Source organism: Actinoplanes sp. NPDC049599 (assembly GCF_044465625.1).
Lineage (GTDB): Bacteria > Actinomycetota > Actinomycetes > Mycobacteriales > Micromonosporaceae > Actinoplanes.
The window spans coordinates 1-55840 of sequence record NZ_JBITLX010000013.1 but is presented as its reverse complement, the minus strand read 5'-3'; the positions used below and the strand labels follow the sequence as shown (position 1 = coordinate 55840).

Genomic DNA, 55840 nt, shown 5'->3' with positions numbered 1-55840 from the left:
CGAGCGGGGCCTTCGAGCTGCCGAACTGCGGGAACTGGTCCTTGGGCAGGAAGCTCGAGGTGGCCAGGAACGACGCGGTGTGGTCGCCCGCCGGGGTGCCGGTGAAGCCGGTGAAGGCCCCCTCGGCGCCGATCAGCGGCAGCGGGGCGCCGTCCGGGCCGGCCCCGCCGTCGTCGACGTACGAGAACGCGCCCAGCCAGTACTGCTGGAAGTCGTTGCTCAGCGGCAGACAGGTCGGGTCGTTCGCCGCGAGGCACTCGCCCGGCCCCTCGGGCTGGTACACGTACGAGCCGTTCGCGGCCTGCGCGAAGCCGGCGTACTTGCCGCCGAACAGCAGCTTGCCGCCCTCGTTCAGGTAGTCCCGGACGGCCAGCTCGGTCTCCAGGGTCGAGCGGGCCGCGGTGCCGCCCGGCTGGCCCGGCGCGCGCGGGATGATGTCGTCGCCGGTCTCCCAGAGCACCGTCCGGTAGTGCGAGAGCACACCGAGCGGGTGCGGCGCCTTGCGGCCGTTGGTGTCGATGTCGTACACGTCGGCCGAGCGGCCGGCGCGCTTGAGGGCCGCCACGTGCGCGGCTGCGTACCGGGCGCTGGTGGCGCCGTCGGTGTTGGCCGGCGAGACGCCGGTGACGTCCTCGGCGGCGAGCACCAGCACGTCACCACCGATCTTGTCGGCCACGGTGTAGGTGAACGGGGCCGACTTGACCGTACGGCGGCCGTCGCGGGCGGTGAACCAGACCTCCACCTTGTCCTTGGCGCGGGCCTTGGACACAGTGCCGCGGCGCTCGGCGAAGTACGTGTCGACGCCGTCGCCGTACCGCTCGCCGCCCTTCCACTCGCGGGTCCCGTCGGTGCGCTCGCGCCCGCCGTTGATCCGGTAGTGCAGGGTGACGTCGCGCAGGCTGCGCCGGGCGGTCACCGCGACCTGCTGGCGCGAGCCGTACGAGGTGTCGAACGCGTCCACTGTCAGGTCGGCGGTGCTGCGCCCGACCGTCGAGACCGGGCGACCCGGGTCCTTGGCCGACTCGGCGACCGAGAGCGCGAACGGCACGTTCTTCAGGAACTCGTCCTGGATCAGCTTCTCGTCGTCCGGGAAGTTGAAGCCGCTCTCGCAGTCCGCGGCGTTCCACTGGTCGTCCGGGTACAGGTTGGAGATGGTCTCGCAGGTGCTCATCTCCGGGGTGAACCCGAGCGCACCGGTGCGCACCTGGGCGTGGAAGTCGGTGTCGCCGTTGGTGGTGTAGAGCTCGGCCGAGATGTCCGGGTCGTAACCGGGCACGGCCGGGTGCGCGTCGTCACCGGCCAGCGCGATCTGGATCTGGTCGTCCGGGCTGGGCGTGCTGACCTGCCAGCCGATGCCGTAGAGCAGCAGCTCGGCGGCCGAGTGGTAGTTCACCAGGAACTCGAAGCCGACCCGCTTGAACAGGGCGTCGAGCGCCTTGGTCTCGGGCTCGGAGGCGGGCGACGGGCCCCGGTAGGTCTCGCTGGACGGGTCCGGCGACGAACCCTCGTTGTCGTAACCCCATTTCTCACCGAAGTTCCGGTTGAGGTCGACGCCGTCGCCGGCGGTGATCTCGCCGTCGCCGTTGTTGTCGCGCAGGTTCTTGCGCCAGAGCCGGTGGCCCTCGGTGAAGGTGAAGTCGTAGCCGTCCGGGTTGACCACCGGCAGGAACCACAGCTCGGTGGTGTTCACCAGCCGGGTCAGCGCGGGGTCGGTGCCGTAGCCGTCGAGCACGTGGTGCATCAGCCGGCGGGTCATCTCCGGGGTGATCCACTCACGCGCGTGCTGCGCGCCGAGGTAGATCGCCGCGGGGCGGCGCCCGTCCGGCACGACCCGCGCGTCGCGGGTCACCTTCACGGCCTGGATCGGTACGCCGCGCACGGTCTTGCCGACCGTGACCAGCTTGGCCAGGCGCGGATTGGCGGCCACCGTCTCGGCGAGCTCCTCGCGCAGGCCGCCGGGCGCGTTGTACTGGCGGAACACGGTCGGCGCCGCCGCGGCCTGCTTGCGCATCGCCGTGGTGGTCCGCTTCTCGGTGAGCGGCACGCCGGCCTTCACCAGGGCCTCGGCCTGACGGCGGCCGAGGATGGGCTGTACGGAGACCTTGCCGTCGGCGGCAGCGGTCACAGCGCTCTCATCGTGGTCGATGCCGACGGCGCGGAGGCGTTCGAGTTGTGCGGCGTCAAGGGTGCCGACGTACACCGCGAGGTCGTCCTCGGCGGGTACGGCGGCAGCCGGCGCGATCCCGGACAGGGCCGCGGCGGCCGCTGTCAGGAGAGATAACACGCAGGCGGTAGCCCGGCGGGCTGGGGTCATGGTGTGAGCCTCCATGGGTGGGAAGATCGTGAGTGGACCCTCCCGGCCATCGCCGAACGCTGTCAAGCATGTATCTATCTGCATTTGTGAAGATCTGATAACGGCCGGGATTTGTTCAGGTTTCTCCCAGCCGGGCCAGGCACGGTGGGACCCATGTCAACCGCCGATCGGCCGAGTCTGCGCTGGAAAGTGGCCGTTACCGCCGCGAGCGCGATGCTGCTGGCCGCCTGCTCCAGCGACGAGCCGGCCGCCGCCCCCGAACCCCGCCGCTCCGCGGAGGCGACCGCCACCGCGCCGGCTCCGGCCTCGCCGTCCAGCCACGGCGGCACCCCGGACCTGAGCGCGCCGGAGACCGTCGCGACCGGGCTGGACGTGCCGTGGGGTCTGGCCTTCCTGCCCGACGGCAGCGCGCTGGTCGCCGAACGGGACAGCGGCGACGTGCTCCGGGTCCGGGCCGGCGGCGGCAAGCCACAGCAGGTCTACACGGTGCCGGGCGTCTCGGCCGCCGGCGAGGGCGGGCTGCTCGGGCTCGCGGTGCCGGCGGACTACGCCGAGACCGAGTGGGTCTACGCGTACTACACGGCCGCGCGGGACAACCGGATCGTCCGGTTCAAGCTCGGCGGCGGCCGCCCGGAAGTGATCTTCGACGGGATCGACAAGGCCGGCATCCACAACGGCGGGCGGATCGCCTTCGGCCCCGACCGGATGCTGTACGTGGGCACCGGGGACGCGGGCGACGGCAGCGAGTCGCAGGACCGGGACGACAGCAACGGCAAGATCCTGCGGCTCACCCCGGCGGGCAGACCGGCGCCGGGCAACCCGCGGGCCGGCTCGCCGGTCTGGAGTCTGGGTCACCGCAACGTGCAGGGCCTGGCCTGGGCGGCGGACGGCACGATGTACGGCATCGAGTTCGGCCAGAACCGCTTCGACGAGGTCAACAAGATCGAGCCGGGCGGCAACTACGGCTGGCCCGAGGTCGAGGGCGAGGGCGGCGACGGCGACTACGTCGACCCGATCGTCACCTGGGGCACCGACGAGGCCTCGCCGTCCGGCGCGGCGATCGCCGGCGACACCCTGTACGTCGCCGCGCTGCGGGGGCAGCGGCTGTGGACCGTGCCGCTCGACGGTGGTGAGCCGAAGGACGAGTTCTCCGGCCGGTACGGGCGGCTACGAACCGTAGCCGTCGCACCGGACGGCGCGCTCTGGCTCACCACGTCGAACCGGGACGGCCGGGGCGACGTGCAGGGTGGCGACGACCGGATCCTGCGCTTCCCCGCCCGGTGACCGGGGGGTCACCGGGAGGGGGAAGCCGCGATCATGAGGTCCGGTTGTTCGGCGGGAGCAGCGGCAGGCTGGAGATCACCGCGGCGTACTGGGCGATCTGCCTGCTGTTCGGCACCACGCCGACGCTGCGTAGCTGATCCTGAATGGCTTGCGCAACCGCATCCTCGGACTTGCCGCGATGCGTCTGCATGACCTTGTTGACCGCGTAGTCAACGCGAAGCTGCATCTGCCAGCCGACGGGCCGTTGAGCGGCACCGCCGGCGAGGCTCACTGAGGCGATGGGTTCCATGACTTGAGTATCGGGAGCACCCCCGCCGAATCGGAAGGTTCGGGGTCCGGGTGCACCTGTCTTGCACCCGGGCCGCACCGGGTTCTCCATCAAACGGGCGGCCCGGGTTGCCATTCAGTTCCCCTCGGGTGTCTGTGGACCCGTCTCGTCGGTCGAATCCGGCCGGGGCGCGCGTACCTCGGTGGGGCTCAGCCGCAGCCAGAGCAGGAAGAACCCGCCCAGCGCCAGCATCGCCAGGCCCATCCAGAGGTTGATCCGGACGCCCTGCGCCTTGTTGATCTCGGCGCCGCCGTCGAAGATCCCGCGCACCGTGACGATCACGCCGTACACCACGAACAGCCCGCCGATCACCCGGCGCACGTCGAACAGCCGGGCCGCCGCGGACATCTTCTCCGCGTCGTCGCCCTTGGTCTCCTCGGACATGTCAACTCCTCTCGTGGCTCACGCCGGTTACCAGACGGGGATGTAGAGCAGCACGGCCAGCCCGACGGCGATGCCGCCGAGCAGGACGGGGTTGCGCCACCAGACCTTGTCCCCCGCCATGATCACCTCGCCGGAGGCGGTCGGCCCGGCCAGGCCGTAGACCAGGCCGCGCAGCTGGTTCTCGGGCTTGGACTCGGTCACCAGGGTGACCCCGACGGCGACCGCCACGGCGGTGAAGAAGGCCAGCCCGGCGCCCCAGAAGCTCTCCTCCAGGTCGGAGTTGAACGTGACGACGTCCGCCAGGTAGAGCAGGTACAGGGTCAGCGACGACGCGGTGCCCAGCACCAGCGACCAGAAGCCGGCCCAGGCGGTCATCCGCTTCCAGAACATGCCGACGATGAAGGTGGCGAACAGCGGCGCGTTGAAGAGCGAGAACAGCGCCTGGATGTAGTTCATGATGTTGCTGAAGCCGGCCGCGATGAACGCGGTGCCGATGCCGACCACGATGCCGCCGACCGTGGCCATCCGGCCGATCCGCAGGTAGTAGTCGTCATCCCGGTCCTTGCGGATGTAGGCCTGCCAGATGTCATAGGTGAAGACCGTGTTGAAGCCGCTCACGTTGGCGGCCATGCCGGCCATGAACGAGGCGATCAGGCCGGTCACCGCGACCCCGAGCACGCCGTTGGGCAGCAGGTCGCGCATGAGCAGCGGGATGGCGTTGTTGTAGATCAGGTCACCCTCGTCGGCGCCGAGCCCCTTGACGGTGATGATCGCGATCAGGCCCGGGATGACCGTGACCGCCGGGATCAGCAGCTTCGGGAACGCGCCGATGATCGGGGTACGCCGGGCGGCGCTCATGTCCTTGGCCGACAGGGCCCGCTGCACCTCGGCGAAGTTGGTCGTCCAGTAGCCGAACGACAGCACGAAGCCGAGGCCGAAGACGATGCCGATCCAGTTCGCGCCGAGCGGGTTGTCCGAGCTCGCGGTGCCCTGCCAGGTGTGCAGGGCGGCGTCGCCGAGCTTGCTGTCGCGGACCGCGTCGAACAGCCCGTTGATGCCGCCGACCTTGACCAGGCCGACGATGGTGATCGGGATCAGGCCGGCCAGGATCACGAAGAACTGCAGCACCTCGTTGTAGATCGCCGAGGAGAGCCCGCCGATGCCGATGTAGAGCAGCACGATCGCCGCGCCCAGCACGATCGACACCCAGAGCGGCCAGCCGAGCAGCGCGTCGAGCACCAGCGCCAGCGCGTACAGGTTGACCCCGGCGATCAGCACCTGGGCGACGGCGAAGCTGACCGCGTTGAACAGGTGGGTGGGCCGGTTGAACCGCAGCCGCAGGAACTCCGGGACGCTGCGGACCTTGGAGCCGTAGTAGAAGGGCATCATCACGATGCCGAGGAAGACCATCGCCGGCACGGCGCCGATCCAGTAGTAGTGCAGGGTCATCAGGCCGTACTGGGCGCCGTTGGCGGCCATGCCGATGATCTCCAGCGCGCCCAGGTTGGCCGAGACGAACGCCAGACCGGTGACCCAGGCGGGCATCGATCTGCCGGAGAGGAAGAAGTCCGCGCTGGTCTTGATCGCTCGCCGGGCGGCGAAACCGACGCCCAGGACGGTCGCGAAGTAGATCGCGAGGATCAGGTAGTCGAGTACATCGAGATCGAGCCGTAGCGCTTCAGCCGCGAGCGTCTCCACGGGCACCTCCCTGTGCGGTCGGAGGCTGCGGTACCCGTCGTGAAGATCGTTCACACCTGGCCGTTTCCGGCGGACGAACGGGCGATCTTTCTTCACCCCGGGGCGCTCATGCGATCGAATGGCATAGATGTCCGTCGTTCCTGGAAGGACCGCCATGCCCGCTGCCGTACCCCGAGCCCTGCTCGCCGCCCTCGTCCTGCTCGCCGGCCTCCTCAGCGTGCCCGCACCCGCCGCGGCCGCGCCGCCCTTCATCCGCGGCGGCGAAACCGTGCCCGTCTACGACTACGCCGACGCGATCCGCGAGAGCGTGTGGGTCGAGACCCCCACCGACGCCGACCGGGACGGCATCCCCGACCGAGTGGCGGTCGACCTGGTCCGCCCGCGCACGGCCGCGGGTGTCCGGGTGCCGATCATCATGGACGCCTCGCCCTACTACGCCTGCTGCGGCCGCGGCAACGAGAGCGAGCTCAAGCAGTACGACGCCCAGGGCGTGATCAGCAAGGCGCCGCTGTTCTACGACAACTACTTCGTGCCGCGCGGGTACGCGTTCGCCGCCGTCGACCTCAGCGGCACCAACCGCTCGACCGGCTGCGAGGACGTCGGCGGCCCGGCGGAGGTGGCCGGCGCCCGCGCGGCGATCGACTGGCTCAACGGCCGGGCCCGGGGCTTCGCCGCCGACGGCACCCCGGTCTCGGCCCGCTCCTGGAGCACCGGCAAGGTCGGCATGATCGGCAAGTCCTGGGACGGCACGGTGGCCAACGGCGTGGCCGCCACCGGGGTCCGCGGCCTGGAGACCATCGTCCCGATCTCGGCCATCTCCAGCTGGTACGACTACATGCGGTACAACGGCTCGCTGCGCTCCGCGGGCTACCCGAACTACCTGCAGTCGGTGGTCAGCGACCGGCTCACCGAGTGCGCCGCGGTGACCTCCGCGCTGGCCACCGAGAGCGCCGACGACACCGGCGACTACAACGCGTTCTGGCGGGCCCGCGACTACCGCCCGGCGGCCGGCCGGGTGCACGCGAGCGTCTTCGTGGTGCACGGCGTGAACGACCTGAACGTGACCACCCCGCAGTTCGCCGCCTGGTGGCAGGAACTGGCCGAGCACCGGGTGCCGCGGAAGATCTGGCTGCACCGGACCGGGCACGTGGACCCGTTCGACGTCCGCCGCGCGGAGTGGGTGGACACCCTGCACGAGTGGTTCGACTACTGGCTCCAGGGCCTGCCGAACGGGGCGCCGGCCGAGCCGCGGGCGACGCTGGAGACCGCACCCGGCGTCTTCACCGAGGCCCGGGACTGGCCGCTGCCGGGCACCCGGGACGTGAGCGTCCGGCTCGGCTCGGGGCCGGCGTCCTACACCGACGCGTCGCTGACCGAGGACGCGGCCGTCGCCTCCCCGTCCACCGAGGTCCCGGGCCGCCTCGCCGTCCTGTACGGCCCGCTGGCCACCCCGCTGCGCCTCTCCGGCTCGCCGGCGGTCCGGCTGCGGGTCCGGGTCGACCGCCCGACCACCCAGCTCACCGCCCGGCTGGTCGACTACGGCACGGCGACCCGGGTCGACTACCGGCGCGGCGAGGGAGTCCGGACGCTGACCACGGAATCCTGCTGGGGCTCGTCCACCCCGGCCGACGACGCCTGCTACCGCGACGTGGCCGAACGCGTGGTGACCACCGACCACGAGGTGCTGACCCGCGGCTGGCTGGACGCGGCGCACCACGTGTCGCTGCGCTTCACCACCCCGCTGCGGCCGGACCGCTGGTACACGGTGACGGTGCCGATCAACGCCTATGACGTGACGGTCCCGGCCGGGCACACGCTGGGCCTGATCCTGACCCAGAGCGACCCGCAGTTCACCGAGGCGCCGAACACGGGCGCAACGGTCACAGTGGACCTGGCCGCCAGCCGCCTGACGTTGCCGGTCACCGGCCGCGCCACCCTGCCGCCGGCCCCGGCCGACGCGAAGATCACGACCACGCCGGTGACCCCGGCGGAGCGCACGGCCCCGTCCTACCGCCGGCAACTGCCGCAGTAGGACTCCCCGGAACCCGGCGCATCCCCAGCGGATGCGCCGGGCTCCTCAGGCTGCGTCCCGTTCCGGCCGCGGGCCCGGCGGCTGCGGCAGCGCGGCCACGACCCGGAGCAGATCGGCCACCGAAATGGTGCGGTCCTCGTCGGTCGTCGCGAGACCTGCCACGATCCAGTCACGCATGAGCCCGGTGGGCTTGACCCCCCGCGCCGCGGCAACCGTCCGCAGCCGCTGGTAGACGTCAACGGGCAGACGTACGGAGCAGACGACCTTGGGCTCGCCATCGGGCACCGCCGGCAGCGACACCTCAAACCCGTCCTCGAACGTCATCTCGCCGTCAGCGACGGCCTCCGCGACAGCGGTCATGTCGTCTCCGTGAAACGTCGTCATGACTGCCCCGCCTCCCACTGCTCGAACTGCGCCAGTTGCTTCTCGTCCATGGCGCGGGCCCCGACGAGAACCCATGCACCAATCGTATTACCTTCGTAATACATTGACCAGCCGCTCAGGCGGGTGTCGCACGGCGGTTGATCAGCGTTTCGAGGCCGTCCAGGATGCGGTTCAGGCCGAAGGTGAACGCCTGGTTCTGCCCGCCTCCCGCGGCCGTCTCGCGCATCGCTGCCATCAGGTACGGGAAGCGTTCCCCGTGCAGCGTCATCACCTCGCCCATGGCCGCGTTCATGTCGTCCTCGTCGAGCCGGGCGGCGGCCTGCTGGGCCAACATCCGGGCGTGCCCGGCCAGCACCGCGACGGCGTCCAGGCGTTCCGCCCCGGTGAGCCCCGAGCCGGCGCCCAGCGCGGCCAGCGCGCACTCCATCCAGCCCAGCTCGCGCGGGCCGAGCGGGCGGCGGCCGACCGTGGCGTCCACCGACCACGGGTGCCGCAGGTAGGCCGCGAACAGCTGTTCCGACCATTCGGTGAGCGCCGCGCGCCAGGCGTCCGCCCGCAGCTCCGGCGGGTCGCCGATGGCCTGCTCGATCATCAGCGCCACCAGCTCGGCCTTGCCCGGCAGGTAGCGGTAGAGCGACATCTTGGTCTTGCCCAGCTCGGCGGCGACCCGCTGCATCGAGACCGCGGCCAGGCCCTCGGCGTCGGCGACCGTGATCGCGGCGGCGGTGATGCCCGCCAGGGTCAGCGCCGGCTTCGGGCCGCGCGTGGGCTCGGCGCGCCCGCCCCAGAGGAACTCCACCGACATCCGACGACCTCTTGCGTTTCGGGGACAACTGTCTCTACCGTACACAGAAATAACTGATACCCATGGACACAGTTTGGAGCCGCCATGACCGGCAGCAGCGTTCTGATCTCCGGCGCGAGCATCGCGGGGCCCGCGCTCGCCTACTGGCTGGGCCGGCACGGGTTCCGGCCGACGATCGTGGAGCTCGCCCCGGCGCTGCGCACCGGCGGCAACGCCGTGGACTTCCGCGGCCCGGTGCACCTCGGGCTGTTGCGCCGGATGGGCGTGCTGGACGAGCTGCGGGCGGCGCAGACCGGCGGCACCGCGATGCGGTTCGTCGACGCGGACGGCCGGCGGGTGATGGAGATGCCGGCCGACTTCGCCGGTGGCGACCTGGAGATCCTGCGCGGCGAGCTGTCCCGGATCCTCTGCGCGGCCGGCGGCGACCGGACCGAGTACCTCTTCGGCGACAGCATCACCGCGCTGGCCGAGACCGCGGACGGCGTCGACGTCACCTTCGCCTCCGGCCGGGAGCGCACCTTCGATCTGGTCGTCGGCGCGGACGGGGTGCACTCGAACGTGCGGCGGCTGACCTTCGGCCCGGAGCGCGATTACGTCAGCCACCTCGGCTACTACGTGGCGGGCTGGGCGATGCCCGACGAGCTCGGCCCGGGCCGCGACACCCTGGGCTACAACGTGCCCGGGCGGCTGGCCTCGATCGGCGGCGACCACCGGGACCCGGCGCGGGCCGGCGCCTTTGTTGTCTTCGCCGCGCCGGAGCTGTCCTACGACCGGCACGACCTCGGCGCGCAGAAACGCCTGGTGCACGAGCGCTTCGCCGACCTGGGCTGGGCCGTGCCCCGCATGCTGGCCGCCCTGGCGACCGCCGACGACCTGTACTTCGACCAGATCTGCCGGGTGGACATCAAGCCGTGGTCGCGCGGCCGGGTCGCGCTGGTCGGCGACGCGGCCTGCGGCGCGACCCTCGGCGGCATGGGCAACGGCACGGCGCTGGTGGCCGCGTACACGCTGGCGGGCGAGCTGGCCGCGGCCGGCGGCGACCACACCGTGGCGTTCGCGCGGTACGAGGAGCGGATCCGCCCGTTCGCCCGGCGGGCTCAGCGCGGCGGCGCGGGCGCCGGCCGGTTCCTGGCCCCGAAGACCGCGCGCGGGCTGGCGATCCGCAACTGGCTGCACAACCGGGAATGGTTCATGACCATGACGTACCGGATCGCCGGCGACCGCAGCGCCGGCATCACCCTGCCGGACTACCGGGAGACCCGGGAGAGGTCAGGGTTCTGACCGGCCGGGGCGGGCCGGTCAGCGGAGCTTGCCGACCGCCTCGACCGTGAGCTCGTCCAGCCCGGTGATGACCAGCTCGGCCAGCGCCAGCGCGTCCGCCGCCGGCGGGTAGACCCCGTGCGGCACCGCGATCACCGAGAGCCCCGCAGCGGCGGCGGACCGCAGGCCGTTGCTGGAGTCCTCGACCGCCGCGCAGAACTCCGGGGTCAGCCCCAGCCGCTCGACCGCCGCCAGGTACACGTCCGGCGCCGGCTTGCCGCGCGGCACCTCCTCGGTCGACAGCGTCACCCGGAACGTGCCGGTCAGCCCGGCCGTCTGGAGGACCTGGTCGATGAGGAGCCGCGCGGACGAGCTGGCCAGGGCGACCGGGAACCGCTCGGCGATCCGCCGGACCGCGTCGACCGACCCGGGGATCAACGGGAGATCCGCGCGGTACCGCTCGGCCATCCGGCCCAGGACGTCCGCGGCGACCTGCTCCGGGGTACGGGGCACGCCCACGTCCACGCTCAGGTGGGTGGACCACTCGCCGGTGCTCATGCCCATCAACCGGGTCTGGGTGTCCGGCAGGAACGCGCGGCCGTGCTCGGCGACGTACCCGCGGCGCACCTCCTCCCAGACCTCCTCGGTGTCGATGATGACGCCGTCGAGGTCGAAGACCACCGCCCGTACCGTCACAGCGCCTCGACCCCGGGGACGACCTCGGCGGTGGCCACCTCGGCCGGCGTGGCGCCCGGCCGCGGCACGCCTCCGGTCCAGGTGAAGTCGGCGATGTGCAGACCCAGTTTCACTGCGACCCATCCTCTCCAGGGGCCGGCGGCCCTCCGCAGACACTATCGCCGCGGTTCCGGCGCCGTCCTCGCGACCGGTTGACGCACCGTAGTCGGTTGGTAAGTTGTTGCCGGTCCCCCGAGTACCCCCGTACCGCCAGACCCGCCGAGGAGCCACCGCCATGCCTCCCGCGCCGCGCTCGCAGCCGCCCCACGAGTCGTGGGTGACGCCGTCCGTGACCGTCGTGATCCCCGCCCTCAACGAGGAACACAACCTTCCGCTGATCCTGGAGAACCTGCCGCCGGTGGACGAGGTGATCGTCGTGGACGGCCGGTCCAGCGACGACACCGTGGCGGTGGCCCGCGAGGTCCGCCCCGACGTGGTCGTGGTGCGGCAGACCCGCTCGGGCAAGGGCAACGCGCTGGTCTGCGGGTTCGCCGCCAGCACCGGCGACATCGTGGTCACGCTCAACGCCGACGGCTCGGCCGACCCGCAGGAGATCCCGCGCTTCGTGGACGCACTGCTCTCCGGCGCCGAGGCCGCGCACGGCTCGCGCTTCCGGCCGGGCGGCGACCACCGGGACGCCGGCGCCGCGGAACGCTTCGGCCACGGCGTGCTGTGCCGCGTCGTGAACCTGTTCTTCGGCACCCGCTTCACCGACCTCAGCTGCGGCTACAACGCCTACTGGCGGGAGCTGCTGCCGGGGCTGGAGCTGCCCGCCCCGGACGCGCGCGGCCCCCGGCGCGGCCGGCTGTCCTGGGGCGAGGGCCCGGAGATCGACACGCTGGCCACGCTGCGGACGGCCACCCAGGGTTTGCGGGTGGTGGAGGTCGCCACGGTCGGCTATCCGCGGATCTACGGCGAGGATCGGCCGCGCCGGCTGCTGCCCGCGGCGCTGCGCGCACTGCGGACCGCGTGGAGCGAGTACGTGCGCCGCTGGCGGATCGGCCGCCGCGCCGCGGCACCCCGGCAACGCCGGTACGAGGCCCCGAGCCCGCGCCCCGCGGCCTACCGGGACGAGCCGACCGGACGGCACGCCGCCCGGCACTCGGTGCCGCCACCCGCCCGGGACCGGGACGGCCGGGGCGGGGACGTGCGCCGGTTCGAGCGGCGGCGCGGCACCGAGCCGGGCCGCCCGGACCTCACCGTGATCCGGGGTGAGGGCCGGGACGAGCGCTGGGACGGCCGGTCACACCTGCGCGCGGTGCCCGGCGAGAACTTCCGCGAGCAGTAGCTAGTTCTTGGCCCGGTCGCGGAGCCGGGGCAGGATCTGCTCGCCGTACACCCGCAGGAAGCGGTCCTGGTCCGGGCCGGGGGCGTGGAAGACCAGGTGCTGGAAGCCCATGTCGAGATACTCGGCGACCTTCGCCGCGTGCTCGTCGGGGTCCGCCGAGACGATCCAGCGGGTGACCGTACGGTCCACCGACAGCGCGTCCGCGCGCCGCTGCATCTCGATCGGGTCCTCCACGCCGGTCTTCTCCTCCGGCGAGAGCGCGAGCGCACCCCAGTAGTGGGTGTCGTTGCGCGCCTGCTCGAGGTCCGGGTCGAAGGAGACCTTCACCTCGATCATCAGGTCGACGTCGGTCAGCGCCCGGCCGGCCTTGCCGGCGCCCTCGCGGACCGCCGGCAGCAGGGTGTCGGTGTAGAGCTCGTGGCCCTTGCCGCTGGTGGTGATGAAGCCGTCGGCGATGCGCCCGGCGAGCCGGGTCGCGGCCGGGCCGGAGGCGCCGATGTAGATCGGCACCGGCTGCTCCGGCTTGTCGTAGATGGTGGCCAGCTCGGTGCGGTAGAAGGTGCCCTCGAAGGTCACCCGGTCCTCGGTCCACAGCTGCCGGATCAGCGTGACCGCCTCCTTGAGGCGGGCGAAGCGCTCCTTGCCGTCCGGCCAGGTCAGGCCGAGCGGGACCTCGTTGAGCGACTCCCCCGAGCCCACGCCCAGGATGACCCGGCCGGGGGCCAGGCAGCCGAGGGTGGCGAACGCCTGCGCGACCACCGCGGGGTGGTAGCGGAAGGTCGGGGTGAGCACGCTGGTGCCGAGCAGCACGCGCTCGGTGCCGGCGGCGAGCGCGCCGAGCCAGGGCAGCGCGGCGGGCGCGTGCCCGCCGTCGTGCCGCCACGGCTGGAGGTGGTCGCTGACGAACACCGAGTCGAAGCCCTGCTGCTCGGCCTGGATGCCGTAGCGGAGCAACTCGCGCGGGGCGAACTGCTCCGCCGATGCCTTGTAGCCGAACCGAATCATGATCCGACCCTATCCCGCGGCGTTACCCGGCGGCCTTGTACGCCTTGCCCGCCTCGGTGGGGGTCGAGGAGTCCCGGTAGAGGCCGAAGTCCACGCTGTCGCCGACCGCGGGCAGCCCGAACCAGGCGTACCGCTCGACGAACGCGCGCTTCTCCATGCCCTTGGTGCTGCCCGTGATGAAGGCCGCCTCCTGGGCGCCGGTCGGGTACTTCGGGGAGCCGGTGAAGTTCATCAGGCCGTACTCGGTGACCCAGACCGGCAGGTCGTAGCGGGCGTGCACGGCGTCGACGTAGCCGAGGAACTGCTTGACCGCGGCGTCGCTGAAGTCCGAGCCGTACCAGTGCAGGGTGATGAAGTCGACCCGCAGGTTCCGGGCCTTCGCGCCCTTCATGAACCGGTCCAGCCAGCCGCCGGCGGTGTCACCGCCGTAGGCGACGGCCGGGCTGCCGAGCCGCAGGCCGGTGCCCTGCAGCTTGGGCCACGCGGCCAGCGCGTCCTCGACGCTCATGTTCGCCTGCCCGCCCATGTCCGGCTCGTTGAAGCCGAGCAGCACGTCACCCTCGCGCTTGGCCTTGGCCAGGGTGGCCGAGGTGACGTTGTCCTTGCCCCAGATCATCGGGACGAACTCGACGTCGCCCGGCGCCGGCATGGAGTCGTTGTCCGGCGACCAGTTGTAGTACCAGCCCGCGCCGACGTCATCCAGGGCGCCCTTGATCCCGGCGAACTGCCAGGTGCCGACCCCCTTCTTCGCCGAGGTCGCGGTGGGCGGCACGGGTACGGGCGCCGTGGTCTTCCTCTTCGACGGTGACGGCTTGGCCGAGGGCACCGCCGAGGTGGCGCCGGGCGTGGCGGGGGCCGGCAGGGACAGCCGGGGCGTGGGCGCCGCGGTGGAGATCACCGCCGCGTTGGCGACCGGCTTGTCGGCGTTGCTGTAGACGACCACGGCCGCGCCGCCGCCGGCCACCGTGCCGGTCGCCAGCATGGCTGTCAGCGCCCGCCGGCCGACCCCGGCGCCGCCCTTGATGGCGATCTTGGCGGCCAGCGCCTTGCCGGAGACCGCGTGCGCGGCGTGCGAGCCGGCCTGGACCCCGCCGAACGCGCCCAGCGCGCCGCTGCTCAGCGAGTGCGGGAGCGGCACCAGCGCCATGCCGACCAGCAGCCGCTCCGCCGCGACCAGCCCGGACCAGGCCGGGGAGCACTGCCGGCAGTCCCGGGTGTGCCGGGCGATGCGCTTGCGCCACAGCGCGCCCGGCCGGCCGTCCCACTCGGCGGTGACCAGGGCCAGGTCCGCGCAGGGCGGGGCGGCGGCCAGCGCCCGGACGACCACCCGGGCCGTCTCGAGCTGGCCCTTCATCCGCTGGATCCGGACCGCGGCGTGCTGGCGGGTCACCTCGGTGGCGGCGACGATCTCGTCGCGGGTCAGCTCGCCGGAGGCCTCCAGCCACCACAACGAGAGCAGCTCCCGGTTGTCCTCGTCCAGCCAGCGGGTCGCCTCGGCGGTCTCCCGGCGCTGCCCGGCCAGCTCCAGCCGGGTGATCGCCAGGTCGGTGAAGTCGGCGCCGGGGTCGCGGACGTCGTCGGGCAGCAGGGTGTCCGGCGCGGACCGCCGTACCCGGTAGCGCTCGCGCACCTGGCGGACCGTGATGGCCACCAGCCAGGACCGGAACGCCTCGGGTTCGCGCAGGTCACCGAGGTTGCGCAGGACCCGGAGCATGGTGTCCTGCACGACGTCGTCAACGTCGGCGTGCCCGTCCAGGGCCCGGCCGACGATCGTGTAGACGAGCGGCAGGTACCCGGCGACCAGGCGATCGACCGCGGCCGGATCGCCGGCGCGGGCAGCGACCACCGTCGCGGTGTCCGGTTGAACCGCCATCAGAGTCCTGACCTTCCTGTATGCCTCGATCATCATTGCGCGCGGCGCCGCTTTCGCCGACCACGGGAAGGGAGACCGACCGAACGGCCCGCGATAACAAGAACTTCGGGCGGCCGGTTCCGGACCGGGCAAGCAGCGATATCGGCCACACCTGGTTAGGCAGGGAGTGCAGCGGGAACATCAAGGGCATCGGAACAGCGGGGAGGTGGAGTCGCATGCGTATCTCGGTCCGGCTCAACCTGCCACGCGAGGTCGACAGCGTGCCGGCGGTGCGCCGGCTGCTGCGCTGCGCCCTCTCGGCCTTCCAGGTCGACCGCCAGGACGGCGAGGACCTCGAGCTGGCCCTGACCGAGGCGTGCGCCAACGTGGTCAAGCACGCCACCGGCGCGGACGGCATCGAGGTGCTGCTCGACGTGGCCGAGGACCGGTGCGCGATCGACGTGGCCGACAACGGCGCGGGCTTCGACGCGAGCGCGATGCGCGACCCCACGCCGGACAGCGAGCGCGGCCGGGGACTGTTCCTGATCAAGGCACTGAGCGACAACGTCCGGATGCAGTCGACACCGCGCAGCGGCAGCCTCATCCACTTCGAGAAGTCCTTCGCGCTGGCCGGCGGCCCCGGCTCGCGCTGAGCGGCCCGGCTGTCCCCGTACCCCTGATCCGCCGGGTCGTTCCGTGCTGCCTTTATCATCCTTGCCGTACAGCAAATATTGCTGTGGTGTCGCGTTGTCGCGCCAAGGGGAAAGAGAGGTCATCGTGTCCGATCGTCCGACGCCGGTCGGCGCGCTGCTGCGCGCGGCCCCGCCCGACCGGCTTCCCGAGGTCGTGGTGGAGCACCTGCGCCGGCACTACGCGGCCGGCCAGGTCGAGATGCTGCTCGGCGACCTGACCCTGACCGGCCTCTGGCCGGTGCTCGCCCCGGACGGCCCGGCCGGCGACGCCCTGGCCGTGCGCTGCTTCGGCAGCCAGCGGCCGCTGGTCGACCTCACCGCCGACACCAACCGCGTGTACCTGCCGCTGGCGGTCTGGGGCGAGCGCCTCGGCGTGCTGGTGGTGGAGACCACGCTGCCCGCCGGCACCGGCCTGACCAGCGACCTGTCGGCGGTGGCGGACGAGCTCGCCGTCGCCCTGCGCGCCGCCCACCTGGTCACCGACCGGTACCGCCGGGTGATCCGCCGGGAACGCCTGACCATGGCCGCGGAGCTGCAGTGGGAGCTGCTGCCGGGACGCGCGCTGGGCGACGACCGCTTCCTGGTCGCCGGGCAGCTCGAACCGGCGTACGCGGTCTACGGCGACCACTTCGACTGGACGCTGGCCGGCGACCGGCTCACCCTGACCGTGCTCAACGGCGACGGCGACGGCCTGGAGGCCGCGATGCTCACCGCCGTCGCGGTCAACGCCATGCGCAACGCCCGCCGCTCCGGCGCCAACATCGTCGAGCAGGCCGAGCTGGCCAGCGACGCGGTCCACTCCCGGTACGGCGGCGCCCGGCACGCCGCCACCCTGCTGCTCGAGATCGACCTGATCGACGGGCACGTGGAGGCGGTGGACGCGGGCTCACCACGCGCCGTCATCGCCCGCGAGCGTGACATCCAGGCGGTGACCCTGGAGCAACAGCTGCCGCTGGGCATGTTCGGCGAGACCCGGTACGAGATCCAGCGGTTCCGGCTCGAAGCGGCCGACCGGCTGCTCGTGGTCAGCGACGGGGTGCACGCGGCCACGCCGGGCGGGCGGGCGCCGTACGGGGAGGCCGCCCTGCTGACCGCGCTGCGCCGGACGCGCCTGCAACCCGCCACCGAGGCGGTCGGTACGGTGATGCGCAGCCTGCGTGACTACCACGCGGGCGCGGACCCGGACGACGATGCAGTCACCGTCTGCCTCGACTGGCGACGATGACCGGGATGGTCCAGTCTTGAGAGCTCAACGGCCCGAATCCAGCATCCCCCGGGTTTCCAGCACACAGAGGAACGGCATGGAGCGCGTCACGGACGTCGCCGCGGCGGTGGAGTCGACGGTGGAGTCGCTGCTGGCTGTGTTCGAGAGCGCCCGGCTCGCGCAGTCGCCGGCCGTACCACCGGCGCAGCTGCGGGTGCTCACGATCATCTCGCGCAGCGAGCACACGAACATGAGCCGGCTCGCCGAGGCGCTGGACGTGGTGCCGTCGTCGGCCAGCCGGCTGTGCGACCGGCTGGAGGCCACCGGCCTGCTGCGCCGGGTGCCGGACCCGCGCGACCGCCGCGAGGTGCGGCTGCTGATCACCTCCGCGGCCCGGCGGTTGCTGGACGAGCTGCGGGAACGCCGCCGGGCGGCGCTGGCGGAGGTGCTCGAACGGATGAGCCCGGCCCGCCGGCAGGAACTGGTCCGCGCGCTGGCGGCGTTCGACAACGCGGCGGCACCGGCCCGGGCCGACGGCGACGAGGACGGCCTGCGTTCGGCGTGAGGTAGCGTCCTCGCGTGCGCATCGGCATCGTGATCCTTCCGGACGAACGCTGGTCCGTGGCGGGCCGGCGCTGGCGCCGGGCCGAGGAGTACGGTTTCGACCACGCCTGGACCTACGACCACCTGGGCTGGCGCGATCTGGTCGACGGGCCCTGGTTCGACGCGGTGCCGACGCTGACCGCCGCGGCGATGGTGACCCGCCGGATCCGGCTCGGCACCTTCGTGGCCTCCCCGAACTTCCGGCACCCGGTGCACTTCGCCCGCGAGCTCACCGCCCTGGACGACATCTCCGAGGGCCGGCTGCTGATCGGCGCGGGCGCGGGCGGCACGGGCTTCGACTCGGCGGTGCTGGGCGCGGCCGAGCTGACCCCGCGCGCCCGGGTGGACCGCTTCGCCGAGTTCCTCGCGCTGCTCACGCAGCTGCTGGAGAAAGACAGAATCACCTTCACCGGTACGTACTACAGCGCCGTCGACGCCCGCAGCACCCCCGGCCCGGTACAGCACCCACGCCCGCCGCTGGTGGTGGCGGCGAACGGCCCCCGCACCCTCCGGCTGGCCGCGAGGTACGGCGACGGCTGGGTCACCACCGGCGCCCGGGGGGTCGACGACGAGGACGCCTGGTGGCGCTCGGTGGCCGAGGTCAGCGCCCGGTTCACCGAGGCGGCGAACGGGCGGGCCGTGGACCGGTACCTCAACCTGGACTCGTCCCCGGTCTTCTCGCTCAGCAGCGCGGACGCCTTCACGGAGGCGGTGGGCCGGGCGGCGGAACTCGGCTTCACCGACGTGCTGACGCACTGGCCGCGCCGCTCGAGCTGGTACGCAGGCGACGAAAAGGTGCTGGAAACGGTGGCGTCGATGCTGCCGAAACTCCGCGCTTCCTGAACCGCCGGGCCCGACCGACCGGAATGTTTCCGGAAACGACCCTTCCGGAACGATCGATCTTTATCCGGGTACGGGCCATTCGCCGTCCCGCGCCACGGAGCACCCAAGCCCGAGAGTCACCGGCCGCGCACGGATTGCCACGATGACTGGTGTGGGTTGTTGCTGCCCACGAGCGCCGTTTGCCGGTTTTACGGCAAGAGCGGGCGGTGGATTACGGCGCCGGCTCTTTGCGGTCGAGCTATTACCGGGCGGGGCGGCCTTTACCGGGGCCGCGCCGTTGCGCGCCCCGGGCCGGGGGGTGCCCATTGCCGGGTCGCGCGGGGCGGGTTGGCAGACCGGATTGGGCGGGCCGCCGGGCCTCCATTCCGGGGTCCGGGGCCGCGGGGGCTCAATGCCGGCCACCGATGCGGGACCGCCACGTCGCATTGCCGAACCCTGGCCGCCACCGGGGCCGCCTCGCGCATTGCCGGAGGCAGGTCGCCCAGCGGGGCACCGCGCGCATTGCCGGAGGCAGGTCGCCCAGCGGGGCACCGCGCGCATTGCCGGAGGCAGGTCGCCCAGCGGGGCACCGGGCGCATTGCCGGACGCAGGCCGCCCACCGGGCGCATTGCCGGCGCGCCGGTCAGCCACCGCGCCACCGCATCCATTGCTGGAAGCAGGTCGGCTACCAGGCCCCCCTCGTATTGTCAGCGCGCCGGTAGGCCACCGGACCACCGCACGCATTGCCGGCGCGCCGGTAGGCCAGTGGGCCGGCCCCGCGCATTGCCGGCGCGGGCAGCCGTCGTGGGTGCGGCAAGCGCATTGCCGGGCTGTCGGTCGGCTGCCTGACCTGGCTATCCGGTTCGCGAGGCGGCCGATGCGCCGAACCGTCCCCGGCCGGGCCACCGGACCGACCCGGTCATTGCCGCCGAAGCCGTGAGCGGCGCGGCGGTTGCGGACGCCCGGCCGTTGCCCACGACATTGCCGGGATAACGGCCGGCGGCGCGGGCGTGCGGTTCCCCGCCATTCCGAGCCGGGCCGGGGCCGGCCCGCCGACCCGGGGAGCACCGCCCCCACAGGGCATTGACCATCGACTTTGCGGCAAGGTTCGGCGTCGCGGCCCGCGGCCGTTCGCGAAGGTGGGCGAGCAGATCCCGGCCGGCGCCAGGCTCGGCGCGGGCGAACGCGGGACCGGAGCGGACCTACCGGGATGGGACCACCACGCCGGGCCCGGGAGTCCCGGTGAGCGGCCCGCACGCCGCCCCGGGGTCACGAGGAGCGGTGATGCGCCGGGCCGGACGCACCGTCAGTGGTGCGTCCGGCCCGGCGACCACAAGGGATCAACGACCGTGTGCCGCCCGATAGGCGTTGCTGACGTTCTGCGGGATGCGACCCCGCTCGGAGATCTGGTGGCCGTTCTCGGCCGCCCACTCGCGAATCAGCCTGTTCTCGTCGCGGCTGCCGGCGGTGCGGGTCGGGCCACTCGCCGAGCGGCCCGGACCGCGGCCGGAACCGCTCCGGCCGAGGCGGGTGCCCGCCTCGATGAACGGGTCCAGCGCCTTGCGCAACTTGCCGGCATTGGCCTCGGAAAGGTCGATGGTGTAGCTCGTGCCGTCGAGGCTGAACTCCACCGTCCGGTCGGCCGGCTTTCCGTCCAGGTCGTCGATGAGGGTCGTGATTACCTGCCGCGCCATAACGACTCCTGACGTAATCCGAAGAACGCGCCCAGTCTCGCCTGTGACGCACTCCGCGCGCAACTGTTCGCCTGAATTTCACAGAATAACGGAGACCCCGGGCAATTATCGCCCCGGTCCTTCGCTAAATGCGACCGCGCTATTCCGCGGAATCGCGGGCGGCCGCGCGGTTAGCATCGGGGTCGGGAAAACCCGGGTGGCTGGCCGCGCGTGGATGCCGTTAGGGTCGTCGCCATGGACGCCGACCACCGTGCCGCCTGGGACGAGCAGCGCCGGCAGGCCGTCGCCGGGCACGCCGCCGCGTTCGAGGCCGGCCGGGCCGCCGAGGCCGAGCAGGCAGGCCGGCTGCTCACCGGGTTCGTCCGCCGGGCCGCCGAGCGTGGCCTGGCGCCCGTCGTGCTGCGGGCCCGGGCGTTCGACGGCCACGCGACCTACCGCACCCGGTTGCGCGGCTGGTACCTGAAGGCAAACCGCTCGGTGGCCGTCGGCGAGGACGGCCTGTTCTACGTCCTGTCCGTCCCTTCCTCGCTGCGCGCCCGCTTCACGGGCGCGGACGTGTCGCCCAGCGCGCCCCGGCTGATCGTCGGGGCGGGCGGCGGCGACGGCGAGACCATGCCGCTGGAGCAGCTGCTCCAGCGCCGACTCGATGCGGGAGCCGAGTGGCCGTGAGGCATACCGACACCCCCACCTCCACCCGGCACCGGATCCTGGCGGCCCTCGCCGCCACGACCGTCCTGGCCACCCCGGCCCTGGCCACCCCGGCCCAGGCCCAGGCCGCGCGGGCCCAGCCTCGGCCGGCCCAAGCCGTCCTGGGTCAAGCCGCCCAGGCAGGAGCCGCCCAGGCAGGAGCCGCGCAAGCAGGAGCCGCGCAAGCAGGAGCCGCGCAAGCAGGAGCCGCGCAAGCAGGAGCCGCGCAAGCAGGAGCCGCGCAAGCAGGAGCCGCGCAAGCGCAGGCGCGAGCCGCGACCGTCCCCTGCCCGCGGCCCAAGATCAAGCCGCCGCCCGGCAGGCCGGCCCGGCCCACCCCGCCCAAGGACGATCCCGTGCTCCGGGCCGTCGGCGGCGACGCGCTCGACACCAACGGCCTGATCGTGCCGCGCGGCGCCGCCAAGCCGCCCGCGCTCACCGCCACCAGCTGGCTGGTCGCCGACCTGGACACCGGCGAGGTGCTCGGCAGCTGCGGCCCGCACGTCTACGGCACTCCGGCCAGCGTGCAGAAGCTGCTGCTGGCCGCGACCGTGCTCGACAAGCTCGACCCCGAGCTGGTCGCCACGATCACCGACGGCGACCTGGCCATCGAGCCGGGCAGCTCGGCCGTCGGCCTGGTCAAGGGCGGCAAGTATCCGGTCAGCACGCTCTGGCTCGGTCTGCTGCTCAACTCCGGCAACGACGCGGCCAACACCCTGGCCCGCCTCGGTGGCGGCAAGGGCGGGCTGCCCGCCACGGTCGCGGCGATGAACGCCGAGGCGCGGCGGCTGGGGGCGTACCAGACGCATGCGGTGACCCCGTCCGGCCTGGACGGGCCCGGGCAGTTCACCAGCGCGTACGACCTGGCGCTGATCGCCCGGCAGTGCTTCGCCAAGCCGGACTTCGGCAAGTATGCCCGCACCGAGCGCACCCAGATCCCGGCGCAGAAGAAGCTGAAGAAGGGCGGCTTCCAGATCCAGAACGAGAACAAGCTGATCTTCAACTACCCGGGCGCGCTGGGCGGCAAGACCGGCTTCACCAAGCTGGCCCGGCACAGTTACGTGGGCGGCGCCGAGCGCAACGGCCGCCGCCTGGTCGCCACCCTGCTCGGCGCCGAGGCCGCCCCGCTGCGCGGCTGGCAGCAGGGCGCCGCCCTGCTGGACTGGGGTTTCTCGCTGCCCAAGGACGCGTCGGTGGGCAAGCTGGTCGAGCCGGACGGTGCCGACCCCAGGGGTACGGCGGCGGACACGAACGTCGCCCCGGCCCCGGCCGATCGGCAGCGGCCCGCCCCCGCCGCGGTCCGCGCCGCCACGGATCGCGGGTTGTCACTGGGCCTGGCGGCCGTTCTCGCGGTTGTGCTGGCCGGGGCCCCGCTCCTGCTGCTGCTCACCCAGCGCCGCCGCCAGCGGTTGCGCCGCCGCACCCGGGCCCGCAGCGCCGCACCCAGCCCGCACTGACCGGCCAGCCCACGCTGACCGATCAGGCCGCGCCGACCGGCCAGCCCGCGCTGAGCGGTCAGCCCACGCCGACCGGTCGGGCCACGCTGACCGGTCGGGCCACGCCGACCGGTCGGGCCACGCCGACCGGTCGGGCCACGCCGACCGGTCGGGCCGCGCTGACCCCTCAGGTCGCCAGCAGGCCGAAGACCCAGATCACCGCGATGCCCAGAGCCGCGGCGAACTCCACCAGCAGCGACAGCCCCACCGCGCCGAGCGCCTGCCGGGTCGACGGCCAGGCCTGACCGGGGCCCAGCCGCAGCCGCTCGGCCGCCCAGAGGCCCAGGACGAAGCCGAGCACCAGCCCCACCACCGGCACCACGAAGAAGCCGACGATCCCGACCACCCCGGCGATCAGCAGCGACGACGTGGGCACCCCGGTGCTCTTCAGCCGCTTGCCGGGCCACAGGTACTTCACCACCGTGCCGCCGATCGCCACCACGGTGGCCAGCGCGAGCACCACCCACCGGCCGCCGTCCGCGTCGCCCAGGATCGCCCAGAGCAGCACCGCCAGCCAGCAGAGCAGCAGCCCGGGCAGCACCGGGACCACCACGCCCAGGACGCCGGCCAGCAGGGCCACGCCGGCGATCAGGTTGACGGTGGTGCCCGAGTCGGTGAGATCCATCCGACCAGCCTGCCGCAGCCGCGCCACAACCCTCAACCCGAGGGGCCCCCGGCCGATGGACAATCAGCGCCGCCGACCCCCGCGGTGGCGCACCGGTGACCACGGAGGCCAGGATGATTCGGCTCTACTCCTCATGGATCGGCCGGGCCGCGCTCACCACGGCCCTGGTCACCGGGCTCTTCGCCGGGGACGCCGACGAGCCCGGCCCGCTCGGCGCCCTGGTGCTGAGCGTGCTCGGCGCCGCCGGCGTGGTCGACCTGGGCAAGCGGCGGACCGCATGACCCGCAGCGTGCTGGCGGTCGGCACCCACCCCGGCGACATCGAGTTCGGCTGTGCCGGCACGCTCGCCGCGCACCGGGCCGCCGGCGACTCCGTCACGATGCTCGTGCTGACCTGTGACGGGCTGGACACCGAACGCAGCCGGCAGGCCGAGGCGGCCGCGCGCGAGCTCGACTGCCTGCTGGTCTGGGGCCCGCAGGCCGCCGAGCGCCGGTCCGGGGACCGCCGGGTGCACACCCGCGGCCACGCCGACCGCCGGTCGCGCCACCAGCGGCCCGGGGAGAGCTGGCCCGGCCTGATCTCGTCCGCCGCGATGACGGTGGCCGCCATCGAGAACGTGCTCACCGGCGTCGACGCCGATGTCATCTACGTGCACGCCCCCGACGACGCCAACGCCGAGCACCGGGCCGCGGCGGTGGCCACGCTGTCGGCCGCCCGGCACAGCAGCCGGATCCTGCATTACGCCGGCGAGTCGACCCTGCAGTTCGCCCCCGCGCTGTTCGTCGACATCTCGCCGTTCCTGGACCGCAAGCTCGCGGCGCTGGCCGAGGCCCCGTTCCCGGTCGACCCCGAGCTGCCCACCGGCACCGCCCGGCACTTCGGCGCGCAGGCCCGGGTGCGGTACGCGGAGGCCTTCGCCCCGGCCCGTTTCGTCTGGGAACTGGCCACCGTCGACGTCGCCCTCGCGCGGGCCTGAGGGCCGACGCCGAAGCAACCACCCGGCAACTGTCCGCCACCAAAACATGTACCCAGCGTCACGCAGAGTCTCTCCTTGTCAGCCGGTGCCCACCAGTCGCGGGTCACCGACAACACACGGGGGATTCACATGACCAGCACCATGACGACCGCTGCCGACCTCGCCGCCGACACCGCGACCGCCGTGCCGGCCCTGTCCGCCCGCGAGCAGGAAGAACTGATCCGCACCCACATGCCGCTGGTCGGCCACCTGGTGCGCGACATGCTCAGCCGCATCCCGAACCACATCCACCGCGACGACCTCACCAGCGCCGGACTGCACGCGCTGGTCACCGCCGCCCGTGGCTGGGACCGGACCCGCGGCATCCCGTTCCACCGGTTCGCCACCACCCGGATCCGCGGCGCCATCCTCGACGAGCTGCGCTCGCTGGACTGGGCGACCCGCTCGGTACGGACCAAGGCGCGGGCCACCGACACCACGCGGCAGAACCTGACCACCACGCTGGGCCGGACGCCGACCAACGAGGAGCTGGCGCAGGCGCTGGGCACCACCACGACCGACCTGCACCAGACGGACAACGACGTGCAGCGCGCCACCGTGCTGTCGCTGCAGGGCTTCACCACCAGCAGCGCGGACGACCTGGTCACCGAGCGCACCCCCGGCCCCGAGGCCATGCTGATCCGCCGCGAGCAGATCGGCTACCTGCACCACGCGATCGCGGCCCTGCCGGAGCGCCTGCACACCGTCATCACCGAGTACTTCCTGAAGGAGCGGCCGATGGCGGACATCGCCGCCGACCTGGGCGTGACCGAGAGCCGGATCAGCCAGCTGCGCGCCGAGGCGCTGTCGCTGCTCAAGGACGGCCTCAACACGCACCTCGACCCGGAGCTCGCGCCGGTGCCGGAGAACCCGGAGAGCATCACCGCGCGCCGCCGGGCCGGCTACTACGCCGCCATCGCCGGCACCACCGACCTGCACTCGCGCCTGGCGCTGACCAACGCGCAGGGCTTCACGCCGGTGTCGTACAGCACGGCCGCCTGAGCACGCCGACGACCGGGCCGGTGCCATGTGCACCGGCCCGTCGCCGTGTCGTCAGGCCAGGGCGGCGAGCACCTTGGGCAGGTCGGTGGTGTGCAGCACGCCGAGCCGCCGGGTCGCCCGGGTCACCGCCACGTACAGGTCGCTGAGGCCGCGCGGGCTCTCGGCGAGGATCTCGTCCGGCTGCACCACGATCACGCTGTCGAACTCCAGGCCCTTGGCCTGCCGGACGGTCATCAGCACGATGTGGTTGAGCAGGTCGGGCTGCTCCCCCACGGCCGCCTCCGGGATGGCGGTGGTGAGCGCGCGCCCGAGGGAATCCGCCAGCCCGGCCGGCACCAGCACCCCCACCCGCCCCTCGGCGGCGGTGGCCGCTTCCCGGCGTACCGTGGCGATCAGCTCCTCGGCGAGCGCGCCGGGCCGCACCCGGGCCGCCCACGGCTCCTCGCCGGCGGTCCGCACCGAGCGCGGCGGCTGCAGCGACGGGTCGACCGCGGCGAGCACGTCCGCGGCCACGGTCATCACCTCGGCCGGGGTGCGGTAGTTCACGGTCAGCTCGGCCAGCCGCCAGCGCTGCGCGACATACGGCTCGAAGACCTGCTCCCAGGTGGTCGTGCCGGCCAGCTCGCCGGTCTGCGCCACGTCGCCGACCACCGTCATCGACCGGCTCGGGCAGCGGCGCATGAGCAGCCGCCAGGCCATCGGCGACAGCTCCTGCGCCTCGTCGACGATCACGTGGCCGAAGACCCAGCTGCGGTCCGCGGACGCCCGCTCGGCGGCGGTACGCGTGTCGATCACCTCGTGCCGCTCGACGAAGGCGCTCGCGTCCACGACGTCGATCGCGGACAGCACCTCCTCCTCCTGGTCCTCGAAGTCCAGCGACCGGGAGCCCTCGACGATCTCCAGCACGCCCTCGGCGTACTCGATCGCCTGTTCCCGCTCCCGGGCGACGGCCCGGGCCCGCAGGGTGTCGTCCACGCCGAGCAGCTCGGCCAGCTCGTCGAGCAGCGGCACGTCGGCCGGCGCCCAGCCGGCCGCCCGCTCCCGCAGCAGCAGCTCCCGATCGGCGCCGGTCAGCTCGGGGGCCGCCGAGGCCAGCCGGTCGGCGTCGGTGAGCAGGTCCCGCAGCACCTGGCGCGGGGTGAGCACCGGCCACAGGTCGAAGAGGGCGGCCTGCACGTCGAGGTCCTCGCGCAGCTCACGCCGGGTCTCGGCGAGGTCCGCCTCCTCCAGCAGGTTGTCGCCGCCCAGCGGGTCGGCCCCGATCCGCTCGGCGATCTGCAGCGACAGGGTGTGGATCACCGCGGTCACGAAGATCGACCGGGCCAGGTTGTGCGGCCGGCCGGACCGCCGGGCCTCGGCCCGGGCGTCCTCGCAGACCGTACGGTCGATGCGCAACGGGAAGCCGTCGTGGTCGACCTCGAGGTAGTCCTCCGGCACCGTCTGCCGGTCGGCGACGGCGGCGGCGAGCACGTCCAGCATGGCGACCCGGCCTTTGAGCGCCGCAGCGGCCGGCGCCTCGGTGGCCCGGGCGGTCACCCCCGGGAACATGTCGCCGAGGGTGGCCAGCAGCACGCCGGTCTCCGCGAGCGAGGGCAGCACCTGCGAGATGTACCGCAGGAAGGTGGCGTTCGGGCCGAGGATGAGCACGCCCTGCTTGGTGAGCTGGGCCCGGTAGGTGTAGAGCAGGTACGCGGCGCGGTGCAGCGCCACGGCGGTCTTGCCGGTGCCCGGTCCGCCCTGGACCACCAGGACGCCGGGCAGCCCGGCGCGGATCACCTCGTCCTGTTCGGTCTGGATGGTCTCGACGATGTCGCGCATCCGGCCGGTGCGGTTGGCGGTCAGCGCGGAGAGCAGCGCGGCCTCGCCGGTCACGTCCTCGCGGCCGTCGGTGGCACCGGCCTCGATGTCGAGCACCTCGTCGTCGATGCCGGTCAGCTCGCGGCCCCGGGTGCGCAGGTGCCGGCGGCGGGTCACCCCCTCGGGCGACACCGCGGTGGCGAGATAGAAGGCGCGGGCGGCGGGCGCCCGCCAGTCGACCAGCAGCGGATCCTGATCGCGGTCCTCGGCGAACAGCCCGATGCGGCCGATGTAGCGCGGATTGTCCGCGGCGAAATCGAGCCGGCCGAAGCACAGCCCGTTCTCGACGGAATTCATCTGGGCCAGTTGCTCGGCCCAATGGCTGCGGGTCGCCTCCCGCTGGGAACGGCCCTGCGGGGTGCCGCCGGCCTCGAGCAGAATCGCGCGCAGCCGCTCGTCAGCCTGGTCACGCAGCAGGTCGAGGCGCTGGTAGAGCAGGGCCAGGTAGGCCTTTTCGGACTCGATGTCGTCGTTCCGCAGAGTTTCCGTACCGCCGGCGGAGCTTGACAAAGCTACTCCCTGTTGTGGTAGCATTCCGAGGTCAGCCACCTTTTTAGGTGGCTTTTTTCGTTTCCTGGAAACGCTCAGAATAGCCGATGTCCCGGCCCGGCCGCGAGCCGGTGATACAGGTTACGGGCGGGCGGCCGAGTGTAAGGAATCCGTCACCGCGGCGACTTGCCCGTTACGCCGGACGGTCCATCGACATTAAGCGGTACATGAACCACAGCCACCCGTTCCGACGCCTCGGCGCGCTGGCGCTCATCGCCGTCGCCGCTCTGTCCCTCACCACCGCCTGCTCCGACGACAAGGACGAAGCCGCCGCGGGCAACGCCGCCGCGGCCGCCGCGGGCGGACCCCAGCCGAAGACCATCGAGGGCGCCAAGGATGCCGCGCAGACCGTCTTCGACCGTTTCAGCGGCGGCGACTTCGCCGGCGCCTGGGACATGTACACCTCGGCCGGCAAGAAGGCGATCAGCCAGGCCGACTACATCAAGCTCAACACCGCGTGCTCGCGCAAGGGCCTGGCCATCCAGCTCACCAGCGCCCGGATGGACGGCACCGACAAGGCGGTCGTGATCGCCAAGCAGCTCGTCGCGGCCCAGTCGTACACCATGGTGTACGAGGGCGACGCGTGGAAGCTCGAACCCGCCAAGGAGGGCCTGGCGCTCTACGCCAAGGGCGCCGACCGGGCCATCGCCGCCCAGAAGAAGGCCGGCACCTGCGCCAACGCGTGACGCGAGCCCTGCGGCCGGCCCGGACGGGCCGGCCTCAGGCCGCCACCGGCAGGCCGTCCAGGCCGGTCACCGCGAGCCGGTCCCGCAGGCCGCCGCGGGTCGCGATCTGGTCGTAGTACGCCTCCCGGCGCCGGGCCACGCAACCGTCCTTGGCCGGTGCCTGGGCCGCCAGCGCGGGGTCCAGGTGGGTGTTGAGACCATCCTTGAGCAGGGCCAGCGCCTCGGCCCGCAGCTGCGACACCCGGGACTCGGTGACGCCCAGCTCCACCGCGATCTGGGCCATCGGCCGCTCCTCGAAGAAGTAGCCGGTGATCACCACGCGCAGCCGGTCCGGCAGCACGTCGATGGCGTGCCGCAGGTAACCCAGCCGTTCCCGGCGCACCAGCAGCTCCTCCGGGCCCGCGCTGGGCTCGGTCACCATGTCGTCGGCCGCGGCGGTGGCGAAGCCCTGCAGGCTGAACACCACGGCCCGCTGCACGTCGTCGTCGGCCGACTCGATGTCCTCGACCGTGCAGCCCAGGTGCGCGGCGACCTCGGCGGCCGTCGGCGTGCGGCCCAGCTGGGCGGTCAACTCCTGGCGGGCGCCGTCGGTGCGCCGGGCCCGCTGCCGCACCGACCGGCTCGCCCAGTCCAGCCCGCGCAGCTCGTCCAGCAGGGCGCCCCGGACCCGGGCGGCGGCGAACCGGGAGAACGGCACCCCCCGGGCATCGTCGAAGCCACGGGCGGCGGCCACCAGGGCCGCGTACCCGGCAGACAGCAGGTCGTCGCGGTTCACGTGGGCCGGCACCCGCGCCAGCATCTCCCGCACCAGATGACCGACGAGCGGCATGTGCGCCCGTACGACGTCCTCGCGACGGCGGTCGAAACCAACAGCACCGCTCATGGGGGTCTCTCCTCGGATACCGGCCGGCGGGGGGAGACCGGCCCTGAGGTGAAACGGTGGGCTCCGAGGGGTGCAGGCAGGGTCACAGTCGGGTGCAGGCGGGTTGCGCTCCGGCACCGCGTACACTTGATCTCGCGGCCCGCCCAGTTCTGCCTCGGGCCGCCTTCGGATCGACCACCACGCGCCGCGACCCGTGTAGGTCTGCGCCGGGCAGGACGACCCCTTCAGCCTTATGGAGTTCACACCTACATGTCCTCGTTCATCGACCTCGGCGTGCCCACCAAGCTCGCCGCGGCCCTCGCCGACCTCGGCATCACGAGCCCCTTCCCGATCCAGGCCGCCACGCTGCCCGACTCGCTCGCCGGCCGGGACGTCCTCGGCCGCGGCCGCACCGGCTCCGGCAAGACCTTCGCGTTCGTTCTGCCGCTGCTCGCCCGGCTGGCCGAGAGCAAGGCACCCCGCCGGCCGATGCGGCCCCGCGCGCTGATCCTGGCGCCGACCCGCGAGCTCGCCACCCAGATCGAGGCCACCATGGCCCCGCTGGCCGCGACGCTCGGGCTGCGCACCCTCACCGTCTTCGGCGGCGTCGGGGCGAACCCGCAGATCCGCGGGCTCAAGGCCGGCGTCGACGTGCTCGTCGCCTGCCCGGGCCGGCTCGCCGACCACATCCAGCAGGGCTACGCCAGCCTGGACGCGGTCGAGATCACCGTGCTCGACGAGGCCGACCACATGGCCGACCTCGGCTTCCTGCCGGTGGTCCGGCGGCTGATGGACGGCACGCCGACCAACGGCCAGCGGATGCTCTTCTCCGCCACCCTCGACGGCGGCGTGGACGTGCTGGTCAAGCGGTTCATGCACAAGCCGGTCACGCACCACGTCGACTCGGCGGCCGAGGCCCCGATCGAGATGACCCACCACGTGCTGCACGTGCGGCACGACGACCGCTTCCCGGTGCTGGTCGACCTGACCGCCGCGCCGGGCCGCACGGTCGTGTTCACCCGCACCAAGCGCCGCGCCAAGACGCTGACCCGCCAGCTGGTCCAGGCCGGCGTGCCGGCGGTCGAGCTGCACGGCAACCTGGCCCAGAACGCCCGCAACCGCAACATGGCGGCGTTCTCCGACGGCAGCGCGCAGACCCTGGTGGCCACGGACATCGCGGCCCGGGGCATCCACGTGGACGACATCGCGATCGTGATCCACGCCGACCCGCCGGTCGAGCACAAGGCGTACCTGCACCGCTCCGGCCGGACGGCCCGGGCCGGCGCGCAGGGCACGGTCATCACGCTGATGACCGACGACCAGCAGAGTGAGGTCCGCGACCTCACCCGCAAGGCCGGCATCAAGCCGACCACCAGCAAGGCCCGCCCGGGCGACGCGCTGCTGGCCCAGCTCGCCCCCGGCGAGCGCACCTACAGCGCGCCGGTCTCCCCGGTGCCGGAGCCGATCGAGGAGTCGAACGGCGGCCAGTCCCGGCGCGGCCGGGGCGCCGGACGGCCCAGCGGCACCCGCACCGCGGCGCCGGCGGCCAACCGCGGCGCCGGTGGCGGCGGGCGCGGCACGGGTGCCCGCAGCGGCGGCACCCGGGGCACAAGCGGCGACCAGGGCGGCCGGGCGCAGGCGCCCCGCGGCCAGGGTGCGGCACCCCGCAGCCGGCGCAGCGGCACGGGCTCCACGCCGGTGCACACCTCGCAGTCGTCGAGCGGGGGCGCGGCGGCCTTCTCCGCGCGCAGCCGCGCGGCACGCTAGAGCTGGACACAGCAGGAAGGGCGCCGAGGAGACTCGGCGCCCTTCCTGCTGTCCGGCTCAGGACCGCCACTCAGCGGGCGGTGACGCAGCACTCCACGGTGACCCGCACGTGCCGGCCGATCAGCGCGCGGCCCGCGGTCACGCCCGCCGCCACCCGGTCCACTGTCGTCGTCGCCCGGAAGCGGTACCCGTCGGCCGTCGGCTCGGCCGCTGACAGGCTCAGGGTCACCGGCGCCGAGCCACCCCGGACACTCAGCACGCCGGTGAGCTGCCAGCCGTCGGCCGTCCGGGTCAGGCCGGTGCTGCGGAAGCCGATCGCCGGATACCTGCCGACGGCCAGGAAGCGCTTGCCGCGGACGTCCTTGTCCCGGCGCGGGTCGTCGGTGCTGAAGCTGGCCGCGTCCAGCTCGGCCGACGCGGTGGACAGCTCCGGTCTGGTGCCCACCATGACGGTGCCGGACCGGATGGCGACGGTCGCGTCCACCGGTTTGAGGCCGAAGATGTGGGTCGCGGTCAGCCGCACCGCGGAGCGTGCGGGGTCGATCAGGTACGTGCCGGGACGGAGTTCGCCTTCGAGGCGCAGATGCTGGGTCATGTCTCCACCCTGGCGCCGGCCCCGGGCCCGCCGCCTCAGTGCTACCGCTGAGATCCGGTACGTAGCCAGGAGGCGACCTGTGTCCGGTTACTGAGCCCCAGCTTCGCCAGCAGGTTGCGGACGTGCGTCTCCACCGTGCGCTCGGACAGCACCAGCCGGTCGGCGATGGCCCGGTTCGCCAGCCCGTCCGCCACCAGCTCGGCGACCTCACGTTCCCGGGCGGTCAGCGCGCCCGCGCCGGCGCGTACCCCCGCGGTCTCGTCGGCCAGGAGCTGCGCGGAGCGCGCGACGGGCGGCATGCCCAGCCGCCGCCCGGCCGCGGCCGCCGCCACCGCGAGCTCGCGGGCCCGCCGGCGGTCCCCCGGCGCGGCCCGGGCGACCAGCGCCCGGGCCAGGGTGAGCTGCGCGTGCGCGAGGAACGTCGGCGAACCGGCCTCCATGGTGACCGCGGCGGTCAGGTGCCCGACCGCGGCGTCGTGCTCGCCCAGCGCGGAGGCGATCGTGCCGAGCGCGCGGGTGGCGGCGCCGTGACAGTTGGTGGTGCTGTTCAGATACACCGGGGCGTACCGCACCACCCGCGGGTAGCAGTACCGGGCCATCTCGAGGTCGCCGAGCCCGGCCGCCAGCTCACCGCCGGTGATCAGCACGTAGCCACGCAGGCTGTCCGCGGGCAGCTCGGGCAGCCGCGGGCGCAGGTGCTGCCAGCAGAGCCGGGCGGTGTCGGTGGCGCCCGCGTCCAGCGCCGTCCGGCCGAGCTGGGCGGCGCCGATCGGCAGTGCCAGGCTCACCGACAGCTGCTCGGTGGCCGCGCCGAGGTACTCCGCCGACCGTCCGGTGTGCAGGGCCAGCCCGGCCGCGAACGCGTGGTAGAGCTGGACCGCGTTCGGGTCCTGCATCCGGACGGCGACCTCCCGGGCCTCGCCGGCCAGCTGCTCGGCCTCGGCGAGCCGGCCGGCGAGCAGCGCGCGGGCGGCCCGGGCGCGCAGCAGGTGCCAGCGGGCGACCGGCCAGCCCAGCCGCTGCGCGAGCGTGTCGAGCCGCAGCGTCTCCGCCTCGGCGGCGGCGTTGTCGCCAGCCATCAGGTACGCGTCGATCCGCCACGTGCGCCCCCACAGCTCCGCGTCCGGGCGGCCCAGGGCGCAGCTGCGGGCGGCCAGCGCCAGCACCTCGGCGGGCTGGTCGAACGGGTCGGTCACCTGGTGCCGGGCGTGCACCGCGGCCGCCACGTCACCGGGCCGGCCGGACTCCTCCGCCAGCGTCATGGCCTCGGCGCTGATCTCCCGGGCCCGCGCCACGTCACCGGAGTCGGCCAGCAGGAACGCGTACTGGGCCAGCACCCGCGGGTGCCGGCCGGCCACCGCGAGCGCACGTTCGCAGAGCAGCAGCAGCGCCGGGGCCAGCCAGCCGGCCACGCCGCGCACCACCAGCGCCGCCTCGACCGCCAGCTCCGCCCGCCCGGCCCGCTCGGCGCTGTCCAGCACGGCGGCGCAGTCGTCGAGCGCCAGGTCGAGCCGGCCGTCGGCGTACGCGGCGGTGGCCCGGGCGAGCCGGTCGACCGGGTCGCCGGCCAGCTCGACGGCGTGGCCCTGCCAGCGGACCGTACCGGCGTAGTCGAGCGCGGCCGTAGCAGCGGCGGCCGCGGCCCGGCAGGCCGCAACCGCGCGCTGCCGGGAACCGGCGTCCACGGCGGCGCGGACCCGGTGCCGGGCCACCTCCGCGGCGGCGGCGCCGGCGGCCTCCAGCGCGTCGGCCAGCCGCCGGTGCCAGGCGATCCGCTCGCCGCGGGACAGCTCGTCGTAGCGGGCCTGCCGGACCAGGTCGTGCGCGAAGACCAGCAGCGCGGGCCGCCACGGGTCGTCGGTCAGCACGCCGGCGGCCACGGCCTCGGCGAGCAGGTCGTCGACCGCGCCCGGATCGCTCGCGGCGGCCCGCAGCACGGTCACGTCGAGCTCCGCGCCCAGCGCCGCCGCGCCGCCGAGCAGTTCCCGGCAGCCGGCGCTGAGCTGGGCCGTGCGCCGGCCCACCAGCCGGCGCAGCTCGGCCGGCACGTCCATCCGGCCGGCCGGGTGGCGCAGCCGGTCCTCCCGGGACAGCTGCCGGGTCAGCTCCCGGACGTAGAGCGGGTTGCCGCCGCTGAGCCGGTGCACCGCGGCCACCCACGAGGGGTGCACCGCCGGTCCGGCCTCCTGCGCCAGGTACGCGCCCACCGCCGGCGCTTCCCACGGCTCCAGCCGCAGCACCTCCACGGCGGGCAGCTCGTCGAGCGCCGCCGGCCGGCTGGTGCCGATCACCAGCAGCCGGGAGCCGGACAACTCCCGGCAGAGCAGGCGCAGCAACCCGATCGACGCGGCGTCGGCCCAGTGCAGATCCTCCACAACCAGCACCAGGTGACCGGCCGAGCGCAGCGCCCGCACCGCCCGGTGCGCGATCCGGAACCGCACCGCCGCCGGGGACTCGCCCTCGGCCGCGGTGGCGGTCAGCAGCTCCGGCGAGAGCCCCGGCACGTCCTCGAACAGCCGCAACCAGGGCCAGTACGCGGGCGCACCCTCGTCGGGCACCGCCCGGGCCACCCGCACCGTGGCGCCGGCCGCGGCCGACCGGGCCGCCGCCTCCTCGGCCAGGGCGGACTTGCCGATGCCGGCCTCGCCCACGATCAGCACCGCGGCGCCCTCGCCGGCCGCCGCGCTCGCGCGGAGCCGGTCCAGGGTGACAACCTCGGGCACCCGGCCCACCAGACCCACGGGGCCCAGCCTAAGGTGCGCGCACCGCGATCTCGGCGCCCAGCCGGTAACCGTCGCTCAGCGCCAGGTCGTCGCCGCTCCAGAACCGGCCCGGGTCGTACCAGCTCGCCGGCTTGCCGGGCGGCAGCAGGCCCATGTCCTCGTAGGTCACGGCGACCACCTCGGCGCAGTACGCCGTCTCGAGGTCGGCCTCCTCGGCGGCGGTCTCCTGCCACGGCAGCCGGATCCGGGGCACCCGGCCGCGCGCCCAGCGCCAGGCCAGCTGGGCGCTGGACGGGAACGGCGTGCCGTCGAGCCGGGCGACCGTCTTCAGCGCCCGGTCCTCCATCTCCTTGGTCACCGGCTGCTCCAGCTGCCGCAGCCAGCCGCGCTGGCCGTACCGCTTGGCCCAGACGCTGACCGCGTCGCGCAGGTCGTGCAGCTGCACGCCGCGCTGGAAGGTGCCCGACCACATGTCGGGCAGCGACTTGCCCAGCTCGGCGTGCCACATCAGCGGCGGCATGTCCTCGATGACCAGGGACATCCCGACATGGTTGACCGGGCTGTTGGTCATCGCCTGGATGGCCCGGTCCGGGCCGGAGCGGCCGCGGAAGATCCAGATGTCACCCGTACGCGTGAGATCCATTGCCTCGTCGAGGCTGATGTCGGCGACCACGTGTCTATCCTCAGCAGATGCGTTGGTGGAAAGTAGCGGGACTGGCCGGGCTTGCAGGGGTCGCAGCCACGGGTGTGGTGCTGGCACGCGGGGAGCGGCGGCGCCGGGCGTACACGCCGGAGGAGATCCGGGAGAAGCTGCACGCCCGGGTCACCGAGGGCACGGCGGACAAGACGCCGGCGGCGGCTGACGAGGGCTGATCCTCAGACCACATCGGTGTCCCTCAGCAGGGACCAGAGGCCGGCCCCGTCCGGTGCGGCGAACCAGGTCTTGCCGCCCGAGCCGACCGCCTCCGGGGTGCCCGAGGGCCCGGGGATGGCGCCGGCCAGCACGGCCTGGGTGGGCGACAGCCGCCGGATGGCGACGGCCGCGACGTTGTCCGGGTGCTCGTGCGCGAACTCGGAGTAGATCTCCTGGTCGTGCTGGCCGTCGTCGCCGATCAGCAGCCACCGGATGTCGGGGAACTCCGCGGCGAGCCGGCGCAGGGTGTTGCGCTTGTGCTCCTGGCCGCTGCGGAACCACCGGTCCGGGGTCGGCCCCCAGTCGGTCAGCAGCAGCGGACCGGCCGGATACATGTGCCGGGAGAGGAAGCGGGCCAGCGTCGGCCCGACGTTCCAGGCGCCGGTGGACAGGTAGAACACCGGCGCGCCCGGGTTCGCCGCGACGAGCCGTTCGTAGAGCACCGCCATGCCCGGCACCGCTGCCCGCGCGTGCTCGTCGAGCACAAACGTGTTCCACGCCGCGAGCAGCGGCCGGGGCAGCGCGGTGACCATGACCGTGTCGTCGATGTCGGAGACCACCCCGAACTTCATCGCCGGGTCGACCACCCGGATCGGCGCCTCGACCGGCTCGGCGCCCTCGGTGCTGAGCCGCACGGTCGCCCAGCCCGGCGCCAGGTCACCCTTGACCCGGGTGTCGACGTATCCGCTGCGGTCGGTGCGGGTCTCGTGCACCTGATCGCCGATCTGGATCTGCACCGGCGCGTTGTTCACCGGCGACGTGGTGAAGCTGCGCCAGCCCCGCACCTTGTCCAGCTTCTTCACCGCGCGCGTGCGCCGGGTGAGCACAACCCGGGCCATCACCCGCGCCCACCCCGGCGCACCGTAACCGGTGTACGCCGTGATCACCGGCTCCCAGCCACGCTGCCGCAACCGGCGCTCGATGATCTCGTGCACCGCGTCCTCGACACGCGCGGCCCGGTGCAGCCGTACGGCGGGCGGGCGGCCCGCCGGGGTCAACGACACTTCGGCCTCCTGCCGTCCGTCATCAGCGACCCTGACGGTACCTGGCCTGCCTGAGTTGCGCGCCGCAACTCCACGCGCCACCGCACCGAAGGACCCCTCAGGTCCACACTGGACATCGCCACGGCGCTCAGCGCACCGCCAGCCGGGCCTTGGCCGGACGAGCCGGCGTCCACTGCTGCTGACACCGCACGTCACGGCCGGCCTGCGCACGCACGGTGACGACCTCCGCGCGCAGCTTACGCAACGTGGCCGCCGCCCGCTCGGCCTCCTGCCACGCCTGCCGCTCCAGCTCGGTCGCGGCCCGATAGGCGGCAAACCGATGCTCCCGCACGGCCGCCCGCACCGCGGCCTCCTGGGCAACGGGATGACGCCGCGGATTCCACATCCCCCGATGCGCCAGCACCTCGTTGAGCTGCGCGATGGACAACTCCCGCCGCCGGCAGGCCGCGGTCGCGATGCGATGCAGATTACGCTCCCGATCGGCCAGCTCGGCCCGGGTCCGGCGCTGCTTGAGAATCGGGAAAGCGGCCGCGGCGGTTACCCGCCGTGCCTCCCGATCGGCGGCGTCGAACTCGGCCCAGGTGGCATCAACCCGCTCCTGAGCACGCACCCAGTCATCCCGCCGCCGCCGGGAGACCTCGGCGGCCCGCTCGGCGGCAAGCGCCCGCTCATCGATCGGCACGGCGGCGGGTAAGGCCACCGCCCGGGCGGAACGGCGGGGCACGGCGAAGAAGGCCGTCACGGCGGCGACGGCGACCAGCAGGACCATCCAGATCGTTATGGCGGTTTCCACGATGAACACCGGCTTCTCTTCGGTTGCGCGTCGGAGTTTTGAGCTATTCCCTTACGCGCACAGGGATCGCTCATGAAAGTCGAGGGCTGAAGCTGTCAGGGCACGGCACGTCAGCGCGGTGCGGGGTGGCGCGCCCGGCCCGAGCACGCGGGTCGCGCACCTGGCTCAAGCACGCGGTTCGCAGCCGGTCCGCCCACGGATCACACGCCTGGCTCAGGTACGCGGATCGCGTCCAATTCGGACCGTGGATCCCACACCTGGCTCAAGCACGCGAATCGCGCCCGATCCCGAACACAGATCCCACACCTGGCCCGAGCACGCGGATCGCGGCCGGACCGGAGCACGGATCCCACACCTGGCCCGAGCATGCCGATCGCGGCCGGACCGGAGCACGGATCACACGCATGGTCCAAGCACGCGGATCGCGGCCAGTCCCGAACGCCGATCCCACACCCGGCCCGAGCACGCGGATCGCGGCCGGTCACGGATCGCGCACCTTGCTCAAGCGCGCGGGTCGCGCCCGGTGGCGCGCCCGGCTCAGGCGCGCGGGGGGCCGCGCTCGCTGTGGGTGCGCTGACTGGAACTGCCGGCGGCCGAGCGGGCCTCGACGCAGATCCGGCCGCCGTGCCGGCCCTGCACCGGCAGCCCGGCCGGACCCTGCACCACGCCGGCGTCGATCGGGGCAGCGCCCTGATTGCCGCCATCCGTGTCCTGCGCGGACCCGGCGTCCTCGGAGGCGGTGGCGGGGTCGGTGCTGTCCGCTTCCAGGGCCAGGCCGGCCTGGTCGGCGCCCGCGCGGGTCTGCTCCGGGGCCTCCGTCAGCGGCAGGCCCGGGGGCAGCGGCGTGTCGACCGTGGTGATGACCGTCACCGGCGCGTCGGCGGCCGGGCCGCCCTGGTCCAGCAGGGCGGGGAGCGTGAAAGCGAGGGCGATCAGCGCGAGGCCGGTCAGGAACTGCAGCAGGCGTCGCCCGTCCCAGTGACGGGGCAGCAGGCGCGCGACAGTGGCCACCCGATCAACCTACCGTTCTCGGCCCGTCCGTGCACAGATAGTGGTGAGTGCGTCCTTCGTCCCACTCCACCGGGTGAGGGACCATGGTGGGGTGACGCAGATCGAGCAGCTCGCCGAGTGGGTCGGCGACGGGGGTGTGGTCGTGCTCAGCGGGGCCGGCCTGTCCACCGAATCCGGCATCCCGGACTACCGCGGCCCGTCCGGCGTGGCCCGGAGCAGCACCCCCATGACCTACCAGGCGTTCACCCGGGATCCGGTGGCCCGGCGGCGTTACTGGGCGCGCAGCCACCTCGGCTGGCGCACCATCGGCGACGCCCGGCCCAACGCCGGTCACCGGGCCGTGGCCCGGCTCCAGGAGCTGGGCCGGCTCGACGGGGTCATCACCCAGAACGTGGACGGGCTGCACCAGGCCGGCGGCGCGCACGCCGTCGTCGAGCTGCACGGCAACCTCTCCCGGATCACCTGCCTGGGCTGCGGTGAGCTGACCGCCCGGACGGCGCACTCCGACCGGCTGGACGCGGCGAACCCGGGCTTCGCGGCGGCCGTGACGGCGGTCAACCCGGACGGCGACGTCGAGATCGACGACGCCGGGCTGGACGGCTTCACGGTTGTCGACTGCGCGTCGTGCGGCGGGATGCTCAAGCCCGACGTCGTGTACTTCGGCGAGACCGTGCCGCCCGACCGGGTCAGCCGCAGCTTCGAGCTGGTCGCGGGGGCGCGCACGTTGCTGGTGCTGGGTTCCTCGCTGACCGTGATGTCCGGGCGGCGGTTCGTGCTGCGCGCCGCCAAGGACGGCATCCGGGTCGCCATCGTCAACCAGGGCATCACCCGCGGCGAGCCGTACGCGGGCCTGATCGTGGACGCCGCGCTGGGCGAGGTGCTGCCCGATGTGGTGCGCCGGGTGGAGGGTGTGTCCGTACCCGGATGAACTGGGTATGCGGGCTCATCCGGGGCCCGCGGCACCCGGCCTAGGTTCGGTCCATGCCTGCGAAGAAGCTTTTCCGCGCCACGGCCGGCCTGCTCGCCCTCGCCGCCGCGACCGTGTTCGCCTGGTGGGCCTGGCTCGGCCGGGACACCGAGATGCAGCTCGACCCCGAGACCGGCAACTACTCCGGGCCGTACACGACCGCCCAGGTCGCCGGGCTCGTGCTCACCATGCTCGCGCTGCTGATCGCGGCCGTGCTGCTGCGGGTGCCGGCGCTGCCGGCCGCCGCGGTGATGACCGTCGCGTTCACCGCGGCGTGGACCGCGCAGGCCGCCGCCACGGACGAGACGGGCCTGTTCCTGGTCGGCACGATCCTCGTGCTGGGCGGCATGGCGGTGGGAACGACGGCGGTCGCCCTCGGCACCACGGCCCTGCGCCGCACCCTCCACCCGACAGCCTGAGCGCACCCGCCGGCCGGCGGCCCGAGCGCACCCGCCGCCCACGGCCCGAGCGCCCCGCCCACCCGACGGCCCGAGCACCCCGCCCGCCCGGCGGTTGAGCGCGCGCCGGCGCCGCCCGGCGGCTGCCCGTTTCGCTCGGTATCGACCGCGTTGCGCAGCACGTAAACGAGTAAGCCGCTCCTTGGTTATCGTCTCGAAACCTAAATAAAGATACCGACGCGTTGACGTGACCCGGCTCACCGGAGTTAACTGCCGGAACCGCTCCCGAAACCGGTTCCGAAACTGCGGTGCAACCATCTGGACACAAGTCGGAGGACACGTGCCAATCACCATCGCCGATGTGGCGGCCCGGGCCAAGGTCAGCAAGACCACGGTCTCCCGGGTGCTCAACGGCAAGGGTGAGCTGGACGAGTCGACCGCCGCCCGGGTCCGCAAGGTCATCGAGGAACTGGGCTATGTGCCCAGCTCACGGGCCGTGGGCCTGGCCCGCGGCCGGACCCGGGTGGTCGGCATGCTGGTCCCCTCGCTCACCTGGCCGTGGATCGGCGAGGTGCTGCAGGGCGCCGTCGACGTGCTCGAGACCGAGCGCTACGGCCTGCTGCTGTTCACCTGCAACCGCGGCGAGGAGTCGATGCGCCAGTTCGGCGCCCAGGTTTCCGCCAAGAGCTTCGACGGCCTGCTGGTCATCGAGCCCGAGGGCACCCTCGACTACATCGCCATGCTGCACGCCCGCGGCCTGCCCGTGGTGCTGATCGACGACCGGGACGTGCAGCCCGGCCAGATCCCGAGCGTGGGCACCACCAACCACTCCGGAGCCGGCGCCGCCGCCCGGCACCTGCTGGGCATCGGCCGGCGCAAGCCGCTGATCGTCGCCGGGCCCGAGCGCTTCGGCTGCACGGTGCAGCGCCTGGACGGCTTCGCGTCGGTCTACGCCGAGGCCGGCCACCCGATCAGCGCCGACCGCGTCCTGCCCGGCGACTTCACCATCGCCTGTGGCCGGGACGGCATCCAGGCGGCGATCGCGTCCGGTGTGGAGTTCGACGCGGTCTTCGCGCACAACGACCTCTCCGCGACCGGCGCCATGCAGGCGGTGCTGGACAGCGGCCGGCGCATCCCGCAGGACGTCGCGGTGGTCGGCTTCGACGACATCCCGATGGCGGCGCACACCCAGCCGCCGCTCACCACCGTGCACCAACCACTGCGCGAGATGGGCGAGGCAGCGGCACGCATGCTGCTCGCCCACTTCGAGGGCTCACCCCTGCCCAACCGCCCGACCGTCATCCCCGCCACCTTCACCGTCCGCGGCTCCACCGGCCCGAGACCCCAGACCGACCACTCGTAAGCCGTACTCCCCCATAACCCGCAAGACGGCCGACGTTTCGACGTGCGGCGCACCCGCCCTGCCTCGGGGCACCCCTCTCACCCGATTCCGCACCACCTGAGGAGACATCAGAAATGCAGCGCAGGAAATTTATCGCGGTCGCCGTCGCCGGCGTGCTCGCGTCGGGCGGCCTGGCCGCCTGTGGCGAATCGCCCAATGAGGGCAACAAGAAGGCCGGCAGTGGCGTCACCTTCCTGAACGTGGGCATGCCGAACGGCCCGCAGACGGAGAACCACAACCCGTTCCTCGGCACGTCGGCGGGCGCCTCGCTGGGCTACCGCTGGATGCTCTACGAGCCCCTCATGATGTGGAACCCGGTGAAGCCCGCCGAGGCCTCCAAGCCGTGGCTGGCCACCGGCGCCGAGTGGACCCCGGACTTCAAGAAGGTCACGATCACGGTTCGCGACAACGCGAAGTGGTCGGACGGCAAGCCGGTCACCGGTGACGACGTCGCCTACACGTTCAACCTGATCAAGAAGAACGAGGCGCTGAACTCCGCCGCCACGCCGTACGGCGAGATCACCGCCAGCGGCAACACCGTCACGGTGACCTTCACCGGCTCGATGTTCGTCTACAAGGACAAGTGGCTGGGCCAGACCCCGATCGTGCCCAAGCACATCTGGGAAGGCATCAAGGACCCCGCCACCGACGCGAACAAGACGCCGGTCGGCTCGGGCCCGTACACGCTGAAGACCTTCACCCCGCAGACCACCACGTTGTCGGTCCGCACCGAGGGTTACTGGCAGGACCTGCCGCAGGTCAAGGAGCTGCGCTACACGTCGTACACCGACAACAACGCGCAGACCACGGCCCTGTCGGACGGCTCCAACGAGTGGTCCTTCGTGTTCATCCCGAACTACAAGACGGTCTTCATCGACAAGGACCCGGCGCACTACAAGGTCTGGGCCCCGCCGATCCTCGGCATCCACGGCCTGTACATCAACACCACCAAGGCGCCGTTCGACAACGTGGCCCTGCGCAAGGCGATGAGCATGGTCGTCAACCGCGAGGACATCTTCAACCAGGCCTCGGCCGGCTACTTCCACCCGCTGGTGTCCAGCGTGACCGGTCTGCCGTCGCCCGCCGGTGACGCGTACGTCGCGCCGGAGTACAAGGGCAAGAACCAGGCCGTCGACGTCGAGGGCGCCAAGGCCGTGCTGGCCGAGGCGGGCTTCAAGCTCAACGGCAGCACGCTGAACGACCCGAGCGGCAAGCCGGTGAAGATCACCCTGACCGACCCGAGCGGCTGGTCCGACTACCAGACCTCGCTCGAGATCGTGAAGGACAACTTCGCGCAGATCGGCATCGCCGCCACCGTCGACAAGGCGAACCAGGACGCCTGGTTCCGCAACGTCGAGGAGGGCAAGTTCGACGCCACCTTCCGCTGGACCAACGGTGGCGCGACGCCGTACGACATCTACCAGACCGTCATGGACGGCAAGGTGATGAAGAAGATCGGTGTCGCCTCCCCGGGTGGCAACTTCGGCCGCTTCAACAGCCCCGAGGCCACCGCGGCCCTGGCGGCGTACGCGAACGCCTCGGACGACGCCGCCCGCACCACCGCGCTCAACACGGTTCAGAAGATCTTCGTGGAGCAGGTGCCGATGATCCCGGTCGGCGCGGACAACATCGGCATGGCGTACAGCACCAAGAACTGGGTCGGCTGGCCCGACGACACCAACCCCTACGGCGCCGGTCAGCCCACGCAGGCCAACGCCCTGGACGTCGTCCTGCACCTCAAGCCCGCCAACTCCTGATCCGCACCGCCGTGCCCCGGACGGGCTCGTCCCGTCCGGGGCACGGCACCGCGGCAGTCCGACACCCCTGCGAAGGAACTCGGCATGACGTTGAGCCCAGAGGCCGAGGCGCCGGCCAACGAGGTGGTGCTTGAGGCGATCGGCCTGACCAAGCACTTCCCCGTCCGCCGGACGCTGCGCGACCTTTTCACCCGCACGCACGAGGCCGTGCACGCGGTTGATGACGTACATCTCACGCTGCGGCGCGGCCGCGTGACCGCCCTGGTCGGCGAGTCCGGCTCCGGCAAGTCCACGGTGGCCCGCCTGCTGGCCCAGCTCTATCCCCGCACCGCCGGGGACCTCAAGCTGCACGGCGAGAGCACGAAGGTCCGGGGCGGACGGCAGTTCCGCGCCTACACGGCCCGGGTCCAGATGATCTTCCAGGACCCATTCGCGTCGCTGAACCCGGTGCACACGATCCGGTACCACCTGACCCGGTCGCTGAAGATCCACCACAACGCCGGCAACTCCGCGGCGGAGCTGGAGGCGGCCCTGGCCAACCTGCTCAACCGGGTCAGCCTGACGCCGCCGGAGCGCTACCTCGACAAGTTCCCGCACGAGCTCTCGGGCGGCCAGCGCCAGCGCGTGGCGATCGCCCGGGCCCTGGGCGCGGACCCGGAGGCGCTGCTCGCCGACGAGCCGGTGTCCATGTTGGACGTCTCGATCCGGCTCGGCGTGCTCAACCTGCTGCGCGACCTGAAGGAACGGCTGAACCTGGCGATCCTCTACATCACCCACGACATCGCGTCGGCCCGCTACTTCGCCGACGACACGATGGTGATGTACGCCGGCCGGATGGTCGAGGGCGGCGACAGCGAGTCGGTGACCCAGTCGCCGGCCCACCCGTACACCCGGCTCCTGATCGATTCCGCGCCGGACCCGGACCGGATCGCCAACATGCTCGGCGATGCCGCGGACCGCGGCAACGGCGAGCCGCCCAGCCTGATCAAGCCGCCCAGCGGTTGCCGGTTCCACCCGCGCTGCCCGATGGCCATGCCGCGCTGCGTGACCGACCTGCCGGTGCGCCTGGAGATCGGCGACAAGCCCGGGCACTGGGCCGCCTGCTGGCTCTACGACGAGGCCACCGTGGCCGAGCAGCCGCCCGGCTCCGCCGCCACCGGTTTCTCCCCCGAGGCCGTGCTGGTCGCCGGGGACGCGCACCCGGAGGAGGTCCGATGAAGTTCCTGATCCAGCGGATCCTGTTCTACCTCTTCACCGCGTGGGCCGCGATCACCATCAACTTCTTCATCCCGCGGATGATCCCCGGTGACCCGGTCAAGTCGCTGCTGGCCCGGTTCCAGGGGCAGATGAGCAGCGACGCGATCGACTCGCTCTACGTGCTGTTCGGCCTGGACAAGGACGCCAGCCTGTGGAGCCAGTACGTCGACTACTGGCAGCAGCTCTTCCGCGGTGACCTGGGCCTGTCGTTCACCGCGTTCCCGTCGCCGGTCTCCGAGGTCATCGGCGACGCGCTGCCGTGGACCGTGGCGCTGGTCGGCATCACCACGATCATCAGCTTCTTCATCGGCACCAGCCTCGGCGTGCTGGCCGGCTGGCGGCGCGGCTCGTGGATCGACGGCCTGTTGCCGGCCACCACGTTCCTGAGCTCGGTGCCGTACTTCTGGCTGGGCCTGCTGGCGATCTACCTGCTGGCCGGGCCGGACAGCTTCTTCCCGTCCTCGGGCGGCTACGGCACCGACGTGGTGCCGTACCCGGACTGGCCGTTCATCTCCAGCGCGCTGCAGCACAGCCTGCTGCCCGCGCTGACCATCCTCATCTCCTCGGTGAGCGGCTGGATCCTGAGCATGCGCAACATGATGGTCACCGTCGCGGCGGAGGACTACATCACCGTCGCGCACGCCAAGGGGCTGTCGGACCGCCGGGTGGCGCTGAGCTACGCGGCCCGCAACGCGCTGCTGCCGAACATCTCCGGCTTCGCGCTGTCGCTGGGCTTCATCGTCGGCGGCACGCTGCTGGTGGAGATCGTCTTCTCCTACCCGGGGCTGGGCTTCCTGCTCTTCCGGGCGGTCGGCGCCAAGGACTACCCGTTGATGCAGGGCATCTTCCTGGTCATCACGATCTCCGTGCTGGTCGCGAACCTGATCGCGGACATCGCCTACCTGATGCTCGACCCGCGCACCCGCAAGGAGGGCTGACAGGTGACCATCCCCACCTCCAGCATCGACCAGGTCATTCCCGGCCAGGGTGCGATGGCGCAGCCCGAGCCGGCCAAACCGACCAAGGCCGCCAAGCGCCGCAAGTTCCGGTTCATCGCCAACGGCAAGGCCATGACCGGCATCGTCGTGCTCGGCCTGTACCTGCTCTTCGCGATCATCGGGCCGTGGGTGGCGCCGTACGACCCGGACGCCCGCGGCGACCAGTTCGTGGCGCCGCCGTCGGCGGACCACTGGTTCGGCACCACCCACCTGGGTCAGGACGTCTTCAGCCAGATCCTGGTCGGCACCCGGGCCGTCATGCTGGTCGGCTTCGCCGCCGGCATCATCGCCACGATCCTGTCGGTGCTGATCGGCGTCACCGCCGGTTACCTCGGCGGCGGCTTCGACGACGGCCTGTCCGCGCTGTCCAACGTGTTCCTGGTGATCCCGGCCCTGCCGCTGATCATCATCGTGACCGCGGCGGTGCCCAGCGGCGGTGACGCCCTGGTCGCGCTGATCATCGGCCTGACCTCGTGGGCCTGGGGCGCCCGGGTGCTGAGAGCCCAGACCCTGTCGCTGCGCAGACGCGACTACGTCGAGGCCTCCCGGGCCAACGGCGAGTCCACCTGGCGCATCATCATCTTCGAGATCCTGCCGAACCTCACCGCGATCATCGCGTCCGGCTTCGTCGGCACGGTCATCTTCGCGGTCACCTCGGAGATCACCCTGGCCTTCATCGGCATCGGCTCGGCCACCTCGTGGAACTGGGGGACGATCCTGTTCTGGGCGCAGAGCCAGCAGGCCCTGGCGCAGGGCGCGTGGTGGTGGTTCGTCCCGGCCGGTCTGGCGATCGCGTTCCTGGGCACCGCCCTCTCGCTGATCAACTTCGGCATCGACGAGTTCGTCAGCCCGCGGCTGCGCAGCGCCGGCAAGACGAAGATCAAGACCGCCTCGGGCCGCACCGTACGGATGCGGGTCGGCTTCACGCCGGTGCTGGACAACTCCGGCGCGCCGCACACCCACGCCAGCCCGATCCCGGTCATCGGCGGCAAGCCGACCCCGGTCAGCCGCAGCAAGGAGGCGACCACCCCATGAGCCAGCAGCCGGTGCTCGAGATCAAGAACCTGAACGTGGACTACGGCCTGGGCGACCAGGCGGTGCACGCCGTCCGCGACGTGAACCTGACCCTGCACCGCGGCGAGGTGCTCGGCCTGGCCGGCGAGTCCGGCAGCGGCAAGTCCACCCTGGCGTACGGGCTCACCCGGCTGCTGGCCCCGCCCGGCGTGGTCAGCGGCGGCGAGGTCATCTACCACCCGGAGCAGGGCGAGCCGTACGACGTCCTGGGCCTGACCGACAAGCAGCTGCAGGCGTTCCGCTGGGCCGAGACCGCGATCGTGTTCCAGGGCGCGATGAACTCGCTCAACCCGGTGCACAAGATCTCCACCCAGCTGACCGACGTGCTGGCCGCGCACGAGCCGCAGATGTCGTCGCACAGCCGCAACGCCCGGGCCCGGGAGATGCTCAAGCTGGTCGGCATCTCGCCGGACCGGATGGACGCCTACCCGCACCAGCTCTCCGGCGGCATGCGCCAGCGCGTCATGATCGGCATGGCGCTGATCCTGCAGCCGCAGGTGGTCATCATGGACGAGCCGACCACGGCGCTGGACGTGGTGATGCAGCGGCAGATCCTGGGTCAGCTCATCGAGCTGCGCGAGCGGCTCGGCTTCTCGGTCATCTTCATCACGCACGACCTGTCGCTGCTGGTGGAGTTCTCGAACCGGATCGCCATCATGTACGGCGGCCGGATCGTCGAGGAGGCGCAGGCGACCACGCTGTACAAGGAGTCGCTGCACCCGTACAGCCAGGGTCTGCTCTCCTCGTTCCCCGCCCTGCGGGGGCCGCGCCGGGAGCTGGCCGGCATCCCCGGCTCGCCGCCCGACCTCAAGGGCATGCCGAGCGGGTGCTCGTTCCACCCGCGGTGCCCGAAGGTCTTCGAGCCGTGCGCCGACAACATCCCGGTGCTCGGCAGCCCGGACACCCCCGACGGGGCGACCCGCACTGTCGCCTGCTGGCTGCACCCGGTCAAGCAGCCGGTCGGCTGAGCACAGCGTTGCCGACGGCCCCGGCCCACCAGCCGGGGCCGTCCTCGTACCCATCCCCCACAGGAGAACCATGAACCCCACCGTCACGCCCGCACCCGGGCTGCTCCTGCCCACCGCCGACCTGCCGCCGTCGTTCAAGTGGGGCGTCGCGACGTCGTCCTACCAGATCGAGGGCGCCGTCGCCGAGGACGGCCGCACCCCGTCCATCTGGGACACGTTCTGCCGCGTGCCCGGTGCCGTGGTGGGTGGCGACAACGGCGACGTCGCGTGCGACCACTACCACCGGATGCCGCAGGACGTCGCCCTGATCAAGAGCCTGGGCGTGGACACGTACCGGTTCTCGGTGGCCTGGCCCCGGGTGCAGCCCGGCGGCAAGGGCCCGGCCAACGAGGCCGGCCTGGCCTTCTACGACCGGCTGACCGACGAGCTGCTGGCCCAGGGCATCGACCCGTGGGTCACGCTGTACCACTGGGACCTGCCGCAGGAGCTCGAGGAGGCCGGCGGCTGGCCGAACCGCGACACCGCGTACCGCTTCGCCGACTACTCGATGCTGGTCTTCGACCGGCTCAGCGACCGGGTGGACAACTGGACCACGCTGAACGAGCCGTGGTGCTCGGCCTGGCTGGGTTACTTCGTGGGTGTGCACGCGCCGGGCCGCAAGAACTTCGGCGACGCCATGGCCGCGGTGCACCACCTGCTGCTGGGCCACGGCCTCGCGACCCAGCGGATGCGCGCGGCGGCGCCGCGGGAGATGAAGTTCGGCATCACCCTCAACATGGGTACGGCGGACCCGGCCACCGACACGCAGGCCGACCGCGACGCCGCCCGGCGTGCCGACGGCATGGGCACCCGCATCTACCTGGATCCGCTGCGCAAGGGCCAGTACCCGGCGGACATGGTCGAGGACCTGGCGGCGCGTGGCACCGCGTTCCCGGTCCAGGACGGCGACCTCGAGATCATCTCGACGCCGTTCGAGGTGCTGGGCGTGAACTTCTACTTCGGACAGGACTTCAGCGGCACCGACGAGCAGGGCAACTCCACGGACGCCGACGGGCTGCCGGTGGTCCGCGCGATCCTGCCGCCCGGCCCGCGCACCGCGATGGACTGGCCGATCACCGCGGACCGCTTCACCAGGCTGCTGGTGCGGCTCTCCCGCGACTACCCCGGCCTGCCGATGGTCATCACGGAGAACGGCGCGGCGTTCGACGACACCGCGGACGCCGAGGGCAACGTGGCCGACGAGGACCGGACCGCGTACCTGGCCGCGCACATCGCGGCGGTGGCCGACGCCCGCGAGCAGGGCGCGGACGTGCGGGGTTACTTCGCGTGGTCGCTGATGGACAACTTCGAGTGGGCCGAGGGCTACGCGAAGCGCTTCGGCATCGTGCACGTGGACTACAACACGCAGGTCCGGACGCCCAAGCAGTCGGCGCTCTGGTTCCGCGACACGATCAGCCGCGTCCGCGGCGACTGAACGGGGGCGGGCCGGCGCGGTGCCCTCGGGACGCCGCGCCGGCCCGGGTCAGACCCGGGGTCGAGTTCAGCCGCGGCCGCGGCTCAGGGATCGGCGGTGGGCCGCCCGCGACGGTGGCGCCGCCGGGCCCGGCGTGCCCGGCAGCCCGCCGTCGGCGAGCAGCCGGGCGATCGGCAGCGTGGCCGCGCCCATCGCGACCGCGTCGGGCCCGAGCTGACAGAGATCGATCCGGGTACGCGAGTACGGATGCCGCAGCGCGTTTCGTGCGGCAGCGTCGCGAATGTCCGATAGAAAGCGCTCTCCCAACGCCAAGCCCGCCGGCCCGCCCAGCACGATGCGCTCGGGTGAGAACAGGTTGACCAGTCCCGCGATCCCGGCGCCCAGGTAGCCCACGGTCTGCGTGATGACCGCCGCGGCCGCCTCGTCCAGCGCCCCGTCGGCCGCCAGCATCCGGGTCAGCAGCTTCGGGTCGGGCCGCTGGCCGGTGGCCTCGGCGAGCCGGGCGATCACCGTCTCCGACCCGATGTACGCCTCCAGGCAACCCCGTGCCCCGCACCGGCAGACGGCACCGTCGTACACCAGGGTGGTGTGACCCCATTCGCCCGCGTTGCTGAACGCGCCGCGATAACCGCGCCCGTCCATCACGACCGCGGCCCCCACCCCCGTGCCCACCATGACTATCACCGCGTGCTTGGCGCCCCGGCCGGCGCCGAACCACATCTCGGCCTGGCCGAGCGTCTTGGCGCCGTTCTCCACGAAGACCGGCACCTCGGTGCCGGCGCGCAGCATCTCGCCCAGCGGTACGGCGTCCCAGCCGGTGGTCTGCGAGTGCACGATCGGCGAACCCGCGGAGTGGTCGACCACGCCCGGCACGCCGACGCCGTAGCCGAGCACCTCGGAACGCGCGATGCCCGCCTCGGCAACCACCGTCTCCAGCCCTTCGAGGAGCTTGGCGGCGGTCAGCTGCGGATCGGGGCCGTCGTCACCGAGCGAGAACTGCGCCACGGCGAGCCGGGACATCGCCAGGTCGTACAGCTCGACCAGCAGCCGGGTCTCGCCGACGTCGGCGCCGGCGACGTAGCCGTACCCCGGGGCCACCCGCAGCAGCGCGCGGGGCCGCCCGCCGTCCGAACCGACCAGGCCGGCCTCCTCGACCAGCCCCTCGTCGATCATCTCGCCGATCAGGTTGCTCACGCTGGCCTGGCTGAGCGCGGTGGTCTCACCGAGCTGCTGCCGGCTCTGCCGGCCGCCGTGGAACAGGTCCGTGAGCAGGCTCGCCCGGTTGGCGCGGCGGACGTCCCGCACCGTCGTACGCCTGGTCTCCAACCCCTACCGCCTTCGCATTCAGCCCCGTCGACTCGGAAACTACCAGGTGACCGGCCGGGAGCTGCGCTACCGTCACCGCCGTGAGCGACTACCGGACCCTCAACCGAGCAAGCTGGGACGAGCGCGCGCCGGCCCACGCGGCGTCCAAGGACTACCGCGTGTCGGCCTTCGCCGACGACCCGGCGCACCTCAGCGACGTGGTCCGCTTCGACCTGCCCCGGCTCGGCGACCTCCGCGGCCTGCGCGGCGTGCATCTGCAGTGCCACATCGGTACGGACACCCTGTCGCTGGCCCGCCTGGGCGCGACGATGACCGGGCTGGACTTCTCGCCGGCGTCGCTGGCGGAGGCCCGGCGCATCGCGGCCCTGGCCGGCACCCCGGTCGAGTACGTGGAGTCGGACGTCTACCAGGCGGCCGACAAGCTGGACCGCGGCGGCTTCGACCTGGTGTACACCGGCATCGGCGCGCTCTGCTGGCTGCCGGACATCCGCCGCTGGGCGCGGGTCGTGGCGGACCTGCTGCGCCCGGGCGGCCGGCTGTTCCTCCGCGAGGGCCACCCGATGCTGTGGGCGATCCCGGACGAGCCGCGCCCGGACGGGGTGCTGGCGGTGGAGCTGCCGTACTTCGAGCAGACCGAGCCGACGATCTGGACCGAGGGCGGCACGTACGTCGAGACGGACACCGAGTTCGTGCACAACACCACGCACGAGTGGAACCACGGCCTCGGCGAGGTGGTCACGGCCCTGATCGACGCGGGCCTGACGGTGACCGGCCTGACCGAGCACACCACCGCGCCGTGGAACGCGCTGCCCGGCCGGATGAGCCAGGTCGCCGACGGAGAATGGCAGCTCACCGACCGTCCCCAGCGCCTGCCGCACACCTACACCCTGCAGGCGGTGCGCGGCTCCGTTTAAAGATCGCCGCATTCGGGGTATCTCGGGGCCAGTCCCCACGACCAAGGAGCCCTCGATGCGCGCAGGATCAATCGGCGGAGTCATCGTCATCATCTGGCTCGTCCTCGGCGCCGTCGCCGCGTTCGAGCGTGGATACTTCAAGGAATCCGGCGACGCGAGCTGTGCCGAGGCCGGCACGGTCATCGTCACGGTGGTCGCCGGCCCGCTCAACTGGCTGGGCGTCAACCCGAAGATCACCTGCGACATCCCCGAGCCGTCCAAGTAGGCCGGGAACCGCAGTTCCGCTCACCACCCGGAACGCCGCCGCCCCTCCAGGGGGATGCGGCGTTCCCGCCGTCCTGGGGTCAGCCGCACTCAGCGCACCCAGGGCGGGCTGATCAGCGAACCGTCCGCGAGGGTCGCCTCGAGGCCGATGCTGGTGGTCACCCAGGCGGCCGCCGGCGCGTCCGAGACGTTGTCCAGGCCGAAGAGCGCGCCGGCCGGCACGAAGGCGACCTCACCCGCCCGTACCGTCGTGCGGTTGTCCCCGATGGTCGCGGTCAGCTCGCCGGTGAGCACCAGCAGGACCTCCTCCCGGTTCACCCGGTGTGGCACCCCGGTGGTGCCGGCGGCGACGTCGAGCCGCCAGGCGCAGAGCTCCCGGCTGCCGGACGACGGCGCGACGTAGGAATGGAACGCGGCGCCGTGCAACTCGTGCCGCACGGCGTCCTGCTCACGAATGACTGGCATGGTGATCCTCTCAGATCGTCAAGCTACTGGACTAAATAGTCAAGCAGCTTGACCTATCTGTCAAACTGTTCCGGTGGACCGTGATCTGCTCGACCTGCCGGTGCTGCTGCTGAGCGCCGCCCGCGCCCTGGTGGACGGCGTCGACGCCGGCGTCCGGGCGCGCGGCTTCACCGACCTGCGCCCGGCGCACGGCTTCGCGTTCGTGCGCCTGGCCGGCGACGGCGCGACCGTGGGCCAGCTCGCCGAACACCTCGACGTGACCAAGCAGGCGGCCAGCCAGATGGTCGAGGAACTCGTGACCAAAGGGTACGTGGAACGCCGCCCGCACCCCGCCGACGCCCGCGCCCGCCTGGTCGTGCTGACCCCGAAGGGGTGGGCGTGCACCCGCGCGGCGGACGAGGCGGCGGTCGAGATGCTGCGCCCCTGGGCGGACGTCCTGGGCCCGGAGCGGCTGGCCGCCCTGAAGGCGGACCTGCGGCGCATCGCCGCCCCGGGCCGGGTCCGCCCGACTTGGTGAGCCGGTGCCCGATGAGTTCGCCGCGGCCCATCCGTAATCCTGCAAAGCCCTCGAACAGGAGAACGTGATGCAGAACCTTGAGGCCGCGGTGCAAGCGGAACGCGCCGAGCAGGCAGACCTGCTCGCCACGCTCACCCCGGAGCAGTGGAACGCCCCGACCCTGTGTGCCGGCTGGCGGGTCCGCGAGGTCATCGCCCACACGACGGCGCCGTACCGGATGTCGCTCGCCCGCACCCTGGTGGAGCTGGCGAAGGCCCGTGGCGACATCAACCGGATGGCCGACCGCGCCGCCCGGCGCGACGCCGCCCGCATGTCACCCGAGCAGCTGCTCGCCGACCTGCGCGCCAACATCACCAGCCCCTGGACCCCGCCCGGCGGCGGCCCGCAGGGCGCACTGTCCCACGACCTCATCCACGGCCTCGACATCACGGTCGGCCTGGGCCTGGACCGCCGGCCGCCACCCGAGCGGGTCGCCCTGGTGCTGACCGGCCTCCAGCCGAAGAACGTCGCCTTCTTCGGCACGGACCTGGCGGGGGTCAGCCTGCGGGCAACCGACCTCGACTGGACCTACGGGACGGGCGCCCCGGTGCGCGGACCGGCCCAGGACCTACTGCTGGTGATCTGCGGCCGGCGCCTGCCCGCGGGCCGGCTGACAGGCGACGAGGCCGCGCGGTTCAGCACGTCCGCTCCGCACGGATCGTGATACCCCCCGCGGCGCTCGTCACGCGCGGCGGCTGGGCACGTCAGGCCAGCGACAGGAACAGCTTCTCGAGCTGTGCCACATCAAGGCTCGGCTTCTCGCCGTTGCCCTCCGCCTTCACGCACTCCCGCAGGCCGCTGGCGATAATCTTGAAACCGGCCCGGTCCAGCGCCCGGGACACGGCGGCGAGCTGGGTCACCACATCGGCGCAGTCGCGGCCGTCCTCCAGCATCGCGATCACACCACGGATCTGCCCCTCCGCGCGCCGCAGCCGCCTGATGACGTCCCCGAGCGCATCCTGGTCGATCTCCATACCGTGCCTCCCACCCCGTCGCCTACCTGCGCAACGATACCCCGGCGGGTACACCTGGCAGACCGGGAGAACACGCGATCCCCGTCACGGAAGGCCGCTCGCAAAATACCACCGGGGGTATGTATTCCGAGGGAGGCCGCACTCACTCCCCGGGTCGGCCGGCCAGGACGAGTGCCACCACGGAGGCCGCCCGGCCACCGCGGGTGCAGCCCGACGGCGCGCGAAGGTCGCCGGCGGCCGGTACTGTCGGCCCATGTCCGGCCCCGGAGACGTGCCACCGCAGCTCCTGCGCCGGTTGCGGCCGATCTGCCTGGGCCTGCCGGAGACGTACGAGGAACCGGCCTGGATCGGCGTCCGCTGGCGGATCCGCAAGCGGACATTCGCCCATGTCTACACGCCCGACCCTGGGCGCAACCTGGTCTACCCCCGGCACCCGGTCGCCGGCGAGCCGCCGACGGTGATGACGTTTCGGGTGCCCGCCGCCGAGCTCCTCGGCCTGACCGGCAGCGGCTTTCCGTTCTTTCGCGCGGGCTGGGGCCACAACGTCGCCGGGGCCCTCCTCGGCGACCACACCGACTGGACCGAGGTCGTCGAGCTCCTCACCGACAGCTACTGCGAGCTGGCCCCGAAGTTCCTCGTCGCCCGGGTCGCCGCCCCGGCGGGCCAGCGATCCGCCGCACCGATGTCAAGACCGCCCACGGCAGGCTAGCGGCGGCCGTACTTGTCGAACGGGACCGTCCAGTCGCCGATACCGTTCCAGATCGGGAGCTCGCGCGGGGTGTTCCTGACGTCGACGATGTCGCCGACCAGGAAGTTGTTGTAGACCCACTTGGCGTCAGCCGTGCTGAGGTTGATGCACCCGTGTGACAGGTTCGCCCGGCCCAGTGAGCCGTTCCACGGGGCGGCGTGCAGGTATTCGCCGGAATAGCTGATCCGGGTGCAGAACTCGATGTTCTCCGACACGTAGTAGTTCGGGTCCTTGGGGTCGGTGACGCCGTAGCTCGCCGAGCTCATGGTGTGCTTGCGCTTCTTGCCCAGCACGACGTGGGGGCCACCCGCCGTCCAGTAGCTGATGCTCTCGCCGTTCGCCCCGGTGGTGCCGCCGCCCTTGCCGAGGCTGCACTTCATCGTGCGGACGAGCTTGCCGTTGATGTAGACCTTCGTCAGGTGGGTCCGGTTGTCGCTGACCGCGATCAGCTGCCGGCCGATCTTGAAGTGGGTCGACGCGTTCCGCGCCCCGTACGTCGTCTTGCCGAGCTTGACGCCGAACATGCCGACGCTCACCTTGACCGTCGTGCCGGCGGCCCAGTACTTCGCCGGCCGCCAGTGCACGGTCTTGTCGTCCTTCCAGAAGAACTTGCCCTTGACCTCGGGCGAGGTCTTGATCTCGATGGCCTTCTCCGCCGCGTTCTTGTTGACAGCGCGGCTGAACGCGACGATCACCGGCTGCCCGGCGCCGTACGTCCGGCCCTCCTTGAGGGCGAGCATCCCGTTGGCCTGGAAGGTGACCCGGGCGATGTTCTCCGGCTTCAGCGTGGTGAACGTGCTGTCCTCGGTGGTCGTCTTGCCCGCGCCGTCGGTGGCCGTGACGCTCACCTTGTACTTCTTGCCGTACGCGAGATCCTCGACCGACCGCCACGTCCCGTCATCCTGGATCGCACCGTCGATCTTGGCCTTGCCGGAGGTGACGGTGACCGACTGGAGCTTGCCGTCTGCGGCGCTGACAACAATCGGCTTCACCGGCAACACCTCGGTGTCCCCGTTCGCCGGCGTCACACTCAGCCGGACGGGCGCAACCTGCTCGATGTTCGCGGCCGGCTCGACCCAGTCCGTGCCGCCGTCCGCCTTGCCGGACGAGGAGCACCCGGCAGCCGCAGCAGCCGCGGCCATACCCACCGCGCCGACAATCACCTTACGTCGCTGAATCATGACTCTCACATTCGAGGGATGCCGACCGGCGCCATCCAAGGCCCTGCATACATAGACGTAGACAGGACCCGAAACGTTGCGTCCCGCTCCGAAAGGAGATCATCCTGACAGATCCAAACCCCGCCCGGTAGCCCACACCAACTGCCAAAAGCCGACACCCCGGCCCCAAAAACCCAAACCCGCCGGTCAGCCCACCATCGGCGTATACCTCGCCCGCAGGACGACCCCGCACCGGGAGAACCGACCAGCACCGCGTAACTACGCTCGGTGATGCCCCGGCTGCCTTCACCGAGGCGAACGGCCCAATAGCACGGTGATCGCCCGGAACGGCCAAGCCGCCACCCGTCACAACATCGTGTGCCCGACAACCAAGCGATCAGCCGACCGATCGCAGCGGACGCCCGAAGACAGGCCGGCTCCGCACCAACGACCGCGGCCGACCTGAACATCGGTGCCACACGGCTGTGGACAAACGCGACCACCGTCGCTGCGATACGTGGCCAACCTGAGCGCACAGTTCCCTGACCCCACCCGGCAGCCGAGCGCCCACCAGCGACCGCGCCCGGCGAGAGCAAGTGACCCCGTTCCACTGTGGCGTCACTGCGGCCCCATAAAAAACGACATCGGCGGAACTGCGGGCCGACCGGCAACCATCCCTGTCAGCACAACCGGCAAACCTACGAAATCCGCCGTGCCGCTGACAACCCGACCGCACCCGTGTCGGTGAGCCGGTAGCAGCGGCGCGTGCGCCCGTCGACAAGTTGCTCCGGCCAGCCAAGTTTCCTGGTGATCGCCGGAAGCCACCCACCCAAGCCGGACGCCGGGACGACAAGCGACAGCGACTCTACGATCCAGCGCGCCAACCTGAAAGACGCCAAAGCACAAAATCAACCGCAACTGCGAGGTCCATTCGCTTGACCACCACCCACGCCGACCTGCCCGACAGAATCACTGGCCGCCCCCACAAGCACGGAAGCCAGACCCCGAACCGCCAGGGGACCACCAGGGGACCACCAGGCCGGATCATGCACCCAGCAGCGAGCAACCAAGAACTGAAGTTCCACCTTCGAGCCGGACACCTTGAAACCAGACAGTGGTCTGGGGGAAGGATGTCCCGGTGCCCCGCCCTTCGAAGTATTCCGAGGATT

At 72.4% G+C, this 55840-nt stretch carries 53 protein-coding genes (1 of these 53 cut by a window edge); 30 read left to right on the top strand and 23 right to left on the bottom strand.

Translation table 11 applies throughout. From position 1 onward, the window contains the following. On the bottom strand, positions 1-2314 hold the 5' portion of the coding sequence (locus ACIBQZ_RS22905) for a M14 family zinc carboxypeptidase (protein WP_396090784.1). Its footprint begins 746 nt before the window's first position; 2314 of the gene's 3060 nt are visible here — the first part of the coding sequence; its start codon is at positions 2312-2314; its stop codon lies beyond the left edge, outside the window. Positions 2315-2467: 153 nt separating this feature from the next. On the opposite strand from ACIBQZ_RS22905, the gene ACIBQZ_RS22900 reads away from it, so the two are divergent. Continuing rightward, entirely contained in the window at positions 2468-3598 is a 1131-nt protein-coding gene (locus ACIBQZ_RS22900; protein WP_396090783.1) for a PQQ-dependent sugar dehydrogenase, read from the top strand. 31 nt (positions 3599-3629) lie between these two features. Here ACIBQZ_RS22900 and ACIBQZ_RS22895 read toward each other — a convergent pair whose 3' ends face one another. The 3 genes from ACIBQZ_RS22895 to ACIBQZ_RS22885 all read right to left on the bottom strand — a co-directional run bounded on the left by ACIBQZ_RS22895 (position 3630) and on the right by ACIBQZ_RS22885 (position 6008). Then, positions 3630-3887: a hypothetical protein gene (locus ACIBQZ_RS22895; RefSeq protein WP_396090782.1), complete on the bottom strand. Its 258-nt coding sequence runs from the start codon at positions 3885-3887 to the stop codon at positions 3630-3632. 114 nt (positions 3888-4001) lie between these two features. Continuing rightward, positions 4002-4310, bottom strand: coding sequence for a hypothetical protein (locus ACIBQZ_RS22890; protein ID WP_396090781.1), 309 nt, complete (start codon positions 4308-4310; stop codon positions 4002-4004). A 27-nt stretch (positions 4311-4337) separates the two neighbouring features. Continuing rightward, positions 4338-6008 carry a sodium:solute symporter family protein gene (locus tag ACIBQZ_RS22885; RefSeq protein ID WP_396090780.1) on the bottom strand — a complete coding sequence of 557 codons (1671 nt, stop codon included), beginning with the start codon at positions 6006-6008 and terminating at the stop codon, positions 4338-4340. Positions 6009-6162: 154 nt separating this feature from the next. On the opposite strand from ACIBQZ_RS22885, the gene ACIBQZ_RS22880 reads away from it, so the two are divergent. Then, the gene (locus ACIBQZ_RS22880; protein WP_396090779.1) at positions 6163-8040 is read left to right on the top strand and encodes a Xaa-Pro dipeptidyl-peptidase; all 1878 of its coding nucleotides are present in this window, start codon (positions 6163-6165) and stop codon (positions 8038-8040) included. A gap of 45 nt (positions 8041-8085) precedes the next feature. Here ACIBQZ_RS22880 and ACIBQZ_RS22875 read toward each other — a convergent pair whose 3' ends face one another. Together ACIBQZ_RS22875 and ACIBQZ_RS22870 are read right to left on the bottom strand one after the other, a co-directional pair. After that, positions 8086-8400, bottom strand: a complete 315-nt coding sequence (locus ACIBQZ_RS22875) for a hypothetical protein (RefSeq protein WP_396090778.1) — start codon at positions 8398-8400, stop codon at positions 8086-8088. A gap of 139 nt (positions 8401-8539) precedes the next feature. Next, complete coding sequence (locus ACIBQZ_RS22870) at positions 8540-9229, bottom strand: TetR/AcrR family transcriptional regulator (protein ID WP_396090777.1); 690 nt, start codon at positions 9227-9229, stop codon at positions 8540-8542. 84 nt (positions 9230-9313) lie between these two features. Between ACIBQZ_RS22870 and ACIBQZ_RS22865 the strand changes: the two genes are divergently transcribed. Continuing rightward, the gene (locus tag ACIBQZ_RS22865) at positions 9314-10510 is read left to right on the top strand and encodes an FAD-dependent monooxygenase (protein WP_396090776.1); all 1197 of its coding nucleotides are present in this window, start codon (positions 9314-9316) and stop codon (positions 10508-10510) included. Between the two features lie 18 nt (positions 10511-10528). On the opposite strand, the gene ACIBQZ_RS22860 is transcribed toward ACIBQZ_RS22865, so the two are convergent. Further along, positions 10529-11185: an HAD family hydrolase gene (locus tag ACIBQZ_RS22860; protein ID WP_396090775.1), complete on the bottom strand. Its 657-nt coding sequence runs from the start codon at positions 11183-11185 to the stop codon at positions 10529-10531. A 274-nt stretch (positions 11186-11459) separates the two neighbouring features. Between ACIBQZ_RS22860 and ACIBQZ_RS22855 the strand changes: the two genes are divergently transcribed. After that, positions 11460-12512, top strand: coding sequence for a glycosyltransferase family 2 protein (locus ACIBQZ_RS22855; protein ID WP_396090774.1), 1053 nt, complete (start codon positions 11460-11462; stop codon positions 12510-12512). Here the strand turns inward: ACIBQZ_RS22855 and fgd are convergent, their stop codons facing one another. Together fgd and ACIBQZ_RS22845 are read right to left on the bottom strand one after the other, a co-directional pair. Continuing rightward, positions 12513-13517, bottom strand: coding sequence for a glucose-6-phosphate dehydrogenase (coenzyme-F420) (gene fgd, locus ACIBQZ_RS22850; protein ID WP_396090773.1), 1005 nt, complete (start codon positions 13515-13517; stop codon positions 12513-12515). A gap of 22 nt (positions 13518-13539) precedes the next feature. Further along, on the bottom strand, positions 13540-15390 hold the full coding sequence (locus tag ACIBQZ_RS22845) for a sigma-70 family RNA polymerase sigma factor (protein WP_396090772.1): 1851 nt from the start codon (positions 15388-15390) through the stop codon (positions 13540-13542). A 215-nt stretch (positions 15391-15605) separates the two neighbouring features. Here ACIBQZ_RS22845 and ACIBQZ_RS22840 point away from each other — a divergent pair, with 215 nt between their 5' ends. From ACIBQZ_RS22840 to ACIBQZ_RS22825, 4 genes are all read left to right on the top strand, one after another. Next, the gene (locus ACIBQZ_RS22840) at positions 15606-16022 is read left to right on the top strand and encodes an ATP-binding protein (RefSeq protein WP_396090771.1); all 417 of its coding nucleotides are present in this window, start codon (positions 15606-15608) and stop codon (positions 16020-16022) included. Positions 16023-16146: 124 nt separating this feature from the next. Further along, positions 16147-17286: a PP2C family protein-serine/threonine phosphatase gene (locus tag ACIBQZ_RS22835; RefSeq protein WP_396090770.1), complete on the top strand. Its 1140-nt coding sequence runs from the start codon at positions 16147-16149 to the stop codon at positions 17284-17286. A 76-nt stretch (positions 17287-17362) separates the two neighbouring features. After that, positions 17363-17830, top strand: a complete 468-nt coding sequence (locus tag ACIBQZ_RS22830; RefSeq protein ID WP_396090769.1) for a MarR family transcriptional regulator — start codon at positions 17363-17365, stop codon at positions 17828-17830. 14 nt (positions 17831-17844) lie between these two features. Next, positions 17845-18711: an LLM class flavin-dependent oxidoreductase gene (locus tag ACIBQZ_RS22825; RefSeq protein WP_396090768.1), complete on the top strand. Its 867-nt coding sequence runs from the start codon at positions 17845-17847 to the stop codon at positions 18709-18711. 1319 nt (positions 18712-20030) lie between these two features. Here the strand turns inward: ACIBQZ_RS22825 and ACIBQZ_RS22820 are convergent. Beyond that, on the bottom strand, positions 20031-20384 hold the full coding sequence (locus ACIBQZ_RS22820; RefSeq protein WP_396090767.1) for an Lsr2 family protein: 354 nt from the start codon (positions 20382-20384) through the stop codon (positions 20031-20033). Between the two features lie 234 nt (positions 20385-20618). Between ACIBQZ_RS22820 and ACIBQZ_RS22815 the strand changes: the two genes are divergently transcribed. After that, positions 20619-21053: a hypothetical protein gene (locus tag ACIBQZ_RS22815; RefSeq protein WP_396090766.1), complete on the top strand. Its 435-nt coding sequence runs from the start codon at positions 20619-20621 to the stop codon at positions 21051-21053. After that, complete coding sequence (locus ACIBQZ_RS22810; protein ID WP_396090765.1) at positions 21050-22528, top strand: D-alanyl-D-alanine carboxypeptidase family protein; 1479 nt, start codon at positions 21050-21052, stop codon at positions 22526-22528. Before ACIBQZ_RS22815 ends, ACIBQZ_RS22810 begins: the two co-directional genes overlap by 4 nt. Before the next feature lie 166 nt (positions 22529-22694). Here ACIBQZ_RS22810 and ACIBQZ_RS22805 read toward each other — a convergent pair whose 3' ends face one another. Beyond that, positions 22695-23192, bottom strand: coding sequence for a DUF456 domain-containing protein (locus ACIBQZ_RS22805; RefSeq protein WP_396090764.1), 498 nt, complete (start codon positions 23190-23192; stop codon positions 22695-22697). Positions 23193-23305: 113 nt separating this feature from the next. Between ACIBQZ_RS22805 and ACIBQZ_RS22800 the strand changes: the two genes are divergently transcribed. The 3 genes from ACIBQZ_RS22800 (at position 23306) to ACIBQZ_RS22790 (ending at position 25209) form a co-directional block, all read left to right on the top strand. Further along, positions 23306-23473, top strand: a complete 168-nt coding sequence (locus tag ACIBQZ_RS22800; protein WP_396090763.1) for a hypothetical protein — start codon at positions 23306-23308, stop codon at positions 23471-23473. Beyond that, a complete protein-coding gene (locus tag ACIBQZ_RS22795) occupies positions 23470-24168 on the top strand; it encodes a PIG-L deacetylase family protein (protein ID WP_396090762.1) in 699 nt (232 codons plus the stop codon). Before ACIBQZ_RS22800 ends, ACIBQZ_RS22795 begins: the two co-directional genes overlap by 4 nt. Before the next feature lie 129 nt (positions 24169-24297). Next, positions 24298-25209, top strand: a complete 912-nt coding sequence (locus ACIBQZ_RS22790; protein WP_396090761.1) for a sigma-70 family RNA polymerase sigma factor — start codon at positions 24298-24300, stop codon at positions 25207-25209. 51 nt (positions 25210-25260) lie between these two features. Here the strand turns inward: ACIBQZ_RS22790 and ACIBQZ_RS22785 are convergent, their stop codons facing one another. After that, positions 25261-27600 (bottom strand): HelD family protein, encoded by a 2340-nt coding sequence (locus ACIBQZ_RS22785; RefSeq protein WP_396090760.1) that lies wholly within the window; start codon positions 27598-27600, stop codon positions 25261-25263. A 182-nt stretch (positions 27601-27782) separates the two neighbouring features. Here ACIBQZ_RS22785 and ACIBQZ_RS22780 point away from each other — a divergent pair, with 182 nt between their 5' ends. Continuing rightward, a complete protein-coding gene (locus ACIBQZ_RS22780) occupies positions 27783-28301 on the top strand; it encodes a hypothetical protein (RefSeq protein ID WP_396090759.1) in 519 nt (172 codons plus the stop codon). A gap of 34 nt (positions 28302-28335) precedes the next feature. Here the strand turns inward: ACIBQZ_RS22780 and ACIBQZ_RS22775 are convergent, their stop codons facing one another. Continuing rightward, on the bottom strand, positions 28336-29184 hold the full coding sequence (locus ACIBQZ_RS22775) for a sigma-70 family RNA polymerase sigma factor (RefSeq protein WP_396090758.1): 849 nt from the start codon (positions 29182-29184) through the stop codon (positions 28336-28338). Between the two features lie 249 nt (positions 29185-29433). Between ACIBQZ_RS22775 and ACIBQZ_RS22770 the strand changes: the two genes are divergently transcribed. Next, entirely contained in the window at positions 29434-30930 is a 1497-nt protein-coding gene (locus ACIBQZ_RS22770; protein ID WP_396090757.1) for a DEAD/DEAH box helicase, read from the top strand. Between the two features lie 70 nt (positions 30931-31000). On the opposite strand, the gene ACIBQZ_RS22765 is transcribed toward ACIBQZ_RS22770, so the two are convergent. Genes ACIBQZ_RS22765 through ACIBQZ_RS22755 form a run of 3 tightly spaced genes read right to left on the bottom strand, consistent with a single transcriptional unit; the run spans position 31001 to position 34921 of the window. Next, complete coding sequence (locus ACIBQZ_RS22765) at positions 31001-31525, bottom strand: YceI family protein (protein ID WP_396090756.1); 525 nt, start codon at positions 31523-31525, stop codon at positions 31001-31003. A gap of 41 nt (positions 31526-31566) precedes the next feature. Further along, positions 31567-34266: an AAA family ATPase gene (locus tag ACIBQZ_RS22760; RefSeq protein WP_396090755.1), complete on the bottom strand. Its 2700-nt coding sequence runs from the start codon at positions 34264-34266 to the stop codon at positions 31567-31569. 10 nt (positions 34267-34276) lie between these two features. Continuing rightward, entirely contained in the window at positions 34277-34921 is a 645-nt protein-coding gene (locus ACIBQZ_RS22755; RefSeq protein ID WP_396090754.1) for a hypothetical protein, read from the bottom strand. A 17-nt stretch (positions 34922-34938) separates the two neighbouring features. Between ACIBQZ_RS22755 and ACIBQZ_RS22750 the strand changes: the two genes are divergently transcribed. Beyond that, on the top strand, positions 34939-35121 hold the full coding sequence (locus ACIBQZ_RS22750; protein WP_396090753.1) for a hypothetical protein: 183 nt from the start codon (positions 34939-34941) through the stop codon (positions 35119-35121). Between the two features lie 3 nt (positions 35122-35124). Here ACIBQZ_RS22750 and ACIBQZ_RS22745 read toward each other — a convergent pair whose 3' ends face one another. From ACIBQZ_RS22745 to ACIBQZ_RS22735, 3 genes are all read right to left on the bottom strand, one after another. Then, entirely contained in the window at positions 35125-36165 is a 1041-nt protein-coding gene (locus tag ACIBQZ_RS22745; RefSeq protein ID WP_396090752.1) for an App1 family protein, read from the bottom strand. A 127-nt stretch (positions 36166-36292) separates the two neighbouring features. Then, positions 36293-36967, bottom strand: coding sequence for a hypothetical protein (locus ACIBQZ_RS22740; RefSeq protein ID WP_396090751.1), 675 nt, complete (start codon positions 36965-36967; stop codon positions 36293-36295). Positions 36968-37495: 528 nt separating this feature from the next. Further along, entirely contained in the window at positions 37496-37969 is a 474-nt protein-coding gene (locus tag ACIBQZ_RS22735) for a hypothetical protein (protein WP_396090750.1), read from the bottom strand. A gap of 91 nt (positions 37970-38060) precedes the next feature. Between ACIBQZ_RS22735 and ACIBQZ_RS22730 the strand changes: the two genes are divergently transcribed. The 9 genes from ACIBQZ_RS22730 to ACIBQZ_RS22690 all read left to right on the top strand — a co-directional run bounded on the left by ACIBQZ_RS22730 (position 38061) and on the right by ACIBQZ_RS22690 (position 48264). Continuing rightward, positions 38061-38897, top strand: a complete 837-nt coding sequence (locus ACIBQZ_RS22730; RefSeq protein ID WP_396090749.1) for an NAD-dependent protein deacetylase — start codon at positions 38061-38063, stop codon at positions 38895-38897. Positions 38898-38950: 53 nt separating this feature from the next. Further along, positions 38951-39355: a hypothetical protein gene (locus tag ACIBQZ_RS22725; protein WP_396090748.1), complete on the top strand. Its 405-nt coding sequence runs from the start codon at positions 38951-38953 to the stop codon at positions 39353-39355. 319 nt (positions 39356-39674) lie between these two features. Further along, entirely contained in the window at positions 39675-40697 is a 1023-nt protein-coding gene (locus ACIBQZ_RS22720; RefSeq protein ID WP_396090747.1) for a LacI family DNA-binding transcriptional regulator, read from the top strand. Between the two features lie 113 nt (positions 40698-40810). Next, positions 40811-42493 (top strand): ABC transporter substrate-binding protein, encoded by a 1683-nt coding sequence (locus ACIBQZ_RS22715; RefSeq protein WP_396090746.1) that lies wholly within the window; start codon positions 40811-40813, stop codon positions 42491-42493. A gap of 84 nt (positions 42494-42577) precedes the next feature. Continuing rightward, positions 42578-43711, top strand: coding sequence for an ABC transporter ATP-binding protein (locus ACIBQZ_RS22710; RefSeq protein ID WP_396090745.1), 1134 nt, complete (start codon positions 42578-42580; stop codon positions 43709-43711). Continuing rightward, on the top strand, positions 43708-44688 hold the full coding sequence (locus ACIBQZ_RS22705; protein ID WP_396090744.1) for an ABC transporter permease: 981 nt from the start codon (positions 43708-43710) through the stop codon (positions 44686-44688). Before ACIBQZ_RS22710 ends, ACIBQZ_RS22705 begins: the two co-directional genes overlap by 4 nt. Positions 44689-44691: 3 nt before the next feature. Next, the gene (locus ACIBQZ_RS22700; RefSeq protein WP_396090743.1) at positions 44692-45783 is read left to right on the top strand and encodes an ABC transporter permease; all 1092 of its coding nucleotides are present in this window, start codon (positions 44692-44694) and stop codon (positions 45781-45783) included. Then, positions 45780-46790 (top strand): ABC transporter ATP-binding protein, encoded by a 1011-nt coding sequence (locus ACIBQZ_RS22695; RefSeq protein ID WP_396090742.1) that lies wholly within the window; start codon positions 45780-45782, stop codon positions 46788-46790. The genes ACIBQZ_RS22700 and ACIBQZ_RS22695 overlap by 4 nt, the downstream gene beginning before the upstream one ends. A gap of 70 nt (positions 46791-46860) precedes the next feature. Continuing rightward, entirely contained in the window at positions 46861-48264 is a 1404-nt protein-coding gene (locus ACIBQZ_RS22690; protein WP_396090741.1) for a GH1 family beta-glucosidase, read from the top strand. 66 nt (positions 48265-48330) lie between these two features. On the opposite strand, the gene ACIBQZ_RS22685 is transcribed toward ACIBQZ_RS22690, so the two are convergent. Beyond that, positions 48331-49590: an ROK family protein gene (locus tag ACIBQZ_RS22685; RefSeq protein WP_396090740.1), complete on the bottom strand. Its 1260-nt coding sequence runs from the start codon at positions 49588-49590 to the stop codon at positions 48331-48333. An 80-nt stretch (positions 49591-49670) separates the two neighbouring features. On the opposite strand from ACIBQZ_RS22685, the gene ACIBQZ_RS22680 reads away from it, so the two are divergent. Both ACIBQZ_RS22680 and ACIBQZ_RS22675 read left to right on the top strand, forming a co-directional pair. Next, on the top strand, positions 49671-50504 hold the full coding sequence (locus ACIBQZ_RS22680; protein ID WP_396090739.1) for a class I SAM-dependent methyltransferase: 834 nt from the start codon (positions 49671-49673) through the stop codon (positions 50502-50504). A gap of 55 nt (positions 50505-50559) precedes the next feature. Further along, positions 50560-50769, top strand: a complete 210-nt coding sequence (locus ACIBQZ_RS22675) for a hypothetical protein (protein WP_396090738.1) — start codon at positions 50560-50562, stop codon at positions 50767-50769. A gap of 89 nt (positions 50770-50858) precedes the next feature. Here the strand turns inward: ACIBQZ_RS22675 and ACIBQZ_RS22670 are convergent, their stop codons facing one another. Beyond that, positions 50859-51233 carry a cupin domain-containing protein gene (locus ACIBQZ_RS22670; RefSeq protein WP_396090737.1) on the bottom strand — a complete coding sequence of 125 codons (375 nt, stop codon included), beginning with the start codon at positions 51231-51233 and terminating at the stop codon, positions 50859-50861. Between the two features lie 73 nt (positions 51234-51306). Here ACIBQZ_RS22670 and ACIBQZ_RS22665 point away from each other — a divergent pair, with 73 nt between their 5' ends. Together ACIBQZ_RS22665 and ACIBQZ_RS22660 are read left to right on the top strand one after the other, a co-directional pair. Next, a complete protein-coding gene (locus tag ACIBQZ_RS22665; RefSeq protein WP_396090736.1) occupies positions 51307-51750 on the top strand; it encodes a MarR family winged helix-turn-helix transcriptional regulator in 444 nt (147 codons plus the stop codon). 67 nt (positions 51751-51817) lie between these two features. Further along, entirely contained in the window at positions 51818-52453 is a 636-nt protein-coding gene (locus ACIBQZ_RS22660) for a maleylpyruvate isomerase family mycothiol-dependent enzyme (RefSeq protein ID WP_396090735.1), read from the top strand. A 40-nt stretch (positions 52454-52493) separates the two neighbouring features. Here ACIBQZ_RS22660 and ACIBQZ_RS22655 read toward each other — a convergent pair whose 3' ends face one another. After that, a complete protein-coding gene (locus ACIBQZ_RS22655) occupies positions 52494-52763 on the bottom strand; it encodes a metal-sensitive transcriptional regulator (RefSeq protein ID WP_396090734.1) in 270 nt (89 codons plus the stop codon). A 253-nt stretch (positions 52764-53016) separates the two neighbouring features. On the opposite strand from ACIBQZ_RS22655, the gene ACIBQZ_RS22650 reads away from it, so the two are divergent. Continuing rightward, positions 53017-53472 (top strand): MmcQ/YjbR family DNA-binding protein, encoded by a 456-nt coding sequence (locus ACIBQZ_RS22650; RefSeq protein WP_396090733.1) that lies wholly within the window; start codon positions 53017-53019, stop codon positions 53470-53472. Here ACIBQZ_RS22650 and ACIBQZ_RS22645 read toward each other — a convergent pair. Then, on the bottom strand, positions 53469-54692 hold the full coding sequence (locus ACIBQZ_RS22645; protein WP_396090732.1) for an Ig-like domain-containing protein: 1224 nt from the start codon (positions 54690-54692) through the stop codon (positions 53469-53471). The two genes, ACIBQZ_RS22650 and ACIBQZ_RS22645, sit on opposite strands and share 4 nt — an antisense overlap. Positions 54693-55840 lie beyond the last annotated feature (1148 nt).

Excerpts from the sequence above, each read along its gene's own strand:
- ACIBQZ_RS22870 (WP_396090777.1), bottom strand. The coding sequence starts at position 9,229 with ATGTCGGTGGAGTTCCTCTGGGGCGGGCGCGCCGAGCCCACGCGCGGC.
- ACIBQZ_RS22655 (WP_396090734.1), bottom strand. The coding sequence starts at position 52,763 with ATGGAGATCGACCAGGATGCGCTCGGGGACGTCATCAGGCGGCTGCGG.
- ACIBQZ_RS22770 (WP_396090757.1), top strand. The coding sequence starts at position 29,434 with ATGTCCTCGTTCATCGACCTCGGCGTGCCCACCAAGCTCGCCGCGGCC.
- ACIBQZ_RS22895 (WP_396090782.1), bottom strand. The coding sequence starts at position 3,887 with ATGGAACCCATCGCCTCAGTGAGCCTCGCCGGCGGTGCCGCTCAACGG.
- ACIBQZ_RS22750 (WP_396090753.1), top strand. The coding sequence starts at position 34,939 with ATGCGTTGGTGGAAAGTAGCGGGACTGGCCGGGCTTGCAGGGGTCGCA.
- ACIBQZ_RS22765 (WP_396090756.1), bottom strand. The coding sequence starts at position 31,525 with ATGACCCAGCATCTGCGCCTCGAAGGCGAACTCCGTCCCGGCACGTAC.
- ACIBQZ_RS22795 (WP_396090762.1), top strand. The coding sequence starts at position 23,470 with ATGACCCGCAGCGTGCTGGCGGTCGGCACCCACCCCGGCGACATCGAG.
- ACIBQZ_RS22830 (WP_396090769.1), top strand. The coding sequence starts at position 17,363 with ATGGAGCGCGTCACGGACGTCGCCGCGGCGGTGGAGTCGACGGTGGAG.
- ACIBQZ_RS22710 (WP_396090745.1), top strand. The coding sequence starts at position 42,578 with ATGACGTTGAGCCCAGAGGCCGAGGCGCCGGCCAACGAGGTGGTGCTT.
- ACIBQZ_RS22695 (WP_396090742.1), top strand. The coding sequence starts at position 45,780 with ATGAGCCAGCAGCCGGTGCTCGAGATCAAGAACCTGAACGTGGACTAC.
- ACIBQZ_RS22785 (WP_396090760.1), bottom strand. The coding sequence starts at position 27,600 with ATGCTACCACAACAGGGAGTAGCTTTGTCAAGCTCCGCCGGCGGTACG.
- ACIBQZ_RS22725 (WP_396090748.1), top strand. The coding sequence starts at position 38,951 with ATGCCTGCGAAGAAGCTTTTCCGCGCCACGGCCGGCCTGCTCGCCCTC.
- ACIBQZ_RS22820 (WP_396090767.1), bottom strand. The coding sequence starts at position 20,384 with ATGGCGCGGCAGGTAATCACGACCCTCATCGACGACCTGGACGGAAAG.
- ACIBQZ_RS22670 (WP_396090737.1), bottom strand. The coding sequence starts at position 51,233 with ATGCCAGTCATTCGTGAGCAGGACGCCGTGCGGCACGAGTTGCACGGC.
- ACIBQZ_RS22660 (WP_396090735.1), top strand. The coding sequence starts at position 51,818 with ATGCAGAACCTTGAGGCCGCGGTGCAAGCGGAACGCGCCGAGCAGGCA.
- fgd (WP_396090773.1), bottom strand. The coding sequence starts at position 13,517 with ATGATTCGGTTCGGCTACAAGGCATCGGCGGAGCAGTTCGCCCCGCGC.
- ACIBQZ_RS22800 (WP_396090763.1), top strand. The coding sequence starts at position 23,306 with ATGATTCGGCTCTACTCCTCATGGATCGGCCGGGCCGCGCTCACCACG.
- ACIBQZ_RS22790 (WP_396090761.1), top strand. The coding sequence starts at position 24,298 with ATGACCAGCACCATGACGACCGCTGCCGACCTCGCCGCCGACACCGCG.
- ACIBQZ_RS22780 (WP_396090759.1), top strand. The coding sequence starts at position 27,783 with ATGAACCACAGCCACCCGTTCCGACGCCTCGGCGCGCTGGCGCTCATC.
- ACIBQZ_RS22645 (WP_396090732.1), bottom strand. The coding sequence starts at position 54,692 with ATGATTCAGCGACGTAAGGTGATTGTCGGCGCGGTGGGTATGGCCGCG.
- ACIBQZ_RS22690 (WP_396090741.1), top strand. The coding sequence starts at position 46,861 with ATGAACCCCACCGTCACGCCCGCACCCGGGCTGCTCCTGCCCACCGCC.
- ACIBQZ_RS22875 (WP_396090778.1), bottom strand. The coding sequence starts at position 8,400 with ATGACCGCTGTCGCGGAGGCCGTCGCTGACGGCGAGATGACGTTCGAG.
- ACIBQZ_RS22775 (WP_396090758.1), bottom strand. The coding sequence starts at position 29,184 with ATGAGCGGTGCTGTTGGTTTCGACCGCCGTCGCGAGGACGTCGTACGG.
- ACIBQZ_RS22815 (WP_396090766.1), top strand. The coding sequence starts at position 20,619 with ATGGACGCCGACCACCGTGCCGCCTGGGACGAGCAGCGCCGGCAGGCC.
- ACIBQZ_RS22675 (WP_396090738.1), top strand. The coding sequence starts at position 50,560 with ATGCGCGCAGGATCAATCGGCGGAGTCATCGTCATCATCTGGCTCGTC.
- ACIBQZ_RS22865 (WP_396090776.1), top strand. The coding sequence starts at position 9,314 with ATGACCGGCAGCAGCGTTCTGATCTCCGGCGCGAGCATCGCGGGGCCC.
- ACIBQZ_RS22650 (WP_396090733.1), top strand. The coding sequence starts at position 53,017 with ATGTCCGGCCCCGGAGACGTGCCACCGCAGCTCCTGCGCCGGTTGCGG.
- ACIBQZ_RS22855 (WP_396090774.1), top strand. The coding sequence starts at position 11,460 with ATGCCTCCCGCGCCGCGCTCGCAGCCGCCCCACGAGTCGTGGGTGACG.
- ACIBQZ_RS22880 (WP_396090779.1), top strand. The coding sequence starts at position 6,163 with ATGCCCGCTGCCGTACCCCGAGCCCTGCTCGCCGCCCTCGTCCTGCTC.
- ACIBQZ_RS22840 (WP_396090771.1), top strand. The coding sequence starts at position 15,606 with ATGCGTATCTCGGTCCGGCTCAACCTGCCACGCGAGGTCGACAGCGTG.
- ACIBQZ_RS22705 (WP_396090744.1), top strand. The coding sequence starts at position 43,708 with ATGAAGTTCCTGATCCAGCGGATCCTGTTCTACCTCTTCACCGCGTGG.
- ACIBQZ_RS22900 (WP_396090783.1), top strand. The coding sequence starts at position 2,468 with ATGTCAACCGCCGATCGGCCGAGTCTGCGCTGGAAAGTGGCCGTTACC.
- ACIBQZ_RS22715 (WP_396090746.1), top strand. The coding sequence starts at position 40,811 with ATGCAGCGCAGGAAATTTATCGCGGTCGCCGTCGCCGGCGTGCTCGCG.
- ACIBQZ_RS22805 (WP_396090764.1), bottom strand. The coding sequence starts at position 23,192 with ATGGATCTCACCGACTCGGGCACCACCGTCAACCTGATCGCCGGCGTG.
- ACIBQZ_RS22890 (WP_396090781.1), bottom strand. The coding sequence starts at position 4,310 with ATGTCCGAGGAGACCAAGGGCGACGACGCGGAGAAGATGTCCGCGGCG.
- ACIBQZ_RS22845 (WP_396090772.1), bottom strand. The coding sequence starts at position 15,390 with ATGGCGGTTCAACCGGACACCGCGACGGTGGTCGCTGCCCGCGCCGGC.